The sequence below is a fragment of the Rhodopirellula islandica genome (assembly GCF_001027925.1).
GTDB lineage: Bacteria > Planctomycetota > Planctomycetia > Pirellulales > Pirellulaceae > Rhodopirellula > Rhodopirellula islandica.
The window spans coordinates 1-57,671 of record NZ_LECT01000041.1; the positions used below are offsets into that span (position 1 = coordinate 1).

The window sequence follows — 57,671 nt, forward strand, 5'->3', positions numbered from 1 at the left end:
GGGCGGAAGCCCCGAGAGACCGATGCCGGAAAACAAACGGTCGCCCCGGATGGGGCCGTCGTGGGAGTTGGGGGCGTCCCTCGCTCACGCTTCGGGTTGTGATGGGTGGTTGCTGCAGAAACCCGCCAAAACCCAGCACCAGAAAACTGCACGACCCCATTTTTTGGGAGGGTCGGGCCGCTTCGGGCCGGGGAGGGTTACGAGCTGGGTCCAATGCTGAGCCCTCCCCTCGCTCGACCCTCCCGAGCGGAGGGTGATGACAAACGCCTGGCAAGACAAGACGTCAAAACTGCATGACGTCTGCAAATGGGAGGGGGCGGAGCCTGGCGTGGATCTCGGACGCCACCACCGCGCATTAAAAAACGGTCGCCGCAAGTTCCGGAGAACTCGCGACGACCGTTGTGTGGTTGAGAAAAAGATCGATCATTGGAAGAAAACGAATCTCAGGTCACCTGAATCGAAAGCGGAAGGACGCTTCCGATTCTCAAGTTGAGAGATTCGAATCGCAATCAGCGACCCGGATCGAATCCGGTTTGGGCGATCTCTTCTTCTTCTTGGATGATGATCCGAGGTGTGACCATCATCATCAGACTGCTCGACTGACGACCGACCGCGGTGTTGCGGAACAATCGGCTGACGTAGGGGATCTTGCTGAGGAACGGCACGCCACGTTCGTTGCGGCCTTCGCTCATCCGTTTGATCCCACCCAGAAGAATCGTGCCGCCATCGGGAACACTCACGGTCGTGTTCACGGTGGTGAAGGCGAACGTTGGTTGTTGAACCGTCGTGCCTTGGTTGACGCTTTCTTCTTCTTGCTCGTCTTCTTCGTTGATCACGCCGTCACCGTTGGTGTCGACATTTCGACTGCTGGTGTTGCGGGTCGTGGAGTTGCCTTGGAACGTGAACTCATTCACTTCGCCAATTTGGCTGAAGGTTGGAATCAGCGTCAGGCGAACGAATCGTTTGTCTTCACTGACAACACCTTGCACGTTCAGTCGTGTGCCTTCGTCGAGGACGACGATGACGGGCTGCTGTGCGACGGCGAAGTCACCGACAACCGGAACGATACTGGTCACGAAAGGACGCGATGTCTGGTCTTGGATCGATGCGATCTGACCGTCGAACAACGTCACCTTGGGAGCCTGCATCACGTTGGTACGACTGTCACCCTGAGCGGCTTGCAAGAAGAAGTAAGCTTCGATGTCGCTCAAGATCGCGAACCCGAGGGTCGAGATCGCACCGGGGTCAGCACCAAAGGGTGGTGTGACACCGCTGCTGTTGTTGTCGAATCGGATGTCGAGGTCGGCCGTTGGCGTTCCGTCGGCGTCCAAGCCGATCGTGACTTCCGGTCCGCTGTCATCGCCTGGCAATCCAGGGGCGTTGTCATCGAACTGCAAGTCAAAGTCGATTCCGATTTGTTCGAAGAACGTGTCGGACAAGGTGATGAAGCGAACTTCGATTGTGATCTGCAAGTTCTGCAGACGGCGAAGCGATTCCAGCAAGTCAACGATTTGGTCGTGCACATCGCTCGTCGTGCTGACAACCAGCGACAAGTTTTGTGGGTACGGAGCCATCGTGCCGACGCCACCGAGGGCTTCCCACGATTCCGGTTCAATGGTTGTTTGAATCAACTGCATCAGTTGGCTGAAGTCAGCCATGGACTGACCACCCAAGCCGCCGAAGCTGCTGGGCGAACCCAAGCCGCCGGCCGAGCCGTAGCCGCTTCCGGTGTTGTATTGCCCCAACATGTTGGGGCTCATTGATGCCGAGCCATTGTTGCCGGCAAACCCGCCCAATCCTGACGCCGAGACAGGCACGACTTGAACGTCGGTCTGTGGGTTGATCATTTGGTAGGCGTTTCGCAACGCACCACGCAAACCATCGTCGTAACCGGTGACGAAGTTCGGGATGGGGGTGACCAAGTCAGCGACACGGTAAGTGCGACGTTCGACCATCGTGCGGCGAGCGTCTTTGCTGGTCACGTTCAGGACTTCGTTGTCGATGACGTGCGTCAGGTCGAGATCACCCAAGATGATGTTCAGAGCACTGTCCAGCGAAATTCGCGTGTTGATGTTCTGCGAAACCGGGGTCTCGCGGTTCATGCGAATCGAGGCCAGAGCACGATTGTCGATCACGATCGGCACGCCGGTCATGTTCGACAAGTCATCCAGGACTTCGCCCAATGGACGATCGCGATACTTGACTTCGACTTCCGTCGCGAGTTTTCGTTTGATCTCTTGTTCGCGAGGCGACAAGCTGGTTTCAGCGTTGCTCTGCAAGCGGCGACGCGACAGTTCTTCCCACGAACGAATTTCGGGGAAGGCAAACGGACGATCGGGATCGCCGGGGACTGCCGCTTGACCGATGGCCAGCATTTCGCGAACAAAACCGTCTTCGGCGCCGGCTTTGATTTCCTCATCCATTTGGATGCGAACGCCCATGCGGCTGCTGTGGAACATGCTTTGAGCGATCGGCGAACCGGGTTTCAGCTCACCGACTTGTTTTGCGATCACTTCGGCTTCGTTGAAGCGACGATCGTCCATCAAGTCATTGAAGGTCTCGACCAGCGATGAAATTTCATCGTCGATGCGAGCTTCTTTGGCGGCGTCGGTGGCCATTTCGGAGCGAACGGCTTCGTTGGCCAAGTCCAATTGGATCTCGGCACGATGCTGTTCGACGTAAGTCTTTTGATCCGACAACGCGCGGTCAACCATGGCTGCCAGCGATGCCTTGGAGGCTTCATCGATGCTGGCTCCTTCGACACGACGACGGAGGCGTTCCAGGTCGTCAACGGCGTCCATCGGAGCGTCCGTGCGTTTCTCGTTGGCCTTGGACAATTCCGTCGTGATCTCGCGATACAAGCGACGGGTTTGCTGTTGGGCTTCGAGGTCCGCTTTGTCCATCGCCGACAGGGGCTGACCCGCGGTTGGCGATGGCAAACGAGAGGGTTGCAACAAGGTCAACTTGTCTTGCAAAGCACGACGAGTTTGCGTGTCGAGCTCGGATTCAAAGTTCCAGGCTTTCACAAACGCTTGACGGGCTTCGGTTTTCTTGCCCTGGGACAACAGATCCATTCCTTCTCGGAACAGACGATCGCCTTGGGAGTTGCCCAGTGGTGTGGCAGCTTGAACCTGAGCGATGCCACCAGGAGCCGAGCTGGCACCGCCGGCTTGTTGCACCATGAATGGTGCACCGGCAGCGGTTTGGCCGCTGGTTTGCATGATCGGGTTGGCGGCTTGCTTGGCCAAAGCGTTCAAGTCCAAACCGGTCCGACGAGCGGCGGCTTGGGTATCAAGAAGCAATTGCCACGGGCGAGCGTCGCCCGGTTGGAATTCATGCTCTTTCAATCCAAAGGATTGGGCCTGGTTGGCCATCAAGTAAGCGTTTTTGACATCGCCTTTGTCCAACGCAGCTCGTCCGGCGGCGACCAATCGCAACGTTTCCGTGCGACGGATGGCCAACGGCAACGAGGCAGGCGATTCTTTCGAAGTCGCATCTGCTTTCGCGGACGAGTCGGTGGGTGGCAATGAGAATTGGGCCGAGGCGTTCGGGACTGCGACCACGGTCGACAGCAACGAGGCGATGGACAATGACACCAAAGGTCGGGTGACCTTGCGTCGCCATCGAGATTCCGGCGTTGACATCAAAGATTCCTTGGCAGAGGCCTCTGTAGCAGAGGCGCGTGTCGGCGAGGCCATCGAGTGACCCAATTCATCCTTGGCCTGTCCCTCAGGACATGACCGGTTCCGCCTGGGCGGATGATACGAGCGGTTCAACGCGACTCTCCTTCTTCGCGTGAGACATGAAATCCATAAAGTGCTGGAAAGCTCTCGCCCAGACTCACCATCGGTGGACTGGTTGTCGGCCGTGAACACCGGGGTGTCCCGCGTTTCGAACTGGTCTCCTCGGCAGAATTCCATCTTCCTGATGGAAATCCCCCAATGAGTCAGCACGAAAACCTTCCTAGCGAGGTTGGCAATACGAATTGCAGACAACCAGTGTCAACACGGCTTTGAGGGACTAAATCGAATTTTTGTCAAGCGGAAAACTCGATTGGCGCATGAAACTGCTCGCCAGCCGGTTTGCCAGGCTGGATCGGACCCCCGTACCGACGAGCCAGGCGGCTCCAAAGCAACCTGGTCTTCATCGGGAAACCTGCGAGACGGAGAATCGGCATCCCGCGAACCATTCGGGCCGAGCGACCCGCTTGGCAACGCACGATCAATTCCTGGCGTAGTGGATGAGGCCACGAATCCTCATGCATGGGACTCGTACGCCTCGTCCACTACGAAACCCGCCACTTGTTCATCGTGCGTGGCTTAGGCCAGTCGGGGACGCTCTCGCCCGAGCATTCGGTCCAGCGAATCGGACGTTTGATAGATCAACGCTTCGGGGAAATGGGCGTACGGGTGGAAGTACTCAAACGTGAGGTACCCGTCGTAGTCGATCGTCTCGAACGCTTCCAGGACGGCGGGCCAGTCGGTGGTTCCGTCCAGCAACGGACGAAACGCTTCGAGCGAATGGTCGGTTCCCTTTTTGGTGTACTCCTTCAAGTGCACGTTTTGAATTCGATCGCCCAAGATCGGAATCCAGTGCTCGGGGAACTGGTATTCCATGATGTTGCCGGTGTCGAAGTGCACTCGCACGTGATCGCTTTGGAAACTGTCGACGAACTCCGCCATCTCCATCGGTGACATCAAGAAACCATTGAAGAAGATGTTCTCCATGTTCAGCTTGACATTGAGTTTCTCAGCCTGGGGCAGCAGTTTACCAATCGCTTCGCGAGCCCGGCGATCGCAAACGTCATTGGGCGTCGGGTCGTGGTCCTCTCGCCAAGGCATGTGAACGGCGCCAGGCACGACCAGCAGGTTTTCGGTCCCCAGGTCGTGTGCCGCCTGTGTCATCTTGCCGGCCAGTTCCATCCCACGAGCCCGCTCGGCGGGATCGTTGCTGGTCAGCGGGTACGGCCAAAACAGGAACGAGCACAGGCCGCTGATCGCAATGCCGATGTCGTCGGCCAGCTTGCGAATCTCGGTGAACTCTTTGGTTCCCGATTTGGGTGACAGATCACTGTCGAGGTCGTAGTTCAGCTCGATGCCGTCGAAGCCAGCGTCCTTGGCCAGTTGCAGGCATTCCTTCAGGGACATTTTGTCAGGATAAGGAAACGCCCACAGGTTGATTGATTTTTTGAACTTGTACTTGGGCGGCGATTGGTTGACCGCTGCCGCGGCGGCGGCCGTTGGGGTGGAAGCCGATCCGGCGGCGACGGCAGCCCCGCCAAAGGCCGCGTAGCTCAACCACTGGCGACGATCGACGGACGGTTTGGAACGAGGGTCTTGGGCAGAATTCACGAGGCGGGTTCCTTTTTCAGCACCGGGGACAATGGAGAGTTCAAATAGCCTAACCGAACCCCCTGCCACCGTTGAGGAGGAGACGAGCCTGCCTGATTCGCAACCGTGGTTCCTTCCTTGAGCGGCCCCGTTCCTCGCGTTTGCGTCGAGGCCAATCGAGAGGAAAACGAAGCGTGGATTCCACCCTTTCAACGTTTCGGCTATCGCGTCACAATGCGGCTCCTTTTGATCCTTCTGTACCGGCGAATTGACGTGAACGCACCCGAACCATCTGACTCGGCTACCCCCGACAAAACGCCACCCAAGCATTTCATTCGCCAAGCGATCGATGCGGATTTGGCAAGCGGTCGCTTCGACGGAGTCGCCACGCGGTTCCCGCCGGAACCCAATGGGTACCTGCACATCGGACACGCGAAAAGCATCTGTCTGAACTTTGGTTTGGCCAAGGAAATGGGCGGCACGTGCAACCTGCGTTTCGACGACACCAACCCGATCAAAGAAGACACCGAGTACGTCGACTCGATCCAAGAGGACGTGCGTTGGTTGGGATTCCAGTGGGACAACCTGCACTTCGCCAGTGACTACTTCGACCAACTTTATGATTGGGCCGAACAACTGGTCCAAGACGGCAAGGCCTACGTTTGTGACCTGAACGCCGAAGAGACTCGCACCTACCGTGGCACGCTCACCGAACCAGGCAAAAACTCGCCGCATCGTGATCGCACGCCGGAAGAGAACCTGGAACTGCTGCGGGCGATGAAGGCGGGCAAGTTCAAGGACGGCGAGAAGACGTTGCGGGCCAAGATTGACATGGCTTCGCCGAACATCAATCTACGTGACCCGGTGATGTACCGAATCGCTCACGTGTCGCACCACCGCACCGGCGACAAGTGGTGCATCTACCCGATGTATGACTGGGCCCACGGGCAATCGGATTCGCTGGAAAAGATCACGTTTTCGATTTGCACGCTGGAATTCGAACACCATCGTCCACTGTACAATTGGTACTGCGAGAACCTCGGCATTCATCACCCTCGCCAAATCGAGTTCGCTCGTTTGAACATGACCTTCACGGTCATGAGCAAACGCAAGTTGTTGCAATTGGTGAAGGAGAATCACGTCACCGGTTGGGACGATCCTCGGATGCCGACCTTGGTGGGTTTGCGTCGTCGTGGCTACACGCCCGAATCCATCCGAGCGTTCTGTGCGGACATCGGCGTGGCCAAGTTCAACAGCACGATCGATGTTGTGCGGTTGGAAAACGCGGTTCGCGAACATCTCAATTCGGTCGCGCCGCGACGGATGGCAGTCTTGGACCCGATCAAACTCACCATCACGAATTGGCCCGAGGGCAAGGTCGAGATGATGAATGCGATCAACAACCCCGGGGATGAATCGGCGGGCAGTCGCGAGATTCCATTCAGCGGTGAACTGTACATCGAGTCCGAAGATTTTCGTGAAGAGGCGCCTCGCAAGTTCTTCCGGTTGAAGAAGGGCGGGGCTGTTCGTCTGCGGTCTGGCTACATCGTGGACTGTGAAGAGGTGGTAAAGGATGCGGACGGAAACATCACCGAAGTTCTGTGCACGTACGATCCCGAAACCAAAAGCGGCGAAGACACATCGGGGCGCAAAGTCAAAGGCACGATCCACTGGGTCAGCCGCGAGCACGCCCAGAAGGTGACGGTTCGGAATTACGATCGACTGTTCAAAGTCGAGAACCCGGACGCGTCTTCGGAGACCGGCACGTTCCTGGATCACTTGAACCCGGACTCACTGACAACGCTGACCGCACACGTGGAACCTGCGTTGGCGGAAGCCGCCGTTGGCGATCGCGTGCAGTTCGAACGATTGGGGTACTACGTCGTGGATCCCGACACCACCAGCGACGAAGTGGTCTTCAATCGCATCGTTCCGCTGCGTGACACCTGGGGCAAGATCGAGGCGAAGGGGAAGAAGTAGTAGGGCTGGGATTCTTCTTTTTTTCCGACTCCTGTCTTTCTTCATCCCGGTAGGGATGTCAGATGGTAGCCGGGGGTTGCTGCGAAGCAGCGTACCCCCGGAAAACGAGCCCCAGAAAAACTCTCCATCCCGCCGTGGCCGATGGCCACGGCGGGATGGAGAGTGGCGACGCGGATTGCGTGTCCGTCGGTGGCGCTATCGCTTACCGACGGCTACTCTCTGACATCCCTACCGGGATGAAAACTTGCGCAAACGAATACGCTCCACAACGCCTAACATTCAGCAGGCCAAGCTAACGCCCAATCGGCTGATATGAAGAATCGAAAGTCAACAGTTCGCGATGCCACTCATCGAGTGATCAGGCGAGGTCGTAGACTTGGCTGTAGCGGGTTCGCAGGCTTTGGATCAGCGGTTCGGCAGAGAGTGGTTTGCCGCTGGCTTGCGCAACCAGTTCATCCGCCGTGCGGGTGCGTCCAAGTTGATGGACGTTTTTGACCAACCACTCTCGCAGCGGCGCAAAGTTGCCCTCGCGAACCAGGGCGTCGATGTCGCCGAGTGACTCCTTCGCCGCGTCGTACAACTGTGCCGCCGCCAGGTTCCCCAGCGTGTAAGTCGGGAAGTAGCCGATCAAGCCCGCGCTCCAGTGAACGTCTTGCAGCACGCCATCGGCGGCCGAGGGGGGGCGAACCCCGATGACTTGTTCGTAGGCATCTGCCCAAGCGACGGGAAGATCGTCGGTGGAAAGCTCGCCACTGATCAGGGCTTGTTCCAGTTCGAATCGCACGATGATGTGCAGGTTGTAGGTGGCTTCGTCAGCTTCGACGCGGATCAGCGATGGTGAAACGGAATTGAAGCAGCGATGCAGTTCGGCGGAGGTGACGTTGCCGAGTTGCGCTGGGAAGTGTTGCTGGATCTGCGGGGTGAAGTGTTCCCAGAATGGAAGCGTTCGACCAACCAGGTTCTCCCACATTCGCGATTGCGATTCGTGGATGCCCAACGAAGCGTAGCTGCCCGGTGGCAATCCAAACCAATCCTCTCGCATGCCTTGCTCGTACAGCCCGTGCCCGGCTTCGTGCAGTGTTCCGAAGATGCTGGTCGGCAAGAAGTTTGGTTCGTAACGCGTCAGGATGCGACAGTCGGAAGGGCCGATCGTGGTGCAGAACGGGTGTGAGGTTTCGTCCAGTCGGCCGCGGTTGAAATCGAAACCGATCGCTTCCGCCAGCACACGTGAGAACGCTCGCTGAGCTTCGATCGGAAAGTCTTGGGTGATCAACGACGTGTCGACTTGCCGCGGTGAATCTTTGATTTCACCGATCAGCGTCACCAGTTCCGTTCGCAAGTCAGCGAAAGTTTTTGTGAGAGCCGCTGCTTTCGCACCCGGTTCAAATTCATCCAGCAACGCTTCGTAGACCGTTTGGTCGTCCGACTTCAGGAGCTGGCCCGCTTCTCGTTTGAGCGAAAGCATTTCGTCCAGGACAGGTTGGAACATCGCATAGTCGTCTGCCTTCCGGGCAGCGTCCCAGCGGCCTTGCCCGCGAACGCAACAGGATGCGGTTCTCTGAACCAGATCGCTGGGCAATTTGCACTGTCGCCGGTAATCATCGGCCAAGCACTTCAGCGTGGCTCCGATGTCACTGTGTGGATCAGACGCCGCGTCCCAGTCCGTCAGTGAGGCGAGTTGTTCTTCGATGACGGGAGCCGTTTGCAGGCTGTGAACGAGCCCTCGCAAGTGGGCGACTTGTTCAGCGCGATAGTCCGCCCCGCCGCGTGGCATCCCGGTTCGCTCATCCCACTCCAGCAAATCGGCGGTGGTGGAAAGCTTGGCTGCATCGCGAAAGGTTTGGCAAAGTGCATCGAACGTGGATGCGTGGTCGTTGGTGGTTTGGCTCATCTGGATGGTTCCCAAAAAAATCCCCGGCACAAATGGATGTGCCGAGGACGTTGTCATGTTCGCTGGTGTTTGACAAGCCGAGGTCAGTCCTCACTCGCCGGTTGGGAGTACAGAAAGAGGTTGCCAAATTGACCATGGGATCGAATGTCCCGTCCGTTCAGCAATGGTGATGTTCGTTGATTGGAGGGCAGCCATCGCGACAGAAACCAATGCTTGGAATGCGGTGTGTCCAAGCCTGATGATTGGACCGCTTGTTGCCATCCTTCCATCGGGGCAAGGGAACCAACTGCGTGAAGAAGTGTGTGCTTGCCTGGGGAGTAGGGCCCCCTGGCAGGCAGGGTCAGGTAGGTCGCGAGGTCCACGTCGGTGACCCGGCCCGTGATGGCTGGTTGCTCGATCAGGTCCCCGTCAATCCAAAGGTGATGTTGGATCGCGTCGTTGGGCCGGCTGTCCTGCGGTTGGGCCGAATCGGCGATCTGTTGCAGGGCTCCCCGCCAGTCTTCGTCTCGATAAACCCAATGAGTCGCGACGCTGGGATGGATCGAACCTTGCGACCAGACGATGGCAGCGAGGGAGGGGATTGCGATGAGAGGGGCAACCCATCGGGAGTGTGAATGATGGCGAAGCGATGCAATCCAGCCTCCCAGGCTGATGCAGCCGAGTGGCAGGCCTGCGATGAGGTAGCGACGTTGCCAAATCGGAACCCCGCCCCATTCAGACAGAAGCATTGCTGAGATGACAGAAGTCAGCAAAACGCCAAGCAGAAGGAGCGCGAAGGAGGTTGTCCGGTCACGGGAAATGATGGGTTTGGAAGCGGTCGTGACGCAGGCACGGGGCGGCTCGGGAGATGCAGGGGTTGGCAAGATTGTGAAGCAGAGCAGGACGATGCTGGTCGGAATGATCGTCCATCCCAACCAGGGCCACATCTTCCAAAACGCAAAGATGGAGTTGGGGCGACCGAAAGAGGACCAGGCTTCTCGGCGGTTCCAGATTTCATGTTGGTGATTGGCCAGCAGCAGCCCAGCAAGGATCCACAGTGACAACCAACCGGCGTGACGCCAGAGCTTGCGTTTCCGTTCAGCGGAGTTGTGGCGAGAATGAAACAGGTCGCTGGCCGTCAGGGCCGCGATCAAAGGGGCGAGCGTGATCAGGGAGGTGATGTGCATCAACATCGCGAAAAGCACGCTCGCGTGGAGCCCTGTCCAATCTCGTTTCAGGCCACGATCGGGGAAGGCCCAGAGTCGGGCAGCAAATCCGATTGCGAATGTGCTTCCTAGAATCACCGCGGCGTAGGGCCTCAGTTCAACGCCAAAGAAAGCGGCTTGTCGATCAATCGCCACGGCGATTCCAGCCACCAGAGCCGCGACCAGGCTGCCGTGGTAGCGGAAGGATCCCCAGACGATCAGGGCGGCCGAGAGGCTGACGCACCAGAGACTGGTGAGGCGGGGAAGGACTTCGACGGGGTAGCTCGCCCAGGGTTCAGGCCAGGGGATTTGTTGCCAAGACCACAGCAACCAGAAGTACAGCGGTTGCTGATTGCCCATTTTCGCCCGCGGAGCCACTTCGCTCCAGTCGTCGGCGATGCACCAAGCCGTGTGAAGCTCGTCGATCCAGAAACTCTCCGCCAAAAAGGGCCATCGAAGCACGAAGGTGAGGGCGAAGACTGCGATCACGGCCACCCATTCGATCGCGGAAACGCGACGTTTTTCGGGAAGCGATTGTGCTTCGGCTGATTTCAAAGCGGGTGTGGAAGGACGATTCATGGGCCAAGCCTAGCCCAAGGTTGTTGGCTCGGTAAACTGACAGGCTAGCTTTCTCGGCTGCATGAAGTGGTGAGCGGGAAAAAAGTGTCAGGTACCTTTTGTGCGAAGCACCCAGTGGGCCGTTCCGGCAAAAGGTACCTGACACTTTTTTCCCAGCCGCTTCCAAGTTGGTCGTCCCCTTCCTCCGTTTGTCCCGCGTCGCTGCTGTGCCTGAATTTTCAATCCAAACCGTTGACGCTCGTGATGCCTCCTCAGGTGATGCCGCGAAAACTCTGGCCGCCTTGCGTGAAAAGTTGAGCCCGCGTGGTGACCTGGTCAGCCCTCGAGGTCGCGAATTGACGTTGAAAGTTTTCGGCAAAGCGCTGACGCCCGTCGAAGTCGTCGAAACGATTTGCAACGACGTTCAGACTCACGGCACCGAGGCTTTGCTGCGATACACCAAGGCGCTCGATGGAGCCGAACTGACGGCCGAAACGCTGCGAGTGCCAGAGGAAGACTTGGAAGCCGCCCATGCCGCGGCGGATCCCAAGCTGATCGAGACCATCGGCCGCATTCGCGAAAACATCGCGACGTTTCAATCGGCGATTTTGCACCGCGACGTCACCATCACCCCGCGTCCCGGTGTTTCATTGACCCAGCGATACGTGCCGATTCCAAGGGTGGGAATCTGTGTTCCCGGCGGTGCCGCGGCGTACCCGTCGACGGTGATGATGACGGCGATTCCAGCTCAGGTCGCAGGCGTCGATGAGATTGCGGTGGTCGCTCCGCCGACCCCGTTTGGTGCGTACAACACCGACATGTTGGCCACCTGTCATGAGTTGGGAATCAAAGAAGTCTATCGTTGCGGCGGGGCTCAAGCGGTCGCCGCGATGGCGTATGGGTGTGATGTCTTGCCCGCCGTCGACAAAATTGTCGGCCCTGGCAACTTGTTCGTGGCCTTGGCGAAGAAGCATGTGTTCGGGACCGTCGACATCGACTCGTTTGCCGGGCCCAGCGAAGTGATTGTGATCGCGGACGATTCCGCGGACGCTTCGTTTGTTGCCTCGGATTTGTTGGCACAAGCCGAGCACTCGCCCGGTTCGGCGATCTTGATCACCTGGGATGAAACGCTGCTGAATCAGGTCAAAACGGAGTTGGCGAAGCAGTTGGAGCAACTGGAGCGTGGCGATTTGGCTCGCGATGCTCTGGCCGATTTCGGAGCCTTGATTTTGGCACGTGACGCGGATCATGCGTGTGTTCTGACGGATTCGTTCGCCCCGGAACACTTGCAGATCGAAACGCGTGAACCGGAATGCTTGATCGCAAAGATCCGGCACAGTGGGGCGGCATTTTTAGGCCACCACACTCCGGTCGCTTTGGGCGATTATGCGGCGGGGCCCAGTCATGTGTTGCCGACGGGAGGCACGTGCCGGTGGGCGGCCGGGTTGTCCGCCAACAGCTTTTTGCGGTCTGGCAGTGTGACTCAGTTCGATCGCTCGGCATTGGAAGTGATCGCACCCGATGTGATCACGGTCGCCGAAAAAGAAGGCCTGACCGCTCACGCTCGCAGCATTTCGATTCGGACCGAATGAGCTGCTGCAAAGCGGGATTTGACATGAGCATTGTGCTTGGCTCAACCAGTCCGTTGGGTCGGTTTTTTCACCGTTTGGGCGGGGCACTTCCCCGCAATTCCAAAATTCGCTCTGGCATTGCCCGTTGAGGAAACGACGTCAGATTGCTACGTTTTTGAGTTGCCATCCACGCACCAATCGCTCATTTTGGCCTCCATATCCGTGATCGCCCCTAACCTCGCATCTCAACTTCCCGACGACCAACGCATTGTCATCACCGGCGTCGGTCTGACTTCGCCCAACGGCAACGACTGGGGTTCCTTCCGCCAAGCTTTGCTGGAAAAACGCAGCGGGGTGCAGCCTTACGAAATCCGCTATTTCGGCGAGACTCTGGCCGGCGTGTGTGACTTCGACGCCAAAAAGTACCAGTCCAAAAAGGACATTCGGCGAGGCACTCGTGCCGGCAGCGTCGGTGTCTACACGGCTCGAGAAGCGGTCGCGCATTCCGGATTGGATTGGGAAAACGTGGACAAGGATCGGGTCGGCATTTACGTCGGCGTGACCGAACACGGCAACGTCGAAACCGAAAACGAAATCCATGTGATCAAAGGGTTCGACTACGACACAAGTTGCTGGTCGCACCATCACAACCCACGCACCGTTGCGAACAACCCCGCCGGTGAAATTGCACTCAACATGCAAATCACCGGTCCGCACTACACGATCGGTGCCGCCTGTGCCGCCGGCAACGCAGGCATCATCCAAGGTGCTCAGATGCTGCGGCTGAACGAGTGCGATGTGGCAATCGCGGGCGGAACCAGTGAGAGCATTCACACGTTCGGGATCTTCGCCAGTTTCAACAGCCAAAACGCGTTGGCGACCCACGCCGATCCGACCCTCGCGTCTCGCCCATTCGATCAAAAACGAAACGGCATCGTGGTTGCCGAGGGCGGGTGCCTGTACACGCTCGAGCGACTCAGTGACGCGAAGGCTCGCGGAGCCGAGATTCATGGTGAGTTGGTCGGTTACGCGATGAACACAGACGCAACCGATTTCGTGTTGCCCAATCCGGAACGCCAGGCCCAATGTGTTCAGAAGGCTCTCAAACGAGCTGGGTTGGAAGCGGACCAAATCGACATCGTCAGCACACACGCGACGGGAACGAACAGCGGCGACATCCAAGAATGTGCCGCTCTGCGAAGCGTGTTTGGAAAATGCGAGAACGTCCGCATCAACAACACGAAGAGCTACATTGGTCACGCGATGGGCGCTGCCGGGGCGCTGGAGTTGGCTGGCAACATGATGGCCTTCCGCGATCAAGTCGTTCACCCGACGATCAATGTGGATGAACTGGACCCCGAGTGCGATTTGCCAGGCTTGGTGCTCAACGAGCCTCAAGAGAAAAAGCAGGTGGATTACATCCTGAACAATTCGTTCGGGATGCTCGGCATCAACTCCGTGGTCATCGTCGGCCGCGTTTGATTTCGGAGTCGTTCCGCCACTCGTCAGGGCTGAGGCGGCATCCCCATTTCAAATTTGCAATTGTCACTTTGCAATTTCAGTGCTTGGCCCTCCCCTCGCTTTGCTCGACCCTCCCAGGGGGAGGGTGAATTGGAACGAGGCGTTTTGTTCCCTGATCGACTGGTCCCTGTGGTCCTGTGGTCCTGGGCCACTTTCCACCTCCCTGCGGCGATCTGTCCCGATTCAATTGAGCGGGGTGCCGCGGGGTGCCCCTTGTGTCGAATCCCATTGCCGTCGAAACTACTCCATCCCGCGGTGGCGGTTGCTCCGCCGTTGGGACACGGACGTTTCTCCTTCCCGTTTCTCTCGCATCCCTGCTTCCTTTCATGACTCCTGCCGATATTCGCCAAGAAATCATCGATATCCTCGACGACATTTCTCCTGATGAGGACCTCGACAACCTGGACGACCAGAAGGCGTTTCGCGAGCAGTTGGAATTGGATTCGATGGACTTTTTGGACATCGTGATGGAACTTCGCAAGCGTCACCGCGTGCAAATTCCAGAGGAAGACTACGGTCATCTCGCCAGCATGCACTCCACGGTCACGTACCTGGAACCCAAGATGAAGGATCTTTGAGAGCTCTCGAGCAACTCGCGACTAGCTTCTAGCCTTTCGCATTCCGATCACTCTCACCCACAAAGCTAGTGGTCTGTCACGACTTGTTTTTAGGGTAGTGGACGAGGCGACGAGTCCTGAACTGGCGTCAAATCCAAGGACTCGTCGCCTCGTCCACTACGATCAACCCTCACTTTTAGCTTTGACAGACCACTAGGGGCTAATCGCTAACAGCTAGCGGCTTTCGAATGTACGACACCATCATCATCGGCGCGGGGATGAGCGGGTTGGCCGCTGGCATTCGGCTGGCCCACTTTGACCAACGCGTTTGCATCCTCGAGAAGCATTACACGATCGGTGGTTTGAACTCGTTCTATCGAATGGGCGGCCGCGATTATGACGTGGGGCTGCACGCGATGACCAACTTCGCTCGCAAGGGCGACAAGAAAGGTCCGCTGGCCAAGCTGATTCGTCAATTGCGGTTTAGTTGGGAAGATTTCAAGCTCGCCGAGCAGAATGGGTCTTCGATTCGATTTCCCGGTGTGGAATTGGATTTCACCAACGACATCGCGATGCTCGAAAGCGAAATCAAGTCTCGCTTCCCCGATCAAATCGATGGCTTCCGCAGTCTGTGTGGTTCGCTGCTCGATTACAGCGACATGGACGGCGACGCGCCCGAATTCATGCGGTCCGCTCGGGAGGTCATGGCGGAGCATCTGTCGGACCCTTTGTTGATCGAGATGCTGCTGTGCCCCCTGATGTGGTACGGCAACGCTCGCGAAAATGACATGGACTTCGGTCAATTCTGCATCATGTTCCGGGCTTGTTACCTGGAGGGTTTCGGGCGGCCTTACAAAGGTGTGCGAGTCATCCTGAAGAACTTGGTCCGCAAGTTCCGGGGCCTCGGCGGCGAGCTCAAACTACGAAGCGGCGTTGCCAACATTCACGTCGAGGACGGCAAAGCCGTTGGGGTGGTGCTGGACGATGGAACCGAGTTGCGGGCCAAGCGAATTCTCTCCTCCGCGGGCACGGTTGAAACCATGCGGATGTGTGACGACATCACCGAACCCGATGTCGCCAAGGCCGGGAAGCTGTCGTTCATCGAATCGATCAGCGTGCTCGATTGCAAACCCAAGGAATTGGGCTTCGACCGCACGATCGTGTTCTACAACGATTCGCCGAACTTTCATTGGGAGCGTCCCGACGATTCCTTGTGTGACGCTCGGACGGGAGTCATCTGCAGCCCGAACAACTACATTTACGACGCGGAAGAAGGCGAGTTGCCCGACGGCGTGGTGCGAATCACCACGCTTGCCAATCATGATTTGTGGTCGGAATTGCCCGAGGAGAAGTACCGGGCGGAAAAGGTGACGCAGTACGACGAGGCGGTTGCCTCGGCGGTTCGCTTCATGCCCGACTTTCGTTCGCGAGTCATCGACACGGATGTCTTCACTCCCAAGACCATCCGCCGCTTCACTTGGCACGACAACGGGGCCGTGTATGGCGCACCGGACAAGCAGCTCGATGGCACCACGCACTTGCCCAACGTTTTCCTGTGTGGGACGGACCAGGGGTTTGTGGGGATCGTGGGAGCAATCGTCAGTGGCATCAGCATGGCGAACCGGCACTGCCTTCAGGTTTGACGGTTAAGGCCGTTCCTGCGTCCTAGGATGCGGTTTTTGGTTGCAGCTTGCCCGTTGAGATCGCGCCGGCATTGACAATTGAGCGTTCGGGCCGCAGGCTTTCAGTCGCAAATTCTTCTTGATTCCCGTGATTTCGGGGTCTTTGTCCTGACGAGGTTGGAATGCCCAGCGAAACTGCCGCGATTGTCTACACGCACACCGACGAAGCCCCCGCCCTGGCGACTCGTTCGTTGCTGCCGATCTTGAGAGCGTTCACCAACGGCAGTGGCTTGTCGTTTGAGACCAAGGACATTTCCTTGGCCGCGCGAATTTTGGCCGGTTTTGCCGACCGTCTGCCAGCAGACCAGCAGGTGCCTGATGCGCTGGCGGAGCTCGGCGAGTTGGTCACTCAACCGCAAGCCAACGTGATCAAGTTGCCCAACATCAGCGCTTCGATCCCGCAGTTGGTCGAAGCGATCACGGAACTGCAGGCTCAAGGGGTCGCCATCCCTGATTTCCCTCAGGACCCTCAAACCGACGAAGAAAAGTCGGTTCGTGCGATCTACGCCAAAGTCCTTGGGAGTGCCGTCAATCCGGTTCTTCGCGAAGGCAACTCCGACCGCCGCGTTGCCGCCCCGGTCAAAGCCTACGCTCAGAAGAACCCGCACTCGATGGGCGATTGGTCAGCCGATTCGAAGACGCACGTGGCTCACATGAGCGAAGGCGATTTCTACGGAAGTGAGAAATCGGTGATCTTGGATTCCGATGACACTCTGCGGATCGAACATGTCGATTCGGCGGGCAGCGTCACCGTGCTTCGCGACGGACTGAAAGTCGAAGCGGACGAGATCATCGACTCAGCTCGCCTGAGCGTTCGTCAATTGCGAGCCTTCTACGCCGAACAAATCGCGGACGCGAAGTCCAGCGGCGTGCTGTTCTCGTTGCACCTCAAAGCGACAATGATGAAGGTCAGTGACCCAATTCTGTTTGGGCACTGCGTCAGTGTCATGTACGACCGCTTGTTCCAAGAACACGGCGACGTGTTGACTGCCGCGGGCGTTGACACGGATCAAGGTCTCGCTTCGGTGTTTGCCAAAGTTCAGGACCTGCCAGCGGATCAGCGGGCATTGGTCGAGGGAACCTTGGTCGAAATCCAAGCCGGGTTGCCTGAAATCGCCATGGTCGATTCGGACAAAGGCATCACCAACTTGCATGTGCCCAGCGACGTGATCATCGACGCATCGATGCCCGCCGCGATTCGTGCCGGTGGCAAGATGTGGGGAGTGGATGGCAAACTGCACGACATGAAAGCGGTCATTCCCGATCGTTGCTACGCGGGCATTTACCAAGCCACAATCGAGGACTGCAAAGCCAACGGGAAGTTCGACGTCACCAAGATGGGCAGCGTCGCTAACGTCGGGTTGATGGCGAAAAAGGCCGAGGAATACGGTTCTCACGACAAGACATTCCGCGTTCCCGCCGACGGCAAGGTTCGCGTGGTCACATCGGCCGGCAAAGAGTTGATGAGTCACGACGTCGAGAAGGGTGACATCTGGCGTGCCTGTCAAACCAAGGACGTCGCGGTGAAGGACTGGGTTCGTTTGGCGGTTTCGCGTTCACGTGCCACCGGAGCTCCCGCCATCTTTTGGCTGGACGAAAAACGGGCTCACGATCGCAACCTGATCAGCAAGGTCAACGAGTACCTGAAGGATCACGACACCGCTGGATTGGACATTCAAATCTTGGAACCTGCCGACGCGACCCGCCACGCTTGTGGTCGCGCTCGTGAAGGCCAGGACACGATCAGTGTCACCGGCAATGTGCTGCGTGATTACCTGACCGACCTGTTCCCGATTTTGGAACTCGGGACCAGTGCCAAGATGCTGTCAATCGTTCCGTTGTTGGCGGGTGGCGGCATGTTTGAAACCGGGGCCGGTGGATCGGCTCCCAAGCACGTCGAACAATTCGTCAGTGAGAATCACTTGCGTTGGGACTCGCTCGGTGAGTTCCTCGCCTTGGCGGTTTCGCTGGAAGATCTGGCTGAAAAAACGGGCAACGAAGAGTACGCGGTCTTGGCCAAAACGCTCGACGTCGCCACAGGGCGGTTCTTGGACAACGACAAATCACCATCGCGAAAGGTCGGCGAGCTCGACAACCGCGGCAGTCATTTCTACTTGGCGTTGTACTGGGCGGAAGCCTTGGCCCAATCCGAGCATGAAGGTTTGAAAAACCGTTTTGCACCGATTGCCAAGGCCTTGTCCGAAAACGAAGCCAAGATCGTTGGCGAGCTGAATGATGCTCAGGGCGTGGAGATCGATCTGGGAGGCTACTACCATCCCGATGAAGCAAAGGCCAGTGCCGCGATGCGACCCAGCCCAACGCTCAACGCCATCATTGACGGTCTGGCTGGTTAAGGGCTGGCGTTCTCTGGTGGGCCCCTCCGCACGGACGACGGCCTTCCAGGTCCGTCGCCGAACCGCGTCTGCCTCGTACGATGGTCTTCCAAGACCGTCGAAGCCCCTTCGTTCGTCATCCCTCTTTTCGCACGTCCAACTCCCACCATGCCCGTCGATCCCGCTCCCGTCCTCCAGTACATCAATGGCTTTCGCTTTTCGAAGGTCATGTTTGCCGCAGTTGAATTGGGCGTTTTCGATCGCCTGGAGGAGCAACCGCGATCGGCAGCTGATTTGGCGACGGAGCTCAAGTGCGAACCCGCCGCGATGAACCGCTTGCTCGATGGCTTGGTCGGCATGCAATTGCTCTCGCGTGATTCGCAGGTGTATCGCAACACGGAACTTGCTTCGGAATTGTTGACAACGGCCAGCCCCAACCGGATGACCGGCTACATCCAATTCAGCAACGATGTGAGCTGGAAGTTGTGGTCACATTTCGAAAACGCGATTCGCGAAGGTTCGCATCGTTGGAAGGATGCTTACGGTTGGGACCAACCCATCTTCAGCAGTTTCTTCGCGGATGAAGCTGCCATGCGAGAGTTCTTGATGGGCATGCACGGCTATGGCGTGATCAGTTCACCCAAGGTCGTCCGCGCTGTGGATCTTTCCCCGTTCAGGCACTTGGTGGATCTTGGCGGCGCGACCGGGCACCTCTCGATCGCCGCTTGTGAAGCTTACGAGTCGCTGACCGCCACGGTGTTTGATTTGCCGGATGTGATTCCGTTGACCAAGGAAATTGTCGCGCAGTCATCGGTGGCGGATCGCATTGACGTGGTGGGAGGGGACTTCTTCGGCGACGATTTGCCCGAAGCAGATTTGATGTCTTTGGGTCGCATCTTGCACGATTGGTCCGATGAAAAAATCGATCGTTTGCTCGCAAAAATTTATGATCGTTTGCCTGATGGCGGTGGTTTGCTGCTCGCAGAAATTTTGATCCAAGAGGATCGTGGCGGGCCGGATTGGGGACAAATGCAAGACCTCAACATGCTGGTCTGCACCGAGGGTCGCGAGCGAACACTGGCCGAATACGAAGCCATCATGCGCCGCGCTGGTTTCCGCGAGGTCACCGGGCAAGTCACCGGCGCACCCGTCGATGCGGTGCTGGCCATCAAGTGACCTGCATCAATCGCATCCGAATTCTGACGAATCTGGATACGGAAAATGCTTGTGCCGGAACATCGGTTCCAAGCACATGGGCAGGATTTGATTGGACACAGGAGGCGTTGGGCGTCACCCACCATTCATTGCAATCGCTTGGGGCGTCGAGACTTGGCACCACCGCCGACAGAGCGAAGAACACGCATTCTCCAAACGCTGGTTGTTGCTGCAATCGGTCAGCAGGAATGATCGGGTAGAAACATGTGAGCCGTTTGGGCGTTAGCCCCGGTTGTACGTGGGAGCAACAACGCTTTCCGAAACAGTCCAAATGCCGAAAGACTCCTGCCGACCTGCTCAGCCCGCTCCTCCGCTAAAATCAGCCCACCAAACCCCGTCTCCAAGCACGGACGACACCCTGTCTTCCAGAACTCCGTTGTGTGACTCAGCCGAAATGCCGCGCAATCCAAAAACACCGGCAAAAGACTTCTTCACAGGTGTGGCATGGCTCGCTGGCTTTGGGCTTTTGGTTCTCCTGCTGTGGTTTGTTGCGTTACTCGTAATTGCAGCGTTGATTTTCTTCGGGCTGACTGCTTTCACCAACTGGAATCTCGGTGCCCGCATTGGCTTCAGCCTAATTTCAGCATTCATCACCATGAAGGTTCTCGGCTTCATCTCGGCCACTCTCGACTTGATACCTGAAGCTTGGATCGAAGGCAAAAAGAAGACGAAGCCTTGTCCCGAATGTGGCAAGAATCTGCGTGCAGTGCTTGCGCAACAATGTATGCATTGCGGCGCTGACTGGCATTCCTAAAGTCGTGCAACATGGTTCTAGCGCTAGTACCTTCGCTCTTTCGCAACGGGCGTTTGCGTCGGTACAATCACTCGCGATTCAACTCCACTGCTTTGATTGGGGCGGTGTCGTCCAGACCTTCCGTTGTACGTCCCAGGTTTTCGATGAATGCAACCGCTCACTTGGTGTTTGACCGCGCGTATTACGAATCCAACTACGATGCTTGGCTCCGGCATCGAGCCAAATTGCGCCCGTACGCGGTGTACCTTTCGCTGACCCTGCTGGCTTTCGGCGTTATCATGGCTTTCGGCGTTATCATGGCTTTCGCGTTTTCACGGCAATGGCTTGTTGGCGTGTCGTTCGCCTGCGCTGGCACCTACGAACTCGTCGAGGCGCTGACTCACAAATCACGCTGGATCAACGCTCGAGTCAAGGCAACCCGTGAGAACAAAACCGTTGAAATTCAGCTCTCGGAGACTGAACTGACAACGACCTCTTCGGTCGCGCATGGAACGATCTCGGTTGACGCATTCTCCGACATCATCCCTGCGCCTGACTGTGTGTTTTTGATTCCCGAATCGGGTGGATCCATCTTCATTCCCGCAGCGACCGTCGAACCGACCGATGCGTTTCGACCGTTGGTGGATGCGTGGATGGCAGCGCGTAGCGGCGAATAACGATTTGCGATTTTCGGGGCATCAATGTGCGAGCCTAAATCAAGTCGTTTGGCGACCGACTGAGATCGACTGTTCTGGCATTCTGCCGGTTTCATGCGTGTGCCCTTCGTGCGGACGAGTGTTCTCCTGAGACGTTGCTTCTCGTGTGCCTTGGTTGAGGAACTGTGCCGCCGTGTTGTTCGGGCGATGATTCGAGTGCCGAGTTCGCTGGCGCGTAGGAAGTCACTTGTTGTGGACCCAGTTTCGGTCGTGCTTGATTTCTGCGCGCATTGGAATGCTCGGATACAATCGCTGCTTCGTGGGGGACCGTTCCAGCTTGGCCGGCCCTGGGGAATTCCTCATTGGTTTCGAAATTCAATTGAGCGTTTGGATGAAGTGGCAGTTGGCATTGATTGTGGTGGTGTCGCTGGGATGCCTCCTTTGGGAACCTTTCGAGGAGGATCGCCACCAGAGTGAGTTGGACGGTGTGAGTTGGGTCTCGGATCAGGACGATGTTTCACCGTGTGGCGTCTTCAGTGATTTGAAGGCGTTCCCAGGGGCCCAGGGATTCGGTGCTACCACTGCTGGCGGGCGAGGTGGTGCTGTTTTGACCGTTGAAAACCTGAATGATTCGGGGCGAGGGTCTCTTCGCGAAGCGGTGGAAACAAAAGGTGCACGGTTCGTCGTCTTCTCCGTTTCCGGCACGATTGAATTGGAGACTCCGCTGAAGATCACAGAGCCGAACATCACGATCGCGGGCCATTCGGCGCCGGGTGGTGGCATCGCACTCAAGAACAGTGATTCCAACACTGGGCCGTCGTTTGTGGTGAATGCCAGTGAGGTGGTCATTCGGTATCTTCGCGTTCGACCAGGGCTGGCGGCACCGAGTACATCGGTCGACGCCATCTCGATTCTGGGTGGCAAGAACATTGTCATCGCGAACAACTCGTTCAGTTGGGCGGTCGATGAAAACGTCAACCTTTGGTTCGACGCCACGGATGTGACTGTCCAGCACAACATCATCTCAGAAGGCATTTGGGACGGGAATCACACTCAGCGTGGCTTGCACAGCAAAGGTTTGTTGAGCGGTTTGGAAAACGTGCGTGTTTCAGTGCACCACAACCTGTTTGCCCACAACGACGATCGCAACCCGCGTCTGACGGGGCTGGGGAAGAACGAAGTCGTCAACAATGTCATCTACAACTACTATCAGGTGGGAACCAATTTTTCGATTGGTGTCGGATTCCAGGCCAACCTGATTGGCAATGTCTTTCTCCCAGGCAAGCAGCATCGCGAACACCGTTATCCCATCGTGGTTGGTGGTCAATTGGTGGAGAAAGCAATATTTGTGAGGGACAATTTGAGTCCACGGCGGTCCACGGGAACCGAGGATGAGTGGCTGAATGTTGGTTTCAATGGTGTCATGGGTGATGGGGCGTACAACGGAACCTTGCTCGATGAGTCGGTTCGTGCGGGGACGCCCTTTGAGATGAGCGCGGTGCCGGTCACTCTGGAACCAGCCGAGACGTTGGTTGAGCGATTGTTGCCGATTGTGGGAGCAACCTTACCGAGGCGTGATGCCGTGGATGTTCGAGTTGTCAGCGATGTTCGAAACAAGACGGGTGTGATGATCAACGACCCTGCTGAAGTGGGCGGATGGCCGGCACTGGAGCCAGGCACGGTGCAAGATCGTGATCGTGATGGGATGCCCGATGCCTGGGAACTCCAGCATGGTCTGGATCCCGACGATTCTTCCGACGCGATGCAGGACATGAATGGCGACGGCTATGTGAACCTGGAGCAATACCTTGAGTGCCTGGTGTTCGAGGAGATCTCGCGACGCAAGTTCACTCGACCAACGCAATGACGATGAGTGTGTCTCTGTTGGGGCGTGGTTTGGGGGCGTATGCTTCTCAGTGTTGTGGTCAATGTTCCGACCTTTTCTGTACCCAGAGTCGCAAGCATGTTGAGGGGGAAGCCGATGCAAACCATCCGAGTGGAGGAAACCGAGGGAGAAGTATTTCCGGCGGGTCGTCGCAGTTGCATTTTGGGGGGGCCGCGAGGGTTGCCCGTGGAGCAATTTGCGGTGGGCCATTCGACTCTTTTTCCCCAAGGCGCGATTCCAGAACACGCTCACTCGAACGAGGAGGTCTACGTCGTTCTTGCGGGACGCGGCGAGATGCGAGTGGGAAATGACGTGAGACAGGTTGCTGCGACCACCGCCATCTACATCCCATCCAATGTCCCGCACAGCTTGATCAATGACAGCGATGAAGATTTGGTGGTGATGTGGATGTACGCACCAGGCGGGGTGGTCGGTCATTGGGAAGATGAGCGAGGCGGTCGGCCAGCGTGATCTTTTTGAATCTGGCCGGATCGTTTGGTGAAGTCTGAGCCAGGGGAACTGAATAGGAGTAGGATACGGGGCCCACATCACGACTTGGAGAGATCAAATGACAAAGACTGTTGCGTTGGTTGTTGCGTTCGCCGGAGTGCTCACATGCCAAGTGGCGAGCGGGCAATCGAGTTTGGAGTTGAGGCTTCAGTCGCAATCCAAGTCAGATGCCGGCGAGTTTGTCATGCAACATCAGAAGGAGTCATGGAAGGCAGCCGAAACCGCCATCATCGTTTGCGATGCCTGGGACTATCATCATTGCTTCAATGCGGTCGGTCGTCTGAATGAAATGGCGCCGACAATGAACAGGGTGATCGCGGAAGCACGGCGGCGCGGTGTGACGATCATTCATTCACCCAGCGATTGCGTCGATTTTTACAAAGACAGTCCGGCTCGAAAGCGTGCGGTCATTGCGCCTGCCGCGACAAACCTGCCCAAGGAGATCGAGTCGTGGTGCTACACGATTCCCGCGGAGGAAGATGCCGAATACCCGGTCGATCAGTCGGATGGCGGCGAAGACGATGATCCCAAAGAGCACGCCGAATGGGCAGCGAAGCTCGAGTCGATCGGCCGTGATCCGAAACGGCCTTGGCAACGGCAGCTGGACACGATCGAAATCGACGAATCCGTGGACTTCATCACGGACCAAGGTGACGAGGTTTGGAATGTCTTGGAATCCAAGAACATTGACAACGTGATCCTGCTAGGTGTTCACACCAACATGTGCGTGCTTGGTCGCCCGTTTGGACTGCGACAAATGGCTCGCAACGGAAAAAAGGTTGTGTTGATGCGAGACATGACGGACTCGATGTACAACCCAATGATGTGGCCCTACGTCAGTCACTTTGAAGGGACCCGGCGAGTGATCTCTCACATCGAGCGATACGTTTGTCCAACGATGACAAGCGATCAGCTTATCGGTGGTGAGCCGTTTCGTTTCAAGGGTGACGAGTGAAAGCCAGTCACGGATCCGAATGGAATTTGTCAGCCGGTTTGTTGTTAGGTGCAATTGTTCAATTCCTGTCCGGTGACCCACTCGATGTCTTTGGCGTTGCGTCATGATCCTGGCGACTCAGTGAATTGAGCGGGAATCGGTTTCGGCCATTCTGGCCTGCCGTGAACGTCGAGGTTTTCCCCGTTGCCATGTTGGCCAGTGCGGACGAAGGAGTCGTCCGGGAGTTGGGACATGTTTTGCCGAACAATGCAAGCGAACTGTCGATTCAGCCGGCCTTCGATTCTTTATGTGAGCCGTGAGCCGTTTGGACGTTGGCCCGGTTCTGTGGTGGTGGAACCCAGTCCAACGCCCAAACGGCTCAGCAAATCAACGCTCCCTGGCCGTCGGGTGCCGTGGACCGGCGGTCATCTGTCCTACCCACTTGCGTTAGGAACGCTTTGCGCGAAGCACCGCAAGGGATGCTTCTGCATAGGTAATTGATCGTTCCTTCTCGACCTCTCTTATTGACGACAGGTGGGGCTTCTTCCCCCAACGATTAGACTATCGATTCATGAGGTTCTTGATTTCCAACGATGGGTAAATGCTTGACGGATTGCAGGATGCACCTAGGATTTCATGAGAGTTTTGTCTTTGGCGGAAGGCAAAAGAATTCAATGGGAACGAGCCGCACTGATTCTGTCAGGTGGTTGCTTTTTCCCCTGTTGTTCATTTCTTATGCTTCCGAGAGTATTGATGAATCTTCGTTCAAGACACCGAAGTGAGGATGGTTTTACCTTAGTCGAGCTGTTGGTGGTAATTGCCATCATTGGGGTGCTCGTCGGTCTGTTGTTGCCAGCGGTTCAAGCGGCTCGAGAGGCTGCAAGGCGAATGAGTTGCAGCAACAATATGAAGCAGTTGGGGCTGGCGTTGCACAACTACCACTCTGCTTACAATCGTCTTCCACAGCAGCGTGGCGGGACGAGCAACGTCAACGACACGTGGCCTCCAGGGACTTACGAGGGGCACAATAATTTGCAGCTCAGTTTTTTGGTGGGTGTTTTGCCCTTCATTGAACAGCAAGCTTTGTGGGAGCAGATCAGCAATCCGTTGGCGGTCAATTCTGACGGAACGGTCAGGTCACCTTCGTGGCCAGCCATGGGACCTGTGGTTGATAACCGACCGCTGTATCCCCCATGGGTCACCGAATTGTCGGCGTTGCGATGTCCGAGCGATCCCGGCAGGGGAGCACCAGCGTACGGCCGGACAAACTATGCAGCGAACCAAGGCGACACGATTTACAACAGCAACGGGATCTACGCTGCTTGGAATAACTTTCAGACTCCGGCAGGTTGGCCCAGTCTCAAGGGGACGTTGCGTGGTTTCTTCAATGCGCGTTCCTCAACCAAGTTCCGAGACATCTTGGATGGTTTGTCGAACACGATCATGCTCGGTGAAATCGCGACGGACTTAGGTGATCGTGATGCTCGAACATCGACCACTCAGGAAGCCAACGGGTTGCGAGTTCCCAACACGGCGCTCGCCTGTCGTTCATCGCTTGATCCCGAACGGCCATCGTTTTGGAGTGCTGCTGTGCAGACTCCAGCGGATGCGGACTCGACGAATGGGCCTCGTTTTGTACGTGGTTTCCAGTGGTCCAACGGATTTCAAATCCACACGGGCTTTCAGACGATCTTGCCGCCCAACAGTGAGATCTGTCAGGAGGCACCGGTTGGAAATTGGATGAGCACTTACGACCAGTCCGGAAACTTCACTGCATCCAGTCGTCACCAAGGTGGTGTCCATGTTGTCATGGGGGACGGGGCGGTCAAGTTCATCACGGAGTCCATCGAGGCAGGGAACTCCGACGCAAAACCTGTCGATCCCTGGCAGACCCAAGGGGTCGGCAGCCCGTTTGGGCTATGGGGAGCACTGGGAACCAAGGCCAACGGCGAGATCGTCTCACTTGACTGAGAACGTTTGGTCTGTTCGTTCCTGATCGCGTTTCCAGGAACATGTATCTGAATCAATCCGTCCGGCGTTGCTGTTGGTTCGCTGGCGGATTTGTGCTTTGCTGTTATCTCATTTTTTGGCATCCTAATATGACACGTACATTCATCGGCTTGATCATGACTCTCGCTTGCCTCTCACTGGCAGGCTGCGGTTCCGAGAACAAAGCGGAGGTCATCTTTGACGCGGGCGAACACGCGAAGACGACGGCGTCTCCAGAGGAAGTCCAAAGGAGAATGGCGGAAGCGATGGCTGGGGCCGGCAAAAGCGGCAAAGCTCGTGGTGCAGAATTGAAAGCGGAAGCCTCCAAAAAATCGGAGTGATTTCATTGGTTGCCGCCAGTTTCGTCTTTGAGGAGGCTGGGGGTTTTCCTTCCTTGTGGGAAGGCTTGATCGATGAGGGAACGTTCAGAAACGACTTCGGTCCTTTCCAAATGATCGCGGAAGGAACAGAGGCCGTTTGCGCCACTCCGCTAAGACGAAGTCAATGATGAGTGATTCCTAAGCAGGTCGGCAGGAGTCTTTCGGCATTTGAAATGTCTTGGCAAGCGTGGTTGCTTCCACGTACAACCGGGGCCAACGCCCAAACGGCTCACATGATTATGCCCGATCATTCCTGCCGGCCTGCTTAAGTGTCCTCAAGAAGTTCAAAAGAACGTCTGCCATAGGGTTTGCCATTGATTTGCAAGGTGATCGCGTGGCGTCCGGGGTAAAGTTTGTAGGTGGTCGCGTTGGCGTGAAGCCGATGGCGTTTGGTCAGTGCGATCACTTCTGCCTTGTTGACTGAAAGACTCTTGAGTTTGTGGACTTTGGGAGCCGTGGTGCCGTTGGCTTTGACGAAGTCGATGACATAATCGATCATCAGTGCTTCGGATCTTTTGGCGGTGATGGAAAACGAGAATTCGATCGTGTCGCCCGGTTGGAGTTCGGCTTTCTTCAATTCAAAGTCCGAGACTTCGATTTTCGGGTCGTGTCGATACCCCAGAAACTTCAACGCTGGCGAGTGTCCTTGTTTGATCAGTGTTCGCAAAGCGTGGCGATTGATCCAATCGAGCTCTTGGGGAGATTGCTTCTCCGCGGATTTCCAATTGCGAAGGGTTTGAAGGACGAGTTCTGGGTGTGATTTCGAGATGTCGTTGAGATGGTTGGCGACTGACCGTGTGACGTAACGCGTCGCATCCGCGTGCAGTGTGTCAAGGAATGGCAGTGGCGTGGTGACATCGATGCTCAAGCGACGCGACCAGGGCAATTTCGGCCGGGTGCCTTCGCTGACCAAACGCCGGACGTGGTAGTTCGAGTCAGTGGACCATTGGGACAGTTCGGTCAGCGTTGACTCAGGATGAGCGTCGAGGAAGGCACGAATGCTGTCTTCCATCGAAAACCGCATCGTGATGGCTTTGAGTGTTTTCAGCGAGTTCCGAAGATGCTTTCGTTCCAGGCCGTTGCGAACAACGTATTCGCCAAGCGGAGCCAGGATGAAGTCACCAAAGTCGTTGTCTGCGAGTTGGGGATCCAGTGGCGGCGGCAACGCCTCGCGAATCTGTTTGGCTGCGGTGGGGAAATCAACGGCGAGGTGTTTCTCGAGCACGACCGCAATGTGCGCAATGCGTTGTTTCAGTTCGAGGTCTTTGAGGCCATGCATGCATTGACGAGTGAACGCTTTGCCATCGAAGTTGCAGTCGGAGGCTTGGAAGAGCCCGCTCAAAAAGTCGATGCGGTCACGATTGAAGAGTTGGTCCTTGAGGCTGAACCCGCTGCCGGTAGTCGATTGGCTCATGGCAGTGCTTTGGTCGTGTTGGTTGCGGAAGACTGTTCGGTCGGGAGAACGTCGAAACCCGCCAGATCAAGCTGGTGTGTGGTTGACGCGGTGGTTCCAATGCTTGCGAGCCTTTCTCGTCGCAAAAGTTCTCGTTTTCGTGACAGCCCCCAGCGAAAGCCGGAGTCCTTGCCGTCCGAACGCACGGCGCGGTGACAGGGGATGGCCAGGGCGATTTGATTTTGACCGCACGCAGAACCCACCGCGCGGCTGGATCCGGGGGAGCCGATTCGGTCGGCCAGTTCGCGGTAGGTGATCGTTTCGCCGGGCTTGGTTTGCGCGAGAGCGGTCCAGACTTGCTTCTGAAATTCGGTGCCATGGAGTTCCATGGGAAGGCGAAGAGGCTCTGCCGGCTGTTCGATGAATCGTATGACCGCGGCCAGTTCGGCTTGAAACGCTGCATCGGTTTCAACCGGTTTTTGTTTTGGATGTGCAGTCGCCAGTTCAGCGAGCATCGAAGCTCGGTTGTCACCGAGAGAAAGGAAGCTCACGCGGACGCCAACGTCAGCAATGTTGCTACCGGCGATCAAGACTTGCCCGAGCGAGCAGGCACCTGTTGCGAAGATCAGATGCGAATCGCTTGCTCGCTGTTGGGCGGATGAGTGCGTCATTGATTGCCGGCGACTGGGTGGGGCGTGGAGGATTCCTCGGAGATTGAAAGTTGTTGGGCGGCCCAGTCGGCGGCGATGGTTCCGATTTCACCCGCGAGCGAATTGACGGAACCTTTCCCATTGGGGTGAACGCGATTGCTGAGAAAGATGACCGACAGTTTCAGCTCTGGATCGATCCACAGGGCGGTGCCGGTGAATCCACCATGTCCGAACGCAGCGTCGGTCATCGATTTGCCTCGGTTGGAAGAGTACGCAGAGCGTTTGTCCCAGCCTCGGCTTCGGAATTGAATTTGGTCGGCTGATTTGCCCGGAACTTCGATCGGCGAAGTCATGGCCTCGAAGGTTGCCTTTGAGAACAAACGCACCTGGTTGGTTTGAATGGCGTCGTTCGTTTGCCCAGCGTTGACCATCGCGTTCGCGAACCGGGAAAGGTCGTCTGCGGTGCTGAACAATCCTGCGTGACCAGCGACTCCGCCGAGGGCGTAGGCGCGCGGGTCGTGAACCTCGCCTCGCATCCAGTGTCCCTCGCGTTGTTGAGTGGTGGCGCATCGATCATCGTTCTCACCAGTTGATCGATAGCCAGTGTCGTTCATTTGGAGGGGGGCAAAGATTCTTTTCTGGGTGAATTGGTCCAGCGGCATGCCTGAGACTTGATGGACGAGTTCACCCAGCACCAAGAAGCCGACGTCGGAGTAACGAAAACGTGTTCCAGGTGGACTGCGAAGTTTTTGCGACATCAGGTTGGCGATCGATTCCGCGTGCGTGCCTTGGTAGTCCGACATGCCATTGTCGGGGATCAATCCGGAGGTATGAAGCAAAAGGTGTTCGATGGTGACCGACTGTTTGTCATGGACGGCGAATTCTGGCAGGTATTCGCTGACGGGGGCGGTGAGCGACAGTTTGCCTTCGTCGGCGAGGATCATCACGCTGGTGGCGGTTGCGATGGGTTTGGTCAGCGACGCCAAATCGAAGACCGTGTCGACGGTCATCGGCTTTCGTTGCGGTTCGAGCTCGCGGTTTCCGAAGGCCGCTTGGTAGATGGTTTGGCCGCGAAAATTGACTGACACGACGGCACCGGGGCATTTCTGGGCTTGGATGCCGTCCTGGACGAGCTGTGCAACCGTGCTGGCTGGGAAGTCCTTGCTGGCGGAAGAGTCTTCTGCAGAAACGGTTGCCAAGGTTGCGATTGCCAAGGGCATCGCGACCGCGAGGCGGGCAAAGAGTTGGTTCATGGTGTGGAGAGTGAATGGGGGGAGAGGAAGAATCGGCTGCGTGACAAAGAATCTGATTCGGTGATAGTTTACAATGACGCGTCCGATGAAATCGAGTCGATCGGTTCGGTTCATCCGTTCGGCGGAAATTGCATCGCAGCAGGTGTTGGAACGTGCCGCATTTTTTCGTTGCGATTGCCTCGGTCAGAAATGTTCTTCTGCGGTATGACGCCGAAGCGTTCCTGATTTTGCCCACCCAATGCGTCGCCTGACGCCCCTCCTAACCCTCTCACACTCTAGATCGAGTCCGCATGAATCGTGTTGTCATGGCACCTTGCCTCGCGTTTGTCGCTTGTTTGTTCGTCGTCACTGCATTGTCTCAACGAAGTGCCGCGGGGAACTCACCGCCCAACATCGTCGTGGTTTTGGTGGATGACATGGGGTTTTCGGATCTGGGGTGCTATGGAGGTGAGATTGAAACGCCGAACATTGATGCCTTGGCAGCGGATGGATTGCGGTTCACTCAGTTTTACAATTCGGGGCGTTGTTGCCCAACGCGAGCGAGTTTGATGACGGGCTTGCATCCTCATCAAGTTGGGATCGGTCACATGACCGCTCCTCCTGGCAAAGTGTTGAATGCTCCGCCCGCCTACCAAGGGCATTTGAATGAAACGTGTGTGACGATTCCACAAGTGTTGAAGTCGAAGGACTATCACACATTCATGACGGGGAAGTGGCACCTGGGGCATGTCAATCAGAATGATTGGCCGATGCAACGAGGTTTCGATCGCTTTTATGGTGGCATCAGCGGCGCGTTCAACTATTTCAAACCAGGCGGTGATCGTGGGATGACTGATGGCAACCAATCTGTGCAAACGGAAGATGGCTTTTACGCGACGGATGCGTTCACAGACATTGCTTGCCAGTACATCAGCGATGCGGCGCGGGCGGACGACAAACCGTTCTTTCTATACTTGGCTTACAACGCACCGCACTGGCCGTTGAATGCGAAGGTCAAGGATTTTGAGAAGTATCGCGGTCGCTACAAAGATGGTTGGGAAGCGTTGATGAAGAAACGCTTTGCGAAACAGCGCGAGATTGGTTTGTTCGATGAATCCGTGCAACCAGCACCGCATGTGGGGCCAGCTTGGGATTCACTGAAGGAAAAGAAACGAGACGATTTGGATGCGATCATGGCGGCGTATGCCGGATGCGTGGACAACATCGATCAGAACATCGGCAAGTTGGTCGCTCATTTGAAAGCGGTCGACCAATACGAGAACACGTTGATTCTGTTCTTGTCTGACAATGGTGCTTGTCAGGAAGGCGGGCGATTGGGATTTGGCGATGAGAAGATGGTCCGCAATCCTCCTTTGGAAACGACCAACGGGGTGCGTCAAGGCTTGGCATGGGCAAACGCGAGCAACACCCCGTTTCGTTTGTACAAGCACTTTTTGCACGAAGGCGGAGCCAACACGCCGTTGATTGCTCATTGGCCTGCAGGCATTCCGGAAGCACGCCGCAATTCCTTTGTGCGACAACCGGCCTATTTGCCAGACATCATGGCGACGTGTGTGGATCTTGCTGACGCAAAGATGCCTGGTGATGTTCCGCCGTGCCAAGGCAGTTCGTTCGCGCACTCGCTCACAGGAGATTCTGAACGAGCGAAGGGGCCCATTCATGACACGCCGATTTTCTTCGAGCACGAAGGAAACGCGGCGATGCGAGATGGGGATTGGAAACTGGTCCGCGAATACCAGAAGCCTTGGGAGCTCTACAACATTGCGCGAGATCGGACGGAACTGGATGATCGGTCGACAGCGGAGTCCGATCGGCGTGATCGAATGATTTCGGCTTGGGAAGCTTGGGCGACGGAGACGAACGTCCTGTTCCCTGAGCGGTACAACATGTATCAAGAGTTAAAGAAGCACGAGTAGAATCAGGCCTCACCGCTTCGGCCAATCCACCGGTGAAAGTCAACCGGCTATGCCTTTGTTGGATGTCGACTTGCTGACACGCAACGCGAACCGATTCCAATGATCCGCCGGTTGCGTGTCGTGCTCGTCGAGTTCTTCCCAAAGCTATCTGGAGCGGTTCCTGAAGGTGTCGTCTCGACCGCTGAAGAATGGATCGACTAGGTCAGGACGCAGCGAATGTCCCAGGCTCTGGTTGCCACGGCCGGGTTGCTCGTTTCCAGAGCCGATTCCGGGACGTTGACCCAAGCCTGATCTTTGGTCCGATTTCGATTGTGGTCCGGGTTCTGATCGTGGGCCGGAATCGGAACCATGGTCAAAGCCTTTGGGGGAGTTGTCTTGATCCATTGTTGGGTCGTTGTCGTCGACGCTGATTGAGAAGTCGATGTTCTGCAGATGGACATCTCCGGTTGTGATTGCGACGGCTTCGACAGCGATCGTGGTGGCAACGTCATCTGTTTGTGAAATCACGTGAACTTCGTATTCGCCCGTCCTCAGCCCATCTTGGACATCGAAGCTGTATTGCCCGTCGGCATCGGTTGTCGTTTCCGCAACGATTTCGCCGTCGCTGACCAGCTGAACGATTTGACCAGGGACTCCTTCGGGAGTTCCGCTGTTGTTGGACCTGCTCTTAGCGTTGGAGACGCTTCGATCGCTGGCTTCCGTTGTGACCGTGCCTGAGATCGACGAGCTGAAGAAGAACACGTCGTCTTGGAGATCGGTGAGCTCCGTGTTTCGCTCGACGATGTCAGCCAGTGTGGTGCCTTGAATTTCAGCCAAGGCGGATCCCGAAAACGTATTCTCGTACCAAAATCGATCTGCGTCGCGAAGTCGTTCGAATTGGTCCGTGATGATCGTTTGAAATGTTTCCCCCACACTGCCACCTTCGACGTGGTCTTCGACCAAGCCACCTACCCAGAGATCGATATCGTCAACGGAGCCATAAAGTTGCTCCAGTTTTTCCTGGACATCTGGATCGGAGGTGATGTCAGCGAAGCTTTCAACCGGATCCAGACCGTACGCGACTCGGGTTGTGTTGTAGTCAGACAGCCCGTGATCTCTGCCCCGCTGAATGTTTAGGCTGACCAGGTCGAATCCACCGGAACCGGGAGGGCCAAACAAGAAATTGCGGACGCTGTCGACGACTTGAATGTCCAGTTCCGACGAAGGATCTGCCGCCAGGTACTTGATGATGGAATCGATCCCGTTCTCGGACACAGCCTCTGGATTGGAGAACGCTTGGCTGAGTGGAAGCTCTTCGGCGATCTCGTTCCCTTCGTTGTCGAGGAATTCGACATCATCGCCCAGCAAGCTATGTCCAAATCGGAACGCAGCGGTGGAGAACTCGTTGGCGATCGTTGGATCCACGGACGAGTCATACCCTTGATAGTCACTGAGTACATCTTCGCCGAGGACTGCTGGCAGCCATTCGTTGTAGGTGATCGCTTGCAGTTCAGCGACCACGATCGCCCGAGCCTGCTGGTAGATTTCTTCGTCGGAAAGGGTCGCATCGGCGGCGGCGATTTCTTCCGCGAGTCGATTGTGCTCCCGAACAAACAGCGTTTGGATTGCCGTCAGTTCAATGTTTTCGTTGGCTCGAACGTCTCCTGCGGCAAACAGTTCATCGTCGGGAACGATCCCGGCGTCATTGTCCATCGTCAGCGTTCCGTCCGGGAAGGTTTCTGCATTGTTGAATGGCAGCAAGTCACCTTCGCTGGTTTTCAAGAGACCGCCCGAAAGCGTTCGCAGTGCGGTCGCGGTGGCGTCGTCTGATCCGTAGATCACCGATCCATCAATCCAAGTCGTGATGACGTTGATTTGTTCGCGAGCGGAGTCGACTCCGGTTTCCGAATCGTAGGTCGAGCGAGTCAAGGAGATGGTTTCGGTTCCCGTTCCGAACGGATCGAAGTATTCGTCGCCGATGGGAACCTCGATGTCAAATGACTCTTCGCCCGAAGGAGTGCGAGAGATGTCGTGGTCGATGAACTGACCCCAAACATAAACAAAAGCCGACAGGTCGCGATCGCTGATGAGTTCTTCGTCAGTCGCAAGAAGATTGCTGATCTCACGTGCGCTCGGACGATCTTCGCCGGCGGGTTCTGAAATTCCATCGGCATAGTCGCTGTCGGCAACGCGGGTCAGTTGAGTCCCCGCGGTACCGAGTTCAGTGTTCTCGAGATTGTTGTCCGAACCGTCGATGGACCGATATTCGGTCGGCAAGCCTTCGAGGGTTTCGCTTGGAACATCGCTGGGCAAGTCGGAGGTGTCGTCGCCGGGCAAATCGACTTCATCACTGGTCTCCATCATCTCATCGTGAGCATGATCTCGCCGTCGAACGCTGTCTGTCGTGCCACTTTGGGATTGGCGGTTCATACGATGGATGATGCTCGATGCGTCGACTTGGGAGACAAGTCCGTCATCATTCAGGTGTTGAGGCAGCACGTCGTTTTGAAAGATGTTGGCGGCCAGCAATTGCCGAGCCTCCAGCGACTCAGGTTTTAAACGACGACGAGTTGGCTTGCGTTTGTGTGTCTTCTTCTTGGAGGTGGATGCTTTGCGACTAGAGGCTTGACGGCCCTCGGCCCATCGTCCGAAGAGATTTTCCATGTGTGCACCTGCGTCAGAGAAGTGTGTGGAGAAGGGCCCCAGCTACAAATCCGGCCAATCGCGTAGGGGCTCACTTTAAGAGGGTGAATCGCTCTCACGAGTGTCACGCTCTGGGGCGGAGGAACGACCAGTTCAGCACCCAGCAAACACTCTTCCCGGATGGTGCCAGCCACCTTGACGATCCAGCCACCTTGACGATCCGTGCGAGAGTGGAAGTTGGTTACGTCAGTGGGGCGAGCTTCGCCGGTCCGCCTTCCTCGAGGCTCCACACTCGCGACTGCGGTCGAGTGTGCGCAGCAGAGACGGAACCGTTGTCCCCAACTGTTCCGTCGTCTCATTCACCACGGTGAAGGCCGGTAATTGCTTCGGGCCTGCTCAACCGAAGCAGGCTGCGGCTTGGACCTGGCCTCGGTGGTGGTGGCGGCCGGTTCGTTCGGCATCCGCTTTCATCGATTCAGGACGACCGATGCAGCTGGTTCTGCCAAAGTACTTCTGCCAGTCCCACACCAAGTCTCGCCACATCGAAGCGTCGATTCCGACCTCCGACAGCGTTTGAGCGAGACGCTTGGGCAGCTCAGCGACTCGAACGGCGACGGACTGCGCCGCTGTCCAGTCCAGCAATCGTCTGTAGTCGCTCCAGCGGATGTTCAAGAATCCGCGATCGCTGCTGCGGAGCCCCTTCGTGTGGACTTGCGGTTCGGTGGACAGTTTGGTTTCGTTCAGCGTCAGTGGACTCAACCATTCGTCGCGGCGAATGCGTTTGCCCGATGGATTGCGTCGCTCCGCCCTGCGTTTCTGCTGGAGCACCTCAACCGGTGTTTCTCGGATTTCGCGTCCCGCCTCTTCCGTTGGAATCGGTTTGAGATCAAACGCAGCCGAAGGAATTCGTTCCCCCTTGCGAGCTTCAATCCGGTCGTAGGCACTGGTGTGCGGACTGGTCTCGGCCGTGGTCGATATTGCCGCCCGCACCGGGTTCAGATCCACGTACATGCTGCAGGCGAGCAAGCCGGCTTCATCGACAATTTTCTGTGCCTTGAAGCGTCCCTCCCAAAACCTGCCGGTGCACTCGTCTTGCTTGTTCGCCATTCGGGCAATTGGCTCGGCCAAAGCCCTCATGAACCAGGAGATGTCCGACAGTCGGCAACGGACTTCAGCCAGTCGCTCCTTGTTTCGAACCAGCATCTGAACGTCGTTTTCAGTGGGCTCGGCCAAGTGTTCCTCGAGACGCCGACCAGGGAAGACACGCAGCCAGCGAATCGCCACTTCCTCGTCGCTCCACTGAGCACAGACATCGGGCCGGTTGCGGAGAATTTGATGCATGTGGTTGCTCAGCACCGCGTAGGAAAGCACATCCACAGCAAACACCGAGGCCAGAGCTTCCATCCGCCGGCGAATCCACTCTTTGCGGAACGAGTAATCCTTGCCAGTCACCTGGTCGGCACCTGCGAGGTAGGCCCGTCGCACACATCGCTGGACCACGTGCACGATCCCAACTTCGCTCGCATCGAACTGTTCGCTTCGCTGGGGACGCGGCATGGCTCTGTTCTCCAGGGGAATTGGAAGACAAAGGCATCGTACGCATCGCCCCTGCAAAGTCAAATCAAGGTGGATGGCACCCTATGGACACTATGGACAGATTGTCGGGTTGGTGGGTGGCACCAAACGGAGAGAGGGTGGGTGGCAACCTGCGTTCTTTCAAACCCCGTTCAGGTCGTGTAGAGCGAGTTGAAACGCACGTAGGCCTCGGTCAGATCACTGGCCCAGAAAGACGCCTTGCCCGTCCCGTCGCCGACCTTCAAATCTGCCAGCACCTCAGAATTCGCCTTCATCGCTTGGCTCAATTTCGCGGCGTCGATCGAAAGTGGCGTTCCATTTTCAAACACCATTACACCGTCCATCACGAGACAGGTCCGCTCCGGTTGAATCTTGGGACCCGCGTAACCAGCCGCCGAGACAATCCGGCCCCAGTTCGGATCGCCACCCGTGATGGCTGTCTTCACCAAGGGGCTGGCCGCGACCGTTTTCGCAATCACCAGGGCGTCCTCGTCGTTGGCTGCGCCCGAAACACGGACCTCGAAAAAGCGAGCCGCGCCTTCCCCGTCGGCCACCAGCATCTTCGCCAGTTGCAGAGCGACTTGCGTGGCAACTTCTTGCCACACCGCCAGCTCATCCGGACCAAATTCTTCAATGCCGTCGGATTCCGACATTCCCGTGCACACCAGCATCACGGTGTCATTGGTGCTGGTGTGACCGTCCACGCTGACTCGGTTGAAGGTTTCATTCGCGATCAGTTTCAGCGAAGCCTGCGCAGCATCGGGACCAATCGGTGCGTCGGTCATCACGACGCCCAACATGGTCGCCATGTTGGGAGCGATCATCCCCGCACCTTTGCACATCGCGGCGATCCGGTATTCGTGACCTCGCAGCACCACGGTTTGACTGACCGTCTTTCGAAACTGATCGGTGGTGCAGATAGCATCGGCCGAAGCCAAAAAGTCGGCTTCCGAATCCCCCAGTTTGCCCGCTGCGTCTTCGATTCCCGCTCGGACCTTTTCCATCGGCAACGGTTGCCCGATCACGCCGGTGCTCATCACCATCACATCACTGGCGTCGCACCCTGTCAATTTCGCCGCCAAGTCACACATCGCTTTGGCGTCTTGCATGCCTGGTTCGCCTGTGCAGGCGTTTGCATTGCCACTGTTGGTCAGCACCACGCGTCCAGTCGACGTCGGTGTTTTCGACCGCGTCAGCACGACGGGCGCGGCAACGATCTGGTTCGTCGTATAGACTCCAGCCATCACGGCGGGTCGATCCGTGACAATCAGCGAAACATCCGGTTTCCCACTGGCCTTGATTCCACCGGCTGCTCCAGCAAAACGAATTCCCCTGGGAAGGGCAAGTGGCGTTGGCGGGTCGTTCTGAGCTGCGTTTTCCGTCATGCTATTCCGTCGAGTTGGTTGGTGAACGGGATGTGCCCCAGGTGTTGATTGACAACAATCGACAATGCGGTGCCAAATCCCATTTGAATTCGATCCCTCGCCGATCTATCAGCGTCCAAGTTTCGTCCTCTCAATCAAATTCCACAAGTCGCCAGTGACCGCCGTTTTGAAACCGTCCGACGCACTTCTCTCTGACCCCCACACGGGCGATTTGGTTCGCTGCGAAAATCTGACCAAACGCTACGGTGATTTCACGGCCTTGTCCAACTGCAGCCTGAAGGTGCGTCGCGGAGAAGTGTTTGGGTTGCTGGGACCAAATGGAGCGGGAAAAACCACGCTGATTCGAACACTGCTCGGGTACTTGCACCCGACCTCAGGAAGTTGCACGATCGACGGGTTGGACCCGGCAGACGATTCCGTGGCCGTTCGACGACAGGTCGCCTATCTGCCCGGTGACGCTCGATTACCACGGCACATGCGAGGCAAGGGGCTGCTGGAATTCTTTGCGGAAATGCATCCCTCGGGTGATCGCAAACGCTCCTTCGACGTCGCCGATCAACTCGAACTTGATCTCTCCCGCCGCGTTGCCTTCATGTCAACTGGCATGCGTCAGAAACTCGCCTTGGCCGTCGTCTTAGGTCCCCGCACGCCCTTGTTGATCCTGGACGAACCCACCGCGAATTTGGATCCGACGGTGAGAGCCACGGTGCTGGACTTGGTGTCATCCGAACAAACGCTCGGTCGAACCGTGATGTTCTCATCGCACGTGCTCAGTGAAATCGAACAAACCTGCGATCGAGTCGCGTTCCTTCGCAAAGGCCAGATGGCCCATGAGTTGGCGCTGGAAGATTTGTTCCAGCGACATCGCGTGACTGCGCGACGCACGGATGCATTCCCTGACGAGATTTCAATCCCTCCCCAACTCGCCGAGTGGATTGGCGGGATCACCCAAACCGACGACCGCGTGCAAATCAGCACGGCAGGTGATTTAGCTCCGGTGCTACCTTGGCTCGCGACGCTCCCCATCGAACAAGTTCGCATCGAACCTTTGGGCCTGCATGCCATTTACCAATCGGTGCACCTGGGCGAAACACTCCCGCAACTTCAACCGCTTGCTATCACCGATTCCGTTTCGCCAGCTTCCGTTTCGCCGACATCAGAGGGAGACAAATGATGCATGGGCGTGACATCGGAATCGACCGGATGCTGATCCGAAAATTCGTTGGCCAATCCAGCTTGCTGTTTTCAGCTTTAGCGGTGGCCTTGTTCGCGTTTGGATGGGTGCGAGTCTGGGTGGTGAAGTTGCTGGACATGGGTCAGTTCCAAACCATCCTGGAACAGTTCCGCGACTACGAGAAGTTTGCTCCCATCGAGTTCGATGCGCTGTTCACGTATTCAGGCCGCGTGGGGATGACGTTCGATGAACCGATCGTGATTCTGTGCACCGTGATCTGGTGCATCGCCCGTGGCAGTGACGTGGTCAGCGGCGAACTCGGACGCGGCACCCTGGAAATGTTGCTCAGCCAACCAATCAGCCGGGCTCGTTTCATGCTCTCGCACGCCGTGGTCAGCATTGGCGGGTTGATTGCATTGTGCCTGGCCCTGTGGGCAGGGATGGGCGTGGGCGTGCACCTGACAACACTGTCCGAAACGATTCCGCCGCCTTCGGTTCGCGTCCCGTTCCTGGGATTCGAATTGCCACTGACGAATGATCCGCCGGTGGAACATTCCTTCCCGATGAGCGACCGAGTGGACTTGAGGATCTACACCGCCTCGGTGTTTCACTTGTTCGCGTTCGGTTTCTTCTTGCTTGGTTTGAGCGCGTGCTTCAGCAGTCTGGACCGATATCGCTGGCGCACAATCGGCGCCGTGATGACCGTCTATGTGATCCAGCTGATCATGTATGGACTCGGAAAAGCCGCGGAGCCACTCGCGTTCTTGCAGGGAATGTCCTTCTTCAACTGCTACAAACCGCAACAAATGACGTCGCTGGTTCGAGACGGAAGTCTTTGGTCCCCCTGGAATCTCTCAGTGCCCATGGATGGTGGTTGGTTGCCACCGCTGGGTTACCCCATGCTGCTGTTGGGGCTGGGAATGGCGTGTTACGGGATCGCGTTGGTTGTCTTCACCCGCCGCGATTTGCCAGCCCCGCTTTAGCCGATGCTGCGATCGCCTGATCCGAGGATCAATGATTCGTCACAATCGAAGCATTCACAACCAGTGGTGGTTGATCATTTCGCTGGCGGCATCCGGTTTCAACGGGTGCGAGAAATAGAAACCTTGGACAAAGTGGCAACCAAGGTCCTGCAAGCGTTGCAGTTGGGCGCGCGTCTCCACGCCTTCAGCGACCACGTTCAATTCCAAGCTTTTGGCCAGCGCCAAAATGGAACGGATCAACGCTGCGTTCTTGTCCGAATCGAACATCGAATCGACGAACGACCGATCGACTTTCAAGATGTCCAAGGGCATTCGGTGCAAATAGGACAACGACGAATACCCGGTCCCAAAGTCGTCGATCCCGATCGTCAGCCCGATCCTTCGCAACTCATGCAGCAACTCGATCGTGCTCTCGGGGTCCTGCATCAACAGGCTCTCGGTCACTTCCAGCTTCAAACACTCGGGCTGAAGTTGTGTTTCTTCCAGTGCTTCGTTCACGGCTTCCACGAAACCCGACGCGGAAAGTTGGCGGACCGAGACATTGACACTGATCATGATCGGGCGGCCGAATTCCACCTGCCACAGCTTGGCTTGCTGACAGGCTTTGCGAAGCACCCACTTTCCGATTTCGACGATCAGTCCGTTGGACTCTGCAATCGGAATGAACATGTTCGGGGACACGGTTCCATGCTCGGGGTGTTCCCACCGCAGCAAGGCCTCAAAACCTGCCGTCGTTCCGTCGCATAGCTGAACCATCGGCTGGTACAACAACGTCAGCTCATCGCGGTCGAGGGCATGCCGCAGTTGCGACCCGAGTTCCAAACGCAGCATGTTCTCCGCCAACATGTCCTCGTTGAAGATCGCATACGGCAACTCCGACTGGTTCTTGGCGAAGTACATGGCTGTGTCGGCGCGGACCAGCAATTCTTCCGCCGTCGCCTGAGGCTTTCCTGATTCCGGATCAAATTCCGAAACCGCAATCCCCATGCTGGCCTGAGTCAAAATTTCGCGATCGCCCACCGGAAAGGGGGACCGCATTTTCTCGTGCAAACGCATCGCCACCGCAACGGCTTCATCGACGTGCCGGATGTTTTCCAACAACACCGCGAATTCGTCCCCGCCCATGCGAGCGATGATGGCATCGGACTTTCGCAGGGAGGTGTCCAACCGAGATGCGATGCTGACCAAGAAGTCATCGCCGGCGTCATGACCGAAGTGATCGTTGACCAGTTTGAAATCATCCACGTCCATGAAGATGACCGCAAATCGGTTTTGCGGGTTGCGGGATTGATGGTCAACCGAGCGCTGCACGCGGTCATTGAACAGCATTCGATTGGGAAGTCCCGTCAGTGCGTCGGCGACTTTGCCTTCCGTGATGTCGGTCAACGACCCAGCGATCCGGTACGCGGTTCCGTGAGAATCTTTGACCGCCAACCCGCGGCACAGCATCCAGCGGTAGGTTTGTTTTCCATCCTGCATCCGCAGTTCGGTTTCGAAGTGGTCCGTTTCCCCGCAGAGATGAGCCTCCAGATCCAACTGCACTCGGCGTCGGTCTTCATGGTGAATCAAATCCATCCATTCCGAACCGTGCGGGGTCCAGCTCGCACCATCCAGGCCGACCATGCAACGCCAACGAGGCGACAAATACAGTTCTCCTGTGACGAGGTTCCAGTCCCACATCCCGTCGTTGGTGCCGCGTGCGGTCAACGCATACCGTTCCTCACTTTGCTGCAAACGCTGCAATGCCGATTTCAATTGCAACTGCGTGGCAATCCGCGCGAGCGTAGCGGCGGGATCCAGCGGCTTGCAAACATGGTCATTGGCACCGCTGTCAAACGCACGGAGGACTTCGTCGGGATCACTTGCCGAGGTCACCATCACGATGGGCAACTGCGACAAATCCATCATTTGGCGAAGCAAACGCGTCGTCCGAAACCCATCGAGGTCCGGCAAATCGACATCCATCAAAACCAAGTCAACATGCTGTTGCTGGACCGTCAAAATGGCTTCGCGCCCGCACGCTGATGACAAAACCTTGTAATGTCGGTACTGCAACATCTGGATCAACGTTTCCCGAGTCGCCTCGTCACCTTCCACCACCAAAATGGTTTGAGTGTCCGAGCAATTTGCGACCGGGACGGTGCAATCATTTCCAATCGCGGCATCGGGCGTCATCAGAGATGCATCCCGCGGCGAGACAGCGGTGAACGCCAGACTCTCGGCAGCATCCAACTGATGCAACACATTCATTGGATCCGAATGGAACGTGCTCACGACGATTCCTCCAACAGCGACTGCATCAAATCAATCGTCTGAGTGACGCGGCCTGCCAACGCGTCCACGCAAGCGTTCACACGTTGGGTGTCTCTCGAAATTGCGTGAGCCTTCAGTTCCGTCGTCAAGTCCGCCACCGCCGTCAAGGAATGATCTTTGGCGGCTCCTGACATTTGATGAGCCAAACGTTGGACGGATTCCATGTCCCCCCGTTGAACGGCCGAATGGATCTCGTCGATGCGTTTGGGCATCGAGGCACACATCACCTCCATCACCACCGCGGACAACGCAGCATCGCCGCCACATTCGGCCTGCAATGCTTCCAGACTGAGAAGCATCGACGTCTCCAGCAGTTCCGCATTGGATTCGGGTGTGCTCTCGCCACCTTCCAATGCATTCGCTGTGGACAGCCCTCCGATTTTCGCGATCGACGTTTCTTTCACCACGATGTCATGCAAGTGCAACGAGTGGCACTGTTCACAACTGTTGCTGGAACTGGGGTCATCCGAATGGATCGCTCCAATCATTGCACTGCGAAGACAACTTTGCCGAATGGGTTCAGAAACCGTCCAAACCCAATCCGGCGTCCGCAGTCGTTGTTGGAAACTGGATTGGCATTTTGTTCCACGCGATTGAATCCGGATGTTGGCAGAGGTGGCCAGCAGTTCCAGCGTTTCCTTCGAAAGCGATTGCCGTGTCGCAAAGATGGCCTCATCGATCAAAATCGCGTCGAACTTCTGCCCCATTTTCTCATTGATGCGGATCCGCTGCAGCGCAACATCCAGTTCATCACAGTTGGAGGATGCGATCTTCCAACCTGCCAAAATCTCAGTCAGTGCATCTCGAGTCGCGGTGTGAGCCGTCACGATCAACACGCGAGTGTGTTCGCCAAGCACGGTCTCGGGGTGTTGGTCAGACTGAAGATCGGTGTCTTCCACCAGAGAGGTCTCGAAGGAAACCTCCAGGCAGCCGGACGGCAAGAATCGCGGGGTCAATCCGCTGCGCAAACGTTGTGCATAGCGGGATGCGATTTTCCACTCGGAGGGAAAGTGTTCCGGGTCGAATCGTTCTGCCAGCGTCTCTTCTGGTGTCCAAGGATGCCCTGCCATCCGGATCGCAAAGACTGCCCGACAGTTATTCTTTGCCACCACAATTTTGACGTCACCCCAATCAGTTTGGGAGGCAGCGTGATGCAACAGGTTTGCCAAAACACAATGGATCGTTTGCAAATTGCCTCGCACAACCGGCGGCAAACCGTGATCGATTTGGACCGTGATCCGGCGACCTGCGCGGTGAATTTCGGAGGCGACCGATTCCGCCAAGTCTTCCACCAGTTCACAGAGTCGAAACCCTTGCCGCCGTTCTCTGGCGTCCTGCTTGCCAGGTTCGCCCACCTCGCCAGCATCCAACGTCGAATCCGTTTCCGACTCCAAGTCCACCAGGTGCTCGATCGTGTCGCACAGAGCGCTGGTCATGCAGGCGGAGTCACTCGACCGGATCGATTCACGCACGCGTCCCAGTGACCAACGGACTTGATCGCACAGTTCAATCAACTGGACCTCTCGCGCCGCGGCGGTGGCCTTGGCAGACGCCAGCATCGCTTCGCTTTGAGACTGGCTCGCCGTCACATCGTGCACGGTGCCCAACCACTGTTCTAAATGCCCGGTGCCATTGCGGATTGGTATCAGTGTTTCCACGAACCAACGCGTTTGCCCCGCCACTCGGACCTTGGATTGGCACTGGGTGATCGGGAGATTGCGATCAAAGTACTCGCGAAACATGCGGCCGCTGCGACTCGAGGGCGAATGCCACGGGGCAACCTGACGCGGCGACTTTGTCGAATCGTTGCCCTTCGCCAGCAGGTCATTGATCGAATCGATTGCCAGGATCCGAAGCAGTGTCTCACTGGCTTCGATCATTCGTCCCATTTCGTTGAGACGATAGTACCCAAGAGCACTCGGGGGTGCCGTGGGAACGTCAATTCGATCGGACGAGGGCATGAGAAGAATCGAGCGGGGCGGCAAGGAGCGCAATCCGGATTCGAACGATCATGGGCGGATCGCCGAAATCAAACTGCTGTGGGGGCACGCTACAAACATGCCAGCCAATTGCGGGGGGCACGTCGACCGCATCTGTCAAAATGAAGACAGAATGTTTCTCCAGCCGAAACAACCGCACCAACCAGAACAACCGGAAGGGTTTGCCGACATGGAAGCCTTGAGCTTGATTCGAAGCATCTTGCCACCGGTGCCCGATGCTCAGCGCTCGTCCGGTAGCGTGTCTTCATTCGCGAAGGTTTGAAGTTCTTCGAGGCTCATCGATTCGTCCGAATCCGGCTGCAAATCACTCTCGTCATCCAAACTCACCAAGGGAACCGAACGAGGCGGGTCGTCTTGGCTGCTGGGTGCTTCCGCTGCCCGAGGACGACTGACCACCACGGTGATGTTGTCGACTCCACCAGCCCCGTTCGCCAAGGTGATCAGATGATCGGTCATGGCCTCGATGTCGTCACCGTATTGGTTGACAACCGACAACAACGCGGCTTCGTCGATGTAGCGGGTCAACCCGTCACTGCACAGAACCACGGTGTCATTCTCTTCCAACTCGACGCGGTGGACCTCGGCAATCAGGTCGTTGCGTCCGTGCCCCCCGAGAACGTTCCAGAGCACATTGGACCAACGACTTCCGGCCTCATCTTCCGGTTTCATCCCCCCGGCATCGACCAATTGCTTGGCCAGCGTGTGATCGGTTGTCAGCTGTTTGCACTTGCCATTGCGAATCAAGTAGCAACGACTGTCCCCCGCATGCACGACATACATTCGCGGCCAAACGATGTAAGACAACGTCAACGTCGTCCCCATCCCGCGATGCTCGGCAGTGCCTTTGGATTCAGACAGCAGTTTGGTATGAGTCTGTTGCAGCAATGCCTTCAATGATTCGATGAACGCTTCATCGTGGTCTTCATCCAAATGAAGAAACCAGTGGACATTGTTGAGCAGCTGAGCGATCAGATGATCAATGGCCAAATTGCTGGCTCGGCGTCCCGCCGCGTGGCCACCCATTCCATCCGCGACCACCAACAATTGCCCGCTGCGTCCCCCAAACAGCGTCGACTCTTTGTCCAGAGGCAAACTGGTGGAATGGATCTGCATCGACTTCCGCAGCTCAGCGATCAGGAACTGATCTTGATTGTCCCCCCGACGCTGCCCAACGTCGGTCCGACCGGCTGCGTGAATCTGTGCTTCTTTGTTCACTGGATCTCTGGGACTCGAATTGGAATCGACGTTCTCAACAGCACAATCGTGCACCATCCCGCACCAACCCATGACCATTCCGATCAACGTGTTCGCTGATCCGAGCCTTCCAGTCATTGTCAGGTGGGCGATGGCCTGCGAAAACGAACAACGTCTCGCGTTCCTCGCATTGTAACGTTCCCCCGTCCTGGTGGTTTATGAATTTGCGTCTGGCTTTGGCGGTTTCGTTCCTGTGGATTCCAGTTGACGTTTCGAAAGCGTCAGGGCAACAGGTTTCTCCTTCACCCAACATTCTGACGACACAACTGCCGGTGAACCAATCAACGGATACCGTGCGAGTCGCCTCCTTCAACGTTTCGTTGTACGGAAAGAAACCGGGGGACGTCGCAAAACGCTTGCTTGACGGGAATGATTCCCAAGCAACTGATTTGGCGCGTGTGATTCAAGCCATCCGGCCCCACGTCCTGCTGCTCTGTGAAATCGATCATGAACCGGACGGGCGGACGCTGAATGCCTTCGCGGACGAGTACCTGTCTCAGGGCGATTCTCCGCTGGAGTACCCGTATCGCTGGTCAATTCCAACCAACACCGGGATGCTCGGTCAACTTGATCTGGACAACGACGGCGACGTCGAACTCCCCACCGATGCTCATGGTTTTGGTCAGTATCCCGGGCAATATGCCATGGCGATCCTCAGCCAATACCCGATTGACCGGGACGCGGTTCGTACGTTCCAAACGTTCCGCTGGTCGACGATGCCAGGTGCCCTGCGGCCGATTGATCCAGCCACCCAACAGCCTTACCACAGCGACGAGGTTTGGAACTCGCTGCGATTGTCGAGCAAGAACCATGTCGACATCCCGGTGTTGATCCCCCAATCGGAATCCTCCCTGCAACAAGACGGTCGAAAGATTGAAACGGTTCCGCTGCACGTGCTGGCCAGCCACCCGACCCCGCCGGTGTTCGACGGCGCAGAAGATCGCAACGGCAAACGCAATCACGATGAAATCCGTTTCTGGAACGAGTACGTCACCAAGGCGAATGCCGATTGGATCGTGGACGACCACGGAACCGCAGGAGGATTGAAGGACGATTCTCTGAATTCACCGCCGGCGTTTGTGATCGCGGGTGATTTGAATTCCGATCCCAAGCAAGGCGACAGCTTGCGCAGCGGCATCGCCAACCTGCTCAAGAACCCTCGCGTCCAAGACCCGCAACCGACCAGCCCCCAACACGGCATCTCCACCGCGAAATTCGGCCGCAACGAGATTCGAGTCGACTATGTGTTGCCATCGAGCAACCTTGATCTCGTCGGTTCCGCCGTCGTTTGGCCGGACGCTCAAACGGAATTGGGAAAACAAATTCGCGCCACCGACCACCGAATGGTTTGGGTCGACATCCAATGGCCGAGCTCGAACTAGAGCTCATCTGCCGGAGCATCGCCGAAGCGGCTTGATCCGGCCTACCTGAGAAACCGATCACTCATGGAATCGAGTTTCCCCGGGATCGCGTTCCTTCCCCTTTTCGCGGAGCAACGCAAGCCGCCCGGTGCGGCGATCCCAGAGGGCTCCCGTCTTTCCACTGCAAAAGAAAGCGGAAAGCTGTTGCGGGACGTTATCTCAGCGGACGTCGTGCAGCTCGACTTTGAAGTGCAACGTTGCGTTGGGCGGGATCGTGGGCGGGCTGCCCATTGCCCCGTAGCCGAGTTCAGGCGGGACTTCCAGTTCGATCATCCCGCCTTCCCCGATCAATTGCACGCCTTCGGTCCAGGCTGGAATCACGCTGGAGAGATTGAAGTCCGTCGAATCGCGCCGGTTGTAGGAACTGTCGAACTCGCGACCGCCTTCCAGCCAGCCGACATAGTCCACCGTCACAAAACTTTCGCGTCCGGGTTTGTCACCCGAACCGACACGCAAAATGCGGTACTTCAACCCCGAATCCGTGGTCGTGAATTCCGTGGGAGCATCCGGGTCGGCAGGCCCAGGCGAACTGGTGCGGGTCGTCGGTGCGCATCCCAGTGACAGCATTGCGATCGCCAACACGAACGCGAGAGAAGCATGAGTGAGCTTGCTTGAATGGATCATCGTTTCAGTCGGTCGGTAGCAGCGGAATCGGAATGAACAGCACGGCAAAGCGAAAGAAGCATACTCCCGCCATCGATTTTCGTTGCACGTCTGCCATCTTGGGGCGTGACAGCCTACATTGTCAGACCGAGACAGGACCAGATCCCGACCCAAAACCCAAAAATTGAAGATCGCTCTGAATCATGCCTTTCCGTTACGCAATCTGCAACGAAACATTTGGTGACATGCCCGTCGAAGATGCTCTCCGCATCGCTCGGGAAGCAGGCTACACCGGATGGGAAGTGGCCCCGTTCATGTTGGCCGACGACATTTCCACCTTTTCCAAATCGGATCGTCGCGCCTACCGCGATCAAATCATCGACGCAGACATGCAGTGCGTCGGCCTGCATTGGTTGCTGGCCAAAACGGAGGGCTACCACCTGACGACGCGGGATGCGATCACACGAGCCAGCACGACGGCTTACCTCAGCGACCTGGCGGAACTTTGTTCGGACCTGGGCGGAAAAGTCATGGTTCTTGGATCGCCGCAACAACGCAATCGAACCGAAGGCCAAACGATTGAAGAAGCCATGGAATACGCGGCCGAGGTCCTGCAGGGCGTCATCCCAGCGTTGCACTCCCACGGCGTTCGAATCGCCTTGGAACCTCTCGGCCCGACCGAGGGTGATTTCCTGAACACCGCTGACCAAGGGGTCGAACTGGCTCGCATGCTTGATGATGACCACATCGGTTTGCACTTGGATGTCAAAGCCATGAGCAGCGAGTCGAAGCCGATCGAAACCGTCATCCGCGAACACGCCGATGCGATGATCCATTTCCACGCCAACGATCCCAACCTGCTAGGCCCCGGCATGGGCGACGTGCCGTTTGAGCCCATCATGAAAGCACTGGCGGATGTCGAGTACGACGGCTGGGTCAGCGTCGAAGTGTTCGACTATTCACCCGGCGCTGAAACCCTGGCTCGCCAAAGCATTGCCAATTTGAAAAACAGCGTTGCCTGATCGGCACCTCCCCCCACGCGACGGTTGCCCCTGCGAAACCGTCGTTGCCTTCCCCGCTCTGTTCCCATCGCATCTTGATCGAGGCGTCCCCATGCTTTTATCCAACTTGATCCACCCCGAGATTTCTGCCATTTGTGCGGCCGCTGGCCACCACAGCACCATTTTGATTGCGGACGGAAATTACCCCGCTTTGAATAAACGCGGGCCCAATGCGAAGCTGGTCAGCCTGAACCTCAGCCCCGGTTTGGTTTCCTGTGACCAAGTTTTGAAAGCCTTGCTTTCCGCGGTTCCCGTGGAAGCCGCGATGACCATGCAAACCGAAACCGACGGCCCTTACGCCCTCGATGGCGATCCACCGGTCTGGGAAGAATACCGTCAGTCATTCCAAGACGCCGGCAGCAGCGTCGAACTGCAACCACTCGAAAAGTGGTCGTTCTACGACCACGTGATCACCGACGACCATGTGCTGACCATCCAAACCGGAGACCAACAGCGCTATGCCAACCTTCTGCTCACCCTCGGTGTGCGGATGGATGGATGAGCTTCGAAAAACTGTCTCGCTGGATGCTGCCGATCGCTCCGTTGGTCGCACTCGGCATCTGCTGGTACGCCCATCAGGCTGGACTGTCAGCGCCCGCGACCGCGTGTGCTGGCGTGGCCATCGTGTGCGCGATGTGGTGGATTTTCGAATGCCTGCACATCGCTGTGGTGGGACTGCTGCCGTTTGTGGCGCTGCCGACACTGGGCGTGGTCAGTCACCGCGACATTGCCGTGGCCTACGGGCACACAATGATCCTGCTGTTGTTGGGCGGATTTCTGCTATCCGCCGCGATGGAACGTAGCGGGGCTCACCGCCGGATCGCGATCAACATGGTGCGATTGGTCGGCGGACGCGGTGGAAAACGCTTGGTGCTGGGATTCATGCTGGCCACCGCTTCGCTGTCGATGTGGATCAGCAACTCCGCCACCGCCCTGATGATGCTGCCAATCGCATTGGCGGTGCTGTCACAAGCCGACGATCCGAAATTGCGCGTCCCACTGCTGCTGGGGATTGCGTATTCGGCCAGCGTCGGTGGCATGGCGACTCCCATCGGGACACCACCTAACGTGGTCTTCATGGGCGAAATGCAAACCAAATTCGGTGTCGACGTCCCCTTTGGCACTTGGATGATGTTTGGCTTGCCCGTCACCCTCATCATGCTACCGATCATCTGGTGGTGGCTGACTCGAGCGATTGATGACGTTCGCCCCGTCTCGATGCCAAGCATGGCGCCGATCGCACGAAACGAAATTTTGATTCTAATTGTGTTTGCGGTGACCGCCTTTCTGTGGGTCTTTCGTTCCAGTCCACTGGGTGGATGGACGGGATGGCTGCCCTGGGATGGCAGCATGATTGGTGACGCCACCATCGCGCTGGCTGCGTCTTTGTTTCTGTTCATTTGTCCCAACGGCTTGGCCGACGGCGAACGCCTGATGGACTGGGAAACCGCCGCGAAGATTCCTTGGGGAATCTTGATCATGTTTGGTGGCGGCATGGCCCTGGCCACCGGCTTTGACCAATCGGGGTTGAGCGTCGCAATCGGACACCAGCTGGCCTTTTTGAAGAACGCCCCGCCATGGTTGATTGTTTTGTCGGTCTGTTTGCTCGTCACGTTTCTGACCGAAATCACCAGCAGCACCGCCACCGCGATGTTGCTGCTTCCCATCTTGGCGGCGCTGTCGCTGGAGGTTGGCCTGCCGCCCGAATTGCTGATGCTGCCGGGAACGATCAGTTGTTCCTGTGCGTTCATGCTGCCCGTCGCGACGGCTCCCAATGTGATCGTGTTTGGTGCCGGCGGCATTCGAACCGATGAGATGGCACGCAACGGTTTGTTCCTGAACCTGATCGCTGCCGTTGTGATTACGATGGTCTCCTTAACCGTCGCGGGAATGGACTGGATGCCGCGACTGGATCTTGCCCCACCAGTCCATGAAAGTGAATCCTCGAATGAATCCAGTACGTCGGCGGCTGTTGGCTTGGGTCGCAATCACATCTTCCTCGCTTCTGGCATCCCCCCTTTTCGCGGATGAACCTGACTCCAACGACGCCGCAACCCACTCGCGTTCCGTCGTCCAATCCGGCGCCACGTTGAAACTGGTCGGCGACTCCTACCAGTTCACCGAAGGCCCGATCGCGGACGATGATGGCAACGTGTACTTCACCGACCAACCCAACGACCGGATCGTTCGCTACGACGCCGCCACCGGGCAGTTGGCCGATTGGATGTCCCCCTGCGGTCGCAGCAACGGCCTCGACTTCATCGCGCCGAATCAGTTGATCGCCTGTGCCGACGCCAACAACGAACTGTGGTCCATCGATCTTCGCGATCAGTCGCACAAGGTTCTGATCGACTCGGTCGACGGGCGTCGCTTTGGTGGCCCGAATGATTGCTGGGTCGACACGAACGGAGCGATCTACTTCACCGATCCGCTCTACAAACGCCCCTATTGGAAGCACGAAATCCCCGCCGACAACCCTCGCGGCGTCTATCGTTTGTCCAAGGAAGGAACACTGACCCAAGTCGCGGATGACTTGGTCCAGCCCAACGGGATCATCGGCGACCCCGAAAACCGCCAGCTTTGGATCGCCGACATCGGTGACAAGAAAACCTATCGTTACGACATCGCCGAGGACGGATCGCTCGCCAATCGCAAGCTCTTCTGTGAGATGGGCAGTGACGGCATGACACTCGACCAGGAAGGCAACCTCTACCTGACCGGCGGTGCCGGAGTGACCGTCTTCGATGCCGGCGGCAACCAGCTGGAAACGATTGCTGTCCCCAAGGGCTGGACCGCAAACGTGACCTTCGGCGGCAAAGGGCACCAAGAACTGTTCATCACCGCTCAGGATTCGGTCTACACGATTCCAATGCGAGTCAGCGGGTTGCGCTGATTCGTTTTTGAAGTGTTTGTAGGCCAGATCCAACCAGGCGTACAAGCAACAACGCTTTCGTCGCAGTCCGACGCGATCGCCAGACCGTCGCCGGATTCGCCGGACCGTAGCCGGATTCGCTAAGAATTCGGACCTGTTCCAACTCGAGCCTCTGAATTCTGGCGAATCCAGCTACCGCCAAATTCACGACCCGAACGCGTCAGCGAGGGACCACACTGAATTCTGGCGAATCCAGCTACGTAGGTGGCTTGGTCGATGCGCTGATGTCAGCCACACCGGGCGATTGGATCAAAACGGCTTCGCACGAGTTCGCAATGATTGCTCGGTGCAGAAGCCCTGAGATCACGATCCCCCTTACGACAGGTCCACTCGGCCAGTGCTGTCGCCGATTTGTTCGGCTGGCGTGCCGACGACGTCGAGCATGCTGAGGAACAAGTTCGCCATGGGGGTCTCTTCTGCGACTTGCAGGTACCGGCCCGTTTTGATCTGACCTCCGCCACCACCCGCCAAAATGATTGGCAGGTCATGGTGGGTGTGCCGGTTCCCATCGCCCAATCCGCTGCCGTAAAGCACCATCGAATTGTCTAGCAAAGTCCCGTCCCCTTCTTGGACCGATTCCATTTTCTCTAGGAAATATGCGAATTGCTCCACGAGATACTGATCGATCTTTTGGATCTTCTCCACGGTCTCCGTCTTGTTGCGGTGGTGGCTCAATCCGTGGTGAGCTTCCTTCACACCAATTTCAGGGTAGGTGCGATTGCCGCCGGCTGTGTCCAGCATGAATGTGGCGACGCGCGTGGTGTCGGTTTGGAAACCAACGACCATCAGGTCATACATCAACCGAGCGTGTTCACGGAACGCCGTGACGCGTCCCATCGGGACCTCCAAATCGGGCAGCGATTTGCGATCTTCCGCTTCGGTTTGCTCAATCCGAGTCTCAATCTCGCGAACGCTGGTGAAGTACTCATCCAGCTTGCGTTTGTCGGTCTTGCCAACTTGCTTCATCAAACGTTCGGCATCATCACGGACCACATCCAGAATGCTCGTCCGAGCCATCCGTTGCTTGCGTTCCAAGGCTGCGTCGCCGGAACCGAACATACGCTCGAACGCCAGCCGTGGAATGGTTTCCTGGGGCATTGGCTGCGATTCGTTTTTCCAGGAGATGTTCGAAGAGTACGCACAGCTGTACCCCGAGTCACAACTGCCTGCGTTGCGGCTGCCTTTCAATCCGAGTTCGATCGAAGGCAAACGAGTTTGTCCAGCAAGCGCTGTCGCGGCGACTTGGTCGAGCGAGATGCCGAGCCGAATGTTGCTGCTGGTTTTGACTGGCCGAGCCGCCGTCAAGAAGGTCGATCCACCACGAGCGTGGTCACCGGCACCATCTTTGCCAGCTCGTCCGTTCTCGTGGGCCAAATTCGAGATCACGTTGAGTTTGTCTTTGTAGGCTGCCAACGGTTTGAGCGTCTCGCCCATTTCCCAGTTGTCGCCATCCACTGTGGGACGCCATGAAGGCTGAATGACTCCGTTGGGAAAGAACACACAGGCCATGCGGACCGGACGCGATGCATCGGTGATTTGCAGCGTTTCCTTCGCCGCGTAAGCGCTTCGGCCAGCGGGCGTCATCGCCTCGAGCAACGGCAAACCGAGCGCCAGCCCGGATGCTCGTAGCATCGTGCGTCGACTCAATCGGGACGAGCCGATTTGAACGATGGCATTGGGTTGATTCGGAGCAGGGGGGACGTTCATCGAGTCTTTCATTTGACTTTCCTTAGTTCTGGCGAGGAGCCGTTGGCAGGCAGGAACGAACGATCAAGAGGCAGGGACACTGGTGGACAAAAACGGAGGGCTATTGATGACACCTTCCACGAGGTCTCCCAATCGGAAACCATCGCTCTGGGTGTCGTTCAGAATGGCTTCGACAAAGCAACGATCGGCAGGTCGCAATTCACGACCGATGGCGAACGAGAGCAATCGTCGAACGGTTGTATCGGCAAAACGTCGGCCTTCTGTGTTTGCCAACATTTCACTCAGTTCCATCGCGCCGCGGAAGGACCGGCCTCCCGGCAGCTCACCCGTGGCATCCGCCACCGAGGGGTCACTGGGCGGACGAAGTCGACCAAGGTGATCCATCGTCTCCAAACCAAATCCCAACGCATCCATCACACGGTGACAGGAGGCGCAACCAGGATCAGCACGGTGCAATTCTAACTGTTCACGCAAAGTCGCATCGGCCGAAGCCGCGCGGGTGGCTTCCAGCTCTGGAACGTTCGGTGGGGCTTCCGGTGGTGGCGTCCCCAACACGTTCTCAAGAATCCATTTGCCTCGCAAAACCGGTGAATTCCGAGTTGGATAGCTGGTCAGTGTCAGCACACCGGCGTGGCCCAAAATCCCACGTCGACCGGCATCCGCCAGAGAAACCTTTTGCAGCTTGTTCGCTTCCTGCGGATTCGGAAGCTCAACGCCATACCAATCCGCCAACGAATCGTTGACGAACGTGTAGTCCGCGGTCAGCAATTCCGTGACGGGCAAATTGTTCTTCAACACATGGTCGAACAACGCGTGCGTTTCGGCGGCCAAATGGTCGACCGTGATCGAAGGACCTTCTTCGTTGCCACCAAACGCTGCCATGTCGCGCGCGTTCAGGTTGCCCAAACCAAACCACTGAGTCGCAAATTGTTCACCCAGTGAATTCGACTTGGGGTCGTCCAGCATCCGGCGGATTTGATAGCGACGTTTGGACTCGTCAATCAACTCGTTTTGCTTTGCAGCGTTCAACAACGCATCGTCCGGGAGACTGCTCCACAAAAAGAACGAGAGCCGACTGGCCAACTGGGCCGAGGACAGCGGAACGGCCTCCCCCGATGCAGCCAACTCGCGGGCTTCCTCCGATTCAGGAAGTTCGATGCGGAACAGGAAACTCGGCGAACATAGAATCGCTGTGATGGCTTGTTGCATCCCCACATAAAAGGACTCTTGCCGGTCAGTCGCCCCTTCCACCAACTTCGCATATCGCGTGACCTCTTCGTCGCTGACTTCCCGACGAAACGCCCGTCGCATCAACGGTTCCAAGTTGACCTTGGCTGCCTTGGAGACATCTTCCCAACGATCGCCACGCTGGCGAGCCATGCGTGGGATCAGCTGTTTCTGCGTCGGTGGCAGATCCTGGCGAGTGTGCGCCGAGGGACCGTCGATCGAGACGGTTTTGAACTTGAAGTTGAACTCTTCGCTCGAAATCCGACGATCGATCTCGACCTTTTCGCCGGCGGGCAACACCGTCTTGGCGAGTTCTTCGTCCGTGAATGCTTGCACACGCTTGGAAATTGATTCGCCAAGTCGCCACGGATCTTTCCGATCTTCGGGCTTGGGCAACTCGTCGGCCCACGTGTCCGTCGGTGAAAAGAAAAACCGATGCTTGCCGGGCGTCAATGTTTTCCGAAACGACTCACCATCGGTCGGGCCGCTCTTTTCTTGGTAATTGAAATCCAGCACTTCAATCAAGCGTCCCTGCTCGTCGTGCACCATCACACAACGATTGACTTTGTCGTTGACGTCTTCCTTGTCGTCGTTGTCCTTGTCTTCGTCATCGATGTCGTCGTCCTTCTCATCCGACTCCTCGCCCAACTTCCGCAAAGCCGATCGGGTCAGATTCGTGCCCCCGCGAATGTCGAAGGAGTATTCGCCTTCAATCGGAACTTCGACTTCCACCCAAACCATCCCGTCGCCACGTATGAACCATTCGCCAAAGGAGGCCAGTTTGGCTTCACCGATTGTGTTCAGGGTCTGATCTGCAAACGTCTTTTTGAGCGAAGGAAGTGTGCTTGGATCAACGATCAGCGATGACGCAACGGACTCGCCCGCCTTCAGGTACTTTTCCATCAGCATCGTCGACAACGACAACACATCGGCGTTGTTGTCGAATCCACCGCCGACTTCATCGGACGGGAACTGATCCGCGGGACGCAAATCGACGCCAAACAAATCGCGAATCGCGTTGTTGTATTCGGCGCGGTTCAGACGACGTGCCGTCACGCGTCCAGGCTTGGGACGCAAATCACACGTCGCGTGATAAACCAAATCGTCCAACTGGTCGGCCAGTTCACGACGCTCTTCAACGGTTGGAAGCGCCGAGTCTTCCGGCGGCATCGCGCCAAACCGAATCATGCTGATCGAGTGCATCGCCAACTCACTGTTGTCGCGAACTTTTTCCGCGGTGCTGAGCAACGACAGATCGACCTCGGCTTCCTGATAATCGGCGTTGTGACAATCGAGGCAGAACTCTTCCAATTTCAGAAACCCAGTGGTTTCCCAATTGGAAGGATCAACCGTCAACGGTTCACTTGATTTCGATTCAGCGGGCTTGGACTCAGCGGGGGCGTCCTCGTCGGCTTTGGCTGGTGAAAAAGCCAACAAAACCAGTGCACTCGCGATCGATAACAACACGCGAGGCCATCGAGTTCCCGGCAGGATGCAATTGGATCTCATGGGCGGGGCGAGCGTTCCACAACCGAGCTGGATTGTCTCCAATCTCTCTCCGTTGGGCGGCTCAGTCGTAAAGGTAGGTGGGAGGGGTGAGGCAGGACCGCAAGCATTGTACGCAATCGCCCACTGCGGGCGATCAAAACAAGTCGCAGCACCCTTGATTGTAGCAGGTTGAGCAGGCTGACCGAAGAGCTTTCGCAAAATCGATGGAGAATTCAAATGCGTCGTTCCCAGCGTTTCAAGCGGCAATTCACTGAAAGTCAGGCCCCGAAAGGCCTCGCTGGAGAACATTTTCAACCGAACTGCCTCCGGACGCTGCTTTCATACTGAATCTGGTGGAGATCGGTTCGTCGCCGTGGCCTCCCGCTGGCCCCGATTTTCCACGCCAGTAAGACAGAAATCCAGCGTTTCCATGGGCCCACCGCGCCCTGAATTTGCCCCGGTGGAGCCCTTCAGATACTGGGACGGGTGTTCCGATTGTTGGGCCCCGCTCGTTGCTGATTGACTTTTCGCCAGCTCAGTCGCGGGCCCACGCCCCCAACGATGGACTTCGAACGCTAGAATTCCGCTACCAGGATTCCGTTCGGAGTTTGGGTTGGTCACCGTTTGACCCTGCCCCCCAACCGCCCTAGGCTTTGCAACGATTTCGAGACCGCACACAGGAGACGCGACGTGGGATTGTTTGATCTGATTCGTTCCGAGTTGATCGATATCATCGAATGGATCGATGACACACAACACACTTTGATGTGGCGGTTCCCTCGGCACGACAACGAAATCAAAAATGGGGCACAATTGATTGTCCGCCCCGGCCAAACCGCCGTCTTTGTTTACAAAGGCGAAATCGCGGACATCTATCCTCCCGGCCACTACCAACTGACGACGGACAACATGCCCGTCATGACGACGTTGCAAGGTTGGAAATACGGATTCAACAGCCCATTCAAAGCCGAAGTCTACTTCGTCAGCACTCGCCAACTCACCGATCTGAAATGGGGAACTCCCAACCCGATCATGCTGCGAGACCCCGAATTCGGACCGATCCGAATTCGTGCCTTCGGAACCTACGCGCTGCGTGCGGTGGATCCCAAAGCGTTGCTGCTGGAAGTGGTTGGCACCAACGGTGAATTCGGTGCCGACGACGTCAACGTGTTGTTGCGATCGATCATTCAATCGTCGTTTGCGGATCTGATCGGTTCGTCACAGATCGCAGCCTTGGATCTGGCCAGCAACTACGAACAACTCGCCGCCCAACTTCGCGAGCGCGTCGTTGAAAAGATCGACGACGAATATGGGCTGGATTGCCCGCAATTGTTCATTGTCAACATTTCTTTGCCCGAGTCGGTCGAGAAAGCTCTGGACACGCGAACCAGCATGGGCGTGATCGGAGACATGAACCGGTTCCAGCAGTTCCAGATGGGCCAAGCGATGACGTCCGCCGCCGAAAATGGTGGCGGCGGTGGAGCAGCCGAAGGCTTGGGGCTCGGACTTGGCGTCGCTATGGCCGGACGCATGATGCCGGGTGCCATGACGCCCGGTGCTGCAGCGCCCGCCGCGGGCCCCGCCGGTCCTCCACCACCTCCCGCCGCGACCGCTTGGTATGTGGCCAAAGACGGTGTCACACACGGCCCGTTCACTCCCGACCAAGTTCGTTCCGGAATCGGCAGCGGAGAAATGGGAGCCGAATCCATGGTCTGGGCAACTGGGATGAGTGGTTGGTTGATGGCCAAGGATGTTCCCGCCCTGGCACCCATGTTGGCCGCAGGCAGCCCGCCGCCTCCACCACC

General features: G+C 57.0%; 40 protein-coding genes (1 of these 40 running past the window's edge). 24 read left to right on the forward strand and 16 right to left on the reverse strand.

The window, feature by feature from the left end; translation table 11 throughout:
• Nucleotides 1-509: 509 nt before the first annotated feature.
• Together RISK_RS19435 and RISK_RS19445 are read right to left on the reverse strand one after the other, a co-directional pair.
• Nucleotides 510-3,644, reverse strand: a complete 3,135-nt coding sequence (locus tag RISK_RS19435) for a type II secretion system protein GspD (protein WP_236696475.1) — start codon at nt 3,642-3,644, stop codon at nt 510-512.
• Nucleotides 3,645-4,319: 675 nt separating this feature from the next.
• Entirely contained in the window at nt 4,320-5,351 is a 1,032-nt protein-coding gene (locus RISK_RS19445; protein WP_236696476.1) for a sugar phosphate isomerase/epimerase family protein, read from the reverse strand.
• 234 nt (nt 5,352-5,585) lie between these two features.
• Between RISK_RS19445 and RISK_RS19450 the strand changes: the two genes are divergently transcribed.
• Nucleotides 5,586-7,310, forward strand: coding sequence for a glutamine--tRNA ligase/YqeY domain fusion protein (locus RISK_RS19450; protein ID WP_047816056.1), 1,725 nt, complete (start codon nt 5,586-5,588; stop codon nt 7,308-7,310).
• 358 nt (nt 7,311-7,668) lie between these two features.
• On the opposite strand, the gene RISK_RS19455 is transcribed toward RISK_RS19450, so the two are convergent.
• Together RISK_RS19455 and RISK_RS19460 are read right to left on the reverse strand one after the other, a co-directional pair.
• Nucleotides 7,669-9,201: a carboxypeptidase M32 gene (locus RISK_RS19455; RefSeq protein WP_390173951.1), complete on the reverse strand. Its 1,533-nt coding sequence runs from the start codon at nt 9,199-9,201 to the stop codon at nt 7,669-7,671.
• Nucleotides 9,202-9,284: 83 nt separating this feature from the next.
• Nucleotides 9,285-10,964, reverse strand: a complete 1,680-nt coding sequence (locus RISK_RS19460; protein WP_047815999.1) for a hypothetical protein — start codon at nt 10,962-10,964, stop codon at nt 9,285-9,287.
• A gap of 188 nt (nt 10,965-11,152) precedes the next feature.
• Between RISK_RS19460 and hisD the strand changes: the two genes are divergently transcribed.
• From hisD to RISK_RS19530, 13 genes are all read left to right on the forward strand, one after another.
• Complete coding sequence (hisD, locus tag RISK_RS19465; protein WP_047816057.1) at nt 11,153-12,535, forward strand: histidinol dehydrogenase; 1,383 nt, start codon at nt 11,153-11,155, stop codon at nt 12,533-12,535.
• 201 nt (nt 12,536-12,736) lie between these two features.
• A complete protein-coding gene (locus RISK_RS19470; RefSeq protein ID WP_047816058.1) occupies nt 12,737-13,996 on the forward strand; it encodes a beta-ketoacyl-[acyl-carrier-protein] synthase family protein in 1,260 nt (419 codons plus the stop codon).
• Nucleotides 13,997-14,361: 365 nt separating this feature from the next.
• Nucleotides 14,362-14,613 carry an acyl carrier protein gene (locus RISK_RS19475; RefSeq protein ID WP_047816000.1) on the forward strand — a complete coding sequence of 84 codons (252 nt, stop codon included), beginning with the start codon at nt 14,362-14,364 and terminating at the stop codon, nt 14,611-14,613.
• Nucleotides 14,614-14,840: 227 nt separating this feature from the next.
• Complete coding sequence (locus RISK_RS19480; protein ID WP_047816001.1) at nt 14,841-16,235, forward strand: phytoene desaturase family protein; 1,395 nt, start codon at nt 14,841-14,843, stop codon at nt 16,233-16,235.
• Nucleotides 16,236-16,396: 161 nt separating this feature from the next.
• On the forward strand, nt 16,397-18,628 hold the full coding sequence (locus tag RISK_RS19485; protein ID WP_047816002.1) for an NADP-dependent isocitrate dehydrogenase: 2,232 nt from the start codon (nt 16,397-16,399) through the stop codon (nt 18,626-18,628).
• Nucleotides 18,629-18,775: 147 nt separating this feature from the next.
• Complete coding sequence (locus RISK_RS19490; protein WP_047816003.1) at nt 18,776-19,783, forward strand: class I SAM-dependent methyltransferase; 1,008 nt, start codon at nt 18,776-18,778, stop codon at nt 19,781-19,783.
• A gap of 433 nt (nt 19,784-20,216) precedes the next feature.
• Nucleotides 20,217-20,576 (forward strand): 6TM ABC transporter family protein, encoded by a 360-nt coding sequence (locus RISK_RS19500; protein ID WP_047816005.1) that lies wholly within the window; start codon nt 20,217-20,219, stop codon nt 20,574-20,576.
• A 143-nt stretch (nt 20,577-20,719) separates the two neighbouring features.
• Nucleotides 20,720-21,232, forward strand: coding sequence for a hypothetical protein (locus RISK_RS19505; RefSeq protein ID WP_047816006.1), 513 nt, complete (start codon nt 20,720-20,722; stop codon nt 21,230-21,232).
• Between the two features lie 370 nt (nt 21,233-21,602).
• Nucleotides 21,603-23,078 (forward strand): pectate lyase family protein, encoded by a 1,476-nt coding sequence (locus RISK_RS19510; protein ID WP_160311465.1) that lies wholly within the window; start codon nt 21,603-21,605, stop codon nt 23,076-23,078.
• Between the two features lie 114 nt (nt 23,079-23,192).
• Nucleotides 23,193-23,567 carry a cupin domain-containing protein gene (locus tag RISK_RS19515; protein ID WP_047816060.1) on the forward strand — a complete coding sequence of 125 codons (375 nt, stop codon included), beginning with the start codon at nt 23,193-23,195 and terminating at the stop codon, nt 23,565-23,567.
• A 97-nt stretch (nt 23,568-23,664) separates the two neighbouring features.
• Nucleotides 23,665-24,561 carry a cysteine hydrolase family protein gene (locus RISK_RS19520; RefSeq protein ID WP_047816007.1) on the forward strand — a complete coding sequence of 299 codons (897 nt, stop codon included), beginning with the start codon at nt 23,665-23,667 and terminating at the stop codon, nt 24,559-24,561.
• Between the two features lie 732 nt (nt 24,562-25,293).
• On the forward strand, nt 25,294-26,511 hold the full coding sequence (locus tag RISK_RS19525) for a DUF1559 domain-containing protein (RefSeq protein ID WP_047816008.1): 1,218 nt from the start codon (nt 25,294-25,296) through the stop codon (nt 26,509-26,511).
• 128 nt (nt 26,512-26,639) lie between these two features.
• Nucleotides 26,640-26,870, forward strand: coding sequence for a hypothetical protein (locus RISK_RS19530; RefSeq protein WP_047816009.1), 231 nt, complete (start codon nt 26,640-26,642; stop codon nt 26,868-26,870).
• 304 nt (nt 26,871-27,174) lie between these two features.
• Here RISK_RS19530 and RISK_RS19535 read toward each other — a convergent pair whose 3' ends face one another.
• From RISK_RS19535 to RISK_RS19545, 3 genes are read right to left on the reverse strand one after another with little or no spacing between them, the layout of a single operon-like run.
• Nucleotides 27,175-28,323 carry a heat domain containing protein gene (locus RISK_RS19535; RefSeq protein ID WP_047816010.1) on the reverse strand — a complete coding sequence of 383 codons (1,149 nt, stop codon included), beginning with the start codon at nt 28,321-28,323 and terminating at the stop codon, nt 27,175-27,177.
• On the reverse strand, nt 28,320-28,973 hold the full coding sequence (locus RISK_RS19540) for a methylated-DNA--[protein]-cysteine S-methyltransferase (protein ID WP_047816011.1): 654 nt from the start codon (nt 28,971-28,973) through the stop codon (nt 28,320-28,322). Before RISK_RS19540 ends, RISK_RS19535 begins: the two co-directional genes overlap by 4 nt.
• On the reverse strand, nt 28,970-30,205 hold the full coding sequence (locus tag RISK_RS19545; protein WP_047816012.1) for a serine hydrolase domain-containing protein: 1,236 nt from the start codon (nt 30,203-30,205) through the stop codon (nt 28,970-28,972). The genes RISK_RS19540 and RISK_RS19545 overlap by 4 nt, the downstream gene beginning before the upstream one ends.
• 290 nt (nt 30,206-30,495) lie before the next feature.
• Between RISK_RS19545 and RISK_RS19550 the strand changes: the two genes are divergently transcribed.
• Nucleotides 30,496-32,121, forward strand: coding sequence for an arylsulfatase (locus RISK_RS19550; RefSeq protein ID WP_047816013.1), 1,626 nt, complete (start codon nt 30,496-30,498; stop codon nt 32,119-32,121).
• A gap of 144 nt (nt 32,122-32,265) precedes the next feature.
• Here RISK_RS19550 and RISK_RS19555 read toward each other — a convergent pair whose 3' ends face one another.
• From RISK_RS19555 to argJ, 3 genes are all read right to left on the reverse strand, one after another.
• The gene (locus RISK_RS19555; protein WP_047816014.1) at nt 32,266-34,764 is read right to left on the reverse strand and encodes a peroxidase family protein; all 2,499 of its coding nucleotides are present in this window, start codon (nt 34,762-34,764) and stop codon (nt 32,266-32,268) included.
• Between the two features lie 375 nt (nt 34,765-35,139).
• Entirely contained in the window at nt 35,140-36,300 is a 1,161-nt protein-coding gene (locus RISK_RS19560; protein ID WP_047816015.1) for a hypothetical protein, read from the reverse strand.
• Between the two features lie 170 nt (nt 36,301-36,470).
• A complete protein-coding gene (argJ, locus tag RISK_RS19565) occupies nt 36,471-37,703 on the reverse strand; it encodes a bifunctional glutamate N-acetyltransferase/amino-acid acetyltransferase ArgJ (RefSeq protein ID WP_047816016.1) in 1,233 nt (410 codons plus the stop codon).
• Between the two features lie 154 nt (nt 37,704-37,857).
• Here argJ and RISK_RS19570 point away from each other — a divergent pair, with 154 nt between their 5' ends.
• Together RISK_RS19570 and RISK_RS19575 are read left to right on the forward strand one after the other, a co-directional pair.
• Complete coding sequence (locus RISK_RS19570) at nt 37,858-38,877, forward strand: ABC transporter ATP-binding protein (protein ID WP_047816061.1); 1,020 nt, start codon at nt 37,858-37,860, stop codon at nt 38,875-38,877.
• The gene (locus RISK_RS19575; protein ID WP_047816062.1) at nt 38,877-39,860 is read left to right on the forward strand and encodes an ABC transporter permease subunit; all 984 of its coding nucleotides are present in this window, start codon (nt 38,877-38,879) and stop codon (nt 39,858-39,860) included. The genes RISK_RS19570 and RISK_RS19575 overlap by 1 nt, the downstream gene beginning before the upstream one ends.
• 54 nt (nt 39,861-39,914) lie before the next feature.
• Here the strand turns inward: RISK_RS19575 and RISK_RS19580 are convergent, their stop codons facing one another.
• From RISK_RS19580 to RISK_RS19595, 3 genes are all read right to left on the reverse strand, one after another.
• Nucleotides 39,915-42,134 (reverse strand): GGDEF/EAL domain-containing response regulator, encoded by a 2,220-nt coding sequence (locus RISK_RS19580; protein ID WP_047816017.1) that lies wholly within the window; start codon nt 42,132-42,134, stop codon nt 39,915-39,917.
• Nucleotides 42,131-44,134: an Hpt domain-containing protein gene (locus RISK_RS19585; protein ID WP_047816018.1), complete on the reverse strand. Its 2,004-nt coding sequence runs from the start codon at nt 44,132-44,134 to the stop codon at nt 42,131-42,133. The genes RISK_RS19580 and RISK_RS19585 overlap by 4 nt, the downstream gene beginning before the upstream one ends.
• A gap of 258 nt (nt 44,135-44,392) precedes the next feature.
• Entirely contained in the window at nt 44,393-45,286 is an 894-nt protein-coding gene (locus tag RISK_RS19595; protein ID WP_236696479.1) for a PP2C family protein-serine/threonine phosphatase, read from the reverse strand.
• Here RISK_RS19595 and RISK_RS33145 point away from each other — a divergent pair.
• Both RISK_RS33145 and RISK_RS19600 read left to right on the forward strand, forming a co-directional pair.
• A complete protein-coding gene (locus RISK_RS33145; protein WP_236696480.1) occupies nt 45,275-45,487 on the forward strand; it encodes a hypothetical protein in 213 nt (70 codons plus the stop codon). The genes RISK_RS19595 and RISK_RS33145 overlap by 12 nt on opposite strands.
• Nucleotides 45,488-45,585: 98 nt before the next feature.
• Entirely contained in the window at nt 45,586-46,809 is a 1,224-nt protein-coding gene (locus RISK_RS19600) for an endonuclease/exonuclease/phosphatase family protein (protein ID WP_047816020.1), read from the forward strand.
• A 198-nt stretch (nt 46,810-47,007) separates the two neighbouring features.
• Here the strand turns inward: RISK_RS19600 and RISK_RS30110 are convergent, their stop codons facing one another.
• Nucleotides 47,008-47,472 carry an FKBP-type peptidyl-prolyl cis-trans isomerase gene (locus RISK_RS30110; protein WP_236696481.1) on the reverse strand — a complete coding sequence of 155 codons (465 nt, stop codon included), beginning with the start codon at nt 47,470-47,472 and terminating at the stop codon, nt 47,008-47,010.
• A 182-nt stretch (nt 47,473-47,654) separates the two neighbouring features.
• Here RISK_RS30110 and RISK_RS19610 point away from each other — a divergent pair, with 182 nt between their 5' ends.
• From RISK_RS19610 to RISK_RS19625, 4 genes are all read left to right on the forward strand, one after another.
• Nucleotides 47,655-48,473, forward strand: coding sequence for a sugar phosphate isomerase/epimerase family protein (locus RISK_RS19610; RefSeq protein WP_047816021.1), 819 nt, complete (start codon nt 47,655-47,657; stop codon nt 48,471-48,473).
• Nucleotides 48,474-48,564: 91 nt separating this feature from the next.
• The gene (locus tag RISK_RS19615; protein ID WP_047816022.1) at nt 48,565-49,014 is read left to right on the forward strand and encodes an RbsD/FucU family protein; all 450 of its coding nucleotides are present in this window, start codon (nt 48,565-48,567) and stop codon (nt 49,012-49,014) included.
• Nucleotides 49,011-50,543, forward strand: coding sequence for an SLC13 family permease (locus RISK_RS19620; RefSeq protein WP_236696482.1), 1,533 nt, complete (start codon nt 49,011-49,013; stop codon nt 50,541-50,543). The genes RISK_RS19615 and RISK_RS19620 overlap by 4 nt, the downstream gene beginning before the upstream one ends.
• A complete protein-coding gene (locus tag RISK_RS19625) occupies nt 50,461-51,405 on the forward strand; it encodes an SMP-30/gluconolactonase/LRE family protein (RefSeq protein WP_236696483.1) in 945 nt (314 codons plus the stop codon). The genes RISK_RS19620 and RISK_RS19625 overlap by 83 nt, the downstream gene beginning before the upstream one ends.
• A 354-nt stretch (nt 51,406-51,759) precedes the next feature.
• On the opposite strand, the gene RISK_RS19630 is transcribed toward RISK_RS19625, so the two are convergent.
• Both RISK_RS19630 and RISK_RS19635 read right to left on the reverse strand, forming a co-directional pair.
• On the reverse strand, nt 51,760-53,163 hold the full coding sequence (locus RISK_RS19630; RefSeq protein ID WP_047816023.1) for a DUF1552 domain-containing protein: 1,404 nt from the start codon (nt 53,161-53,163) through the stop codon (nt 51,760-51,762).
• A 51-nt stretch (nt 53,164-53,214) separates the two neighbouring features.
• Complete coding sequence (locus tag RISK_RS19635) at nt 53,215-55,887, reverse strand: DUF1592 domain-containing protein (RefSeq protein WP_047816024.1); 2,673 nt, start codon at nt 55,885-55,887, stop codon at nt 53,215-53,217.
• 669 nt (nt 55,888-56,556) lie between these two features.
• Here RISK_RS19635 and RISK_RS19640 point away from each other — a divergent pair.
• Nucleotides 56,557-57,671 carry the 5' portion of an SPFH domain-containing protein gene (locus RISK_RS19640; protein WP_047816025.1) on the forward strand. 10 nt of this gene lie beyond the right edge of the window, so 1,115 of the gene's 1,125 nt are visible here — the first part of the coding sequence; its start codon is at nt 56,557-56,559; the stop codon falls past the right edge of the window.

What these genes read in the sequence shown, in the direction of transcription:
- RISK_RS19435 (WP_236696475.1), bottom strand. Translation starts at nt 3,644, where the DNA reads ATGTCAACGCCGGAATCTCGATGGCGACGCAAGGTCACCCGACCTTTG.
- RISK_RS19455 (WP_390173951.1), bottom strand. Translation starts at nt 9,201, where the DNA reads ATGAGCCAAACCACCAACGACCACGCATCCACGTTCGATGCACTTTGC.
- RISK_RS19460 (WP_047815999.1), bottom strand. Translation starts at nt 10,964, where the DNA reads ATGAATCGTCCTTCCACACCCGCTTTGAAATCAGCCGAAGCACAATCG.
- RISK_RS19475 (WP_047816000.1), top strand. Translation starts at nt 14,362, where the DNA reads ATGACTCCTGCCGATATTCGCCAAGAAATCATCGATATCCTCGACGAC.
- RISK_RS19480 (WP_047816001.1), top strand. Translation starts at nt 14,841, where the DNA reads ATGTACGACACCATCATCATCGGCGCGGGGATGAGCGGGTTGGCCGCT.
- RISK_RS19485 (WP_047816002.1), top strand. Translation starts at nt 16,397, where the DNA reads ATGCCCAGCGAAACTGCCGCGATTGTCTACACGCACACCGACGAAGCC.
- RISK_RS19490 (WP_047816003.1), top strand. Translation starts at nt 18,776, where the DNA reads ATGCCCGTCGATCCCGCTCCCGTCCTCCAGTACATCAATGGCTTTCGC.
- RISK_RS19500 (WP_047816005.1), top strand. Translation starts at nt 20,217, where the DNA reads ATGCCGCGCAATCCAAAAACACCGGCAAAAGACTTCTTCACAGGTGTG.
- RISK_RS19505 (WP_047816006.1), top strand. Translation starts at nt 20,720, where the DNA reads ATGAATGCAACCGCTCACTTGGTGTTTGACCGCGCGTATTACGAATCC.
- RISK_RS19510 (WP_160311465.1), top strand. Translation starts at nt 21,603, where the DNA reads ATGAAGTGGCAGTTGGCATTGATTGTGGTGGTGTCGCTGGGATGCCTC.
- RISK_RS19515 (WP_047816060.1), top strand. Translation starts at nt 23,193, where the DNA reads ATGCAAACCATCCGAGTGGAGGAAACCGAGGGAGAAGTATTTCCGGCG.
- RISK_RS19520 (WP_047816007.1), top strand. Translation starts at nt 23,665, where the DNA reads ATGACAAAGACTGTTGCGTTGGTTGTTGCGTTCGCCGGAGTGCTCACA.
- RISK_RS19525 (WP_047816008.1), top strand. Translation starts at nt 25,294, where the DNA reads ATGAATCTTCGTTCAAGACACCGAAGTGAGGATGGTTTTACCTTAGTC.
- RISK_RS19530 (WP_047816009.1), top strand. Translation starts at nt 26,640, where the DNA reads ATGACACGTACATTCATCGGCTTGATCATGACTCTCGCTTGCCTCTCA.
- RISK_RS19535 (WP_047816010.1), bottom strand. Translation starts at nt 28,323, where the DNA reads ATGAGCCAATCGACTACCGGCAGCGGGTTCAGCCTCAAGGACCAACTC.
- RISK_RS19540 (WP_047816011.1), bottom strand. Translation starts at nt 28,973, where the DNA reads ATGACGCACTCATCCGCCCAACAGCGAGCAAGCGATTCGCATCTGATC.
- RISK_RS19545 (WP_047816012.1), bottom strand. Translation starts at nt 30,205, where the DNA reads ATGAACCAACTCTTTGCCCGCCTCGCGGTCGCGATGCCCTTGGCAATC.
- RISK_RS19550 (WP_047816013.1), top strand. Translation starts at nt 30,496, where the DNA reads ATGAATCGTGTTGTCATGGCACCTTGCCTCGCGTTTGTCGCTTGTTTG.
- RISK_RS19555 (WP_047816014.1), bottom strand. Translation starts at nt 34,764, where the DNA reads ATGGAAAATCTCTTCGGACGATGGGCCGAGGGCCGTCAAGCCTCTAGT.
- RISK_RS19560 (WP_047816015.1), bottom strand. Translation starts at nt 36,300, where the DNA reads ATGCCGCGTCCCCAGCGAAGCGAACAGTTCGATGCGAGCGAAGTTGGG.
- argJ (WP_047816016.1), bottom strand. Translation starts at nt 37,703, where the DNA reads ATGACGGAAAACGCAGCTCAGAACGACCCGCCAACGCCACTTGCCCTT.
- RISK_RS19575 (WP_047816062.1), top strand. Translation starts at nt 38,877, where the DNA reads ATGCATGGGCGTGACATCGGAATCGACCGGATGCTGATCCGAAAATTC.
- RISK_RS19585 (WP_047816018.1), bottom strand. Translation starts at nt 44,134, where the DNA reads ATGCCCTCGTCCGATCGAATTGACGTTCCCACGGCACCCCCGAGTGCT.
- RISK_RS33145 (WP_236696480.1), top strand. Translation starts at nt 45,275, where the DNA reads ATGGATCTGCATCGACTTCCGCAGCTCAGCGATCAGGAACTGATCTTG.
- RISK_RS19595 (WP_236696479.1), bottom strand. Translation starts at nt 45,286, where the DNA reads ATGCAGATCCATTCCACCAGTTTGCCTCTGGACAAAGAGTCGACGCTG.
- RISK_RS19600 (WP_047816020.1), top strand. Translation starts at nt 45,586, where the DNA reads ATGAATTTGCGTCTGGCTTTGGCGGTTTCGTTCCTGTGGATTCCAGTT.
- RISK_RS30110 (WP_236696481.1), bottom strand. Translation starts at nt 47,472, where the DNA reads ATGATCCATTCAAGCAAGCTCACTCATGCTTCTCTCGCGTTCGTGTTG.
- RISK_RS19610 (WP_047816021.1), top strand. Translation starts at nt 47,655, where the DNA reads ATGCCTTTCCGTTACGCAATCTGCAACGAAACATTTGGTGACATGCCC.
- RISK_RS19615 (WP_047816022.1), top strand. Translation starts at nt 48,565, where the DNA reads ATGCTTTTATCCAACTTGATCCACCCCGAGATTTCTGCCATTTGTGCG.
- RISK_RS19620 (WP_236696482.1), top strand. Translation starts at nt 49,011, where the DNA reads ATGAGCTTCGAAAAACTGTCTCGCTGGATGCTGCCGATCGCTCCGTTG.
- RISK_RS19625 (WP_236696483.1), top strand. Translation starts at nt 50,461, where the DNA reads ATGAATCCAGTACGTCGGCGGCTGTTGGCTTGGGTCGCAATCACATCT.
- RISK_RS19630 (WP_047816023.1), bottom strand. Translation starts at nt 53,163, where the DNA reads ATGAAAGACTCGATGAACGTCCCCCCTGCTCCGAATCAACCCAATGCC.
- RISK_RS19635 (WP_047816024.1), bottom strand. Translation starts at nt 55,887, where the DNA reads ATGAGATCCAATTGCATCCTGCCGGGAACTCGATGGCCTCGCGTGTTG.